The sequence below is a fragment of the Amycolatopsis sp. WAC 01375 genome (assembly GCF_003947325.1).
Classification (GTDB): domain Bacteria; phylum Actinomycetota; class Actinomycetes; order Mycobacteriales; family Pseudonocardiaceae; genus Amycolatopsis.
Map to the genome: position 1 here is coordinate 1 of NZ_QHHW01000015.1, position 55,924 is coordinate 55,924.

The window sequence follows — 55,924 nt, forward strand, 5'->3', positions numbered from 1 at the left end:
CTTCTGGGACAGGTCGCCCCTGGCGACGGCGGTCGCGACCTGGGCGATGGAGCGCACCTGATCGGTCAGGTTGTCCGCCATGACGTTGACCGACTCGGTCAGGCCCTTCCACGTCCCCGACACACCCTTGACGTCCGCCTGACCACCCAGCCGTCCCTCGGTGCCCACCTCGCGGGCGACCCGGGTGACCTCGTCGGCGAACGACGACAACTGGCCGACCATCGTGTTGATGGTGTCCTTGAGTTCCAGGATCTCGCCGCGCGCGTCGACACGGATCTTCTGCGACAGGTCGCCCTTCGCGACCGCGGTGGTGACCTCGGCGATGGAGCGCACCTGATCGGTCAGGTTGTCCGCCATGACGTTGACCGACTCGGTCAGGCCCTTCCACGTCCCCGACACACCCTTGACGTCCGCCTGACCACCCAGCCGTCCTTCCGTGCCCACCTCGCGGGCCACGCGCGTGACTTCATCGGCGAACGACGACAACTGATCCACCATCGTGTTGATCGTGTTCTTCAGCTCCAGGATCTCGCCCCGCGCGTCCACCGTGATCTTCTGCGACAAGTCACCCTTCGCCACCGCTGTGGCCACCTGGGCGATGGAGCGCACCTGCGCGGTGAGGTTGCCCGCCATGAAGTTGACCGACGTCGTCAGATCCCGCCACGTCCCGGCCACGCCGGGCACCTGGGCCTGCCCGCCGAGCGCGCCTTCGGTACCGACCTCGCGGGCCACACGCGTGACCTCATCGGCGAACGACGACAACTGATCCACCATCGTGTTGATCGTGTTCTTCAACTCCAGGATCTCGCCCCGCGCGTCCACCGTGATCTTCTGCGACAAATCACCCTTCGCCACCGCCGTGGTGACCTCGGCGATCGAGCGCACCTGATCGGTCAGGTTGCCCGCCATGAAGTTCACCGACGTCGTCAGATCCCGCCACGTCCCCGCCACACCGGGGACTTCCGCCTGCCCGCCAAGCCGTCCCTCGCTGCCGACCTCGCGCGCGACCCGCGTGACCTCATCGGCGAACGACGACAACTGATCCACCATCGTGTTGATCGTGTTCTTCAGCTCGAGCATCTCGCCCTTGACGTCGACGGTGATCTTCTGGGACAGATCACCTTTCGCCACCGCGGTCGCGACCTCGGCGATGTCGCGGACCTGACCGGTGAGGTTGCCTGCCATCGCGTTCACCGAATCGGTGAGGTCCTTCCAGGTCCCCGAGACCGAGGGCACCGCCGCCTGCCCGCCGAGCTTCCCGTCGGTCCCCACCTCGCGGGCGACCCGGGTGACCTCGGAGGTGAACAGCGCCAGCTGGTCGACCATCCCGTTGAAGACGACCGCCATCTCGTTCATCAGGACGTCGTCCACCTGCGGCAGCCTGGTGCTGAAATCACCGTCGCGAACGGCTTTCAGCCCCTCCAGCAACCGCTGCAGACCCTCGTCGTCGATTGCCCCGCCCACCCGCGCCGCGTCTCTCGGCCCGCGCTTGGCCACCGGTTCCGACATCGAGATGCCTCCTTCGTTCCGACTCCCCGCGGATCCAGGGGCGACCGTCATTCCCGCACGGGCCCGGCAGGGCCCAGCGGAATCCAGAAGACCACCGACGTCCCTTCGCCGGGCCTGCTGGAAATCCGGAACCATCCTTCCGCCGCTTCCGCACGTTCACGCATCGACGCCATTCCGATGTGCTCGCCCGACAAGACCTCATGGGCACTCTCGAAGTCCGGCTTCATCCCCTCGCCGTTGTCGACGACCTTGGCCAGCAGACCGCCGTCCTGTCCCGTCAGCGAAACCACGACGGAGGTGGCGTTCGCGTGTTTCCGCACGTTCACCAACGCCTCCTGAAGGATCCGGAAGACCGTGACGACGAGGTCGGGCGGCGGCTGGACCTGCAGATCGTGCCGCAGCGTGCGGTCGAGCCCCCAGCCGGCGACGACCTCGTCGAGATAGTCGCGGACGGATGCGACCAGGTCGTCGTCGTTGAGCGCGGGCGGGCGCAATTGGGCGACGAGGATCCGCAACCGCCGGATCGCCCCTTGGATCGCTTCGTCGAGTTGCATCAATGCGGAATCCCGCCGTTGCGCGGCGAGCATCTGCAACCGCATGCTCACCGCGATCATCGACTGGATGGAATCGTCGTGAACATCCCACGCGATACGACGGCGTTCGGTTTCTTGCGCCCGAACCAAATGCGCGAACGCCTGTCGCCGCTCGGCTTTCTCCTCCTGCGATTTCCGTTGTTCGGTGAGATCGCGGGTCACTTTGCCGAAACCGACGAGGCGGCCCTCTTCATCCCGCAACGCGGTGATCACGGTGTTGGCCCAGAACCGTTCACCACCGCGGCGGACGCGCCAGCCCTCGTCCTCGTGACTCCCCAGCTCAGTGGCGATCAGCAGCTCCGAGGTGGGTTTACCGGCGACGACGTCGTCCTCGGGGTAGAAAACGGAGAAATGGCGGCCGAGGATCTCGTCCTCCGAATACCCCTTGATCCGCTCCGCCCCCGGATTCCAGCTGATCACGCGACCGTCGACATCCAGCAGGTAAATGGCGTAGTCGATGACGCTGTGCATGAACAACTCGAACAGCACAGCGCCGCGGTGATCAGGTGTCCGTTTCGATGGCAGCATGGCCATAGTGCAGCTTGACACCCGGATACCTCTCCCCGCTACGGCCGTTCGAGGAGGCCATTCTTGCGGGCATGAGCCACCGCTTCGAGTTTCGAATGGGTGCCGGTCTTCACCAGGATCCGCTGCACGTGATTCCGCACGGTATTCCGGGCCAGCCGCAGCTCCTCGGCGATCCGATCGGTTCCCGCGCCTTCCGCGATCAGGCAGAGCACCTGTCGCTCCCGCAGGGTCAGCAACGGCCCGAGCCTGCCGGAACTCCCGGCCAGCATGGCCAAGGCGCCGCCGAGCAGTTCCGGGTCGATGACCATGTCGCCCGCCGCGACGGTCCGGATCGCCGCGACCAATTCGTCGAGGAGACCGGATTTCAGCAACAGCCCGGCCCCGCCGACCTCCAGGATCCTGGCGACGATGGCACTGTTCGCGTCACCGGTCAGCACGAGCACCCTGCTCGACGGCGAGATCGCGCGGAATCGGGCGATCGCTTCGATCCCGTCGCCGTCCGGCAGCCGCCGATCGAGCAGGACGATGTCGGGCAGGTGCTTCTCCGCCGCGATCATCCCGCCCGCCAGTGACTCCACCGACGCCACCAGGTGGATCTCCGGAAATTCCTCGAAGGCCGCGCCCAGCGCTTCGGCCACCATCTTGTGGTCCTCGACGAGCAGCACCCGGATCGGGGTCGCGGCCGGGGACTCGGGCTGCGGGAACGTCGGGTTCGGCATACACCTTCTCCGTCGATCGTGATCTCGCCGATTCCCGGAAATGGAGGCGAGACGCCGGCGGGGCATTCTCCCACCGTCTCCAGCCCACTCGGCGTTTCGAAGCCGACCCGTGACCCGCCGTACCCGCCCGGCGACCGAGAGAGGTCTTTGTGCCTTCGATGGCACGACCTTCGGCGGTGACCGGAACGGCACCCGGTGCCTCATCGTCAAAGGTGACGCCCACCGGATCGGGGGCGATGGAGAGGGGACCGGGACGTGACCACGAGGATCTGCGAAACCCGCCGCCGTCCCGGCACGCACGCCATCGCCCGCCGGGCATCGATCGCCGCCGAGTGCGAGCGGGCGCCGAGAGTCGTGGCGAAAACCGAGACGCACGCCTCTCTGCTCGACGAGGTCCTGACCGCCATCCGGCATTTCGACGGCGCGGCCTTCGTCAAGCGGTCCCGGTGGAACCCACGGGACCGGCGCGTCCAACGGCTGCGCGGCTGGCTCGGCGGCGCGCCCGGCTGACCGGCACCCGTCACACCGGGTGCCACCGGCCGATGTCCGGCTCCATCGGCACGATCCGGGTCAGCGACGAGCGGATCTTCAGTTCCGTCGCCCTGTCCCGGCCGCGGGTCCCACGCGGGGCGTACGGGTAGAAGGTGCCGCGCTCGCGGCGGTAGACCATGGTCAGCCTCGGATGCCGCATGTCCCGCAACTCGGCGAAGTCGACCGTCGTATGCAGCAACCAGGACGCGAACCCGGCCTGGGCCAGGCTCTCGTTGACGTCGGCGAGGTCGTCGAGCAGCCAGCCGAGATCGCCGTTCTCCCGCCAGCAGCGCACGATCGTCCGTCCGTGCGCGTCGTGGATGACCACGTTGCGGCGGACGGTGTCCCCGGCGAGACCGGCGACGATCTCCGCGTCCGTCCCCGGCCCCGGACGGCCTTCCGCGACGAAGCAGACACTGCCCGACCCCGTCGGGGCCAGCCCGTGCCCGGACCGCAACGTCAACGCCGCGGACCTCAAGTCCAGCAACGGAAGCAGACTCGGCCGCACCGACCGGCTCTTCCCGAGAAGGCTGCCCAAACGCGCCATGACCTCACCGCACCCTTTCCTGTGCGTGAAGCCTTTCCGATGACGCCCTCGCACCCTAGGGCCGCACGGTCGCGCATCGCGGCGGACAAGTCCCCAGTTCCGGTGACCAACGGCCCTACCAGCGGTCGCCCGTCACTTCGTTCGCCTTACGTCCCGGCGAGAGGTCTCAGTGACGCCGCAGGGAGAACGGCGGCACCGTGTTCGCCCTCAGCGCGTCTTCGTCCATAGTGGACTCCCCGATCCCCGCCTTGCCGATCCGCTCCGCGACGAGGGCGCCGGGATCGTCGAGCACGTCGGCCCTGCCGCTCAGGAAGGCCCACTCGTGCTCGTCCGAACCGTAGTAGAGAACGGTCCCGAACGACTCGGTGAACCGGCGCCACGACGCGATCAGCGTCTGATTGCGCCACAGCGTCGGGCAGCCCGCCTGGCAGCCGACCACTCCTCCGTCGGAGAGCAGTGCCGTGCACCGGGCCAGGAAGTCGGCACCGTACAGCCGGTTGTGCTGCGCCTCCGGATCGTCGTTCTCGTCCGGCAGATCGATCACGACGACGTCGTAGGTGTCCCCACGCTCCTGAGCTTCGGCGAGGAACTCCCACCCGTCGCGGTAGTGGACGCGGACCGTCCCGTCCCCGCGCTCGGCACGGGCCAGCTCGTCGAGGGTGTAACCGTAGGGAAGGTGCTCGGCGCAAACCCGCACCGCTTCGGCGTCGATGTCGACGTGATCGACCACCTCGGCGCCGGCGGCGACGGCGAGCTGGGAGGCGACCCCTTCACTGGAGCCGATGATCAGCACCCGCTCGACGCGTTCGGCGAGCAGCAGCGACGGGACCATCAGCGCCTCGTGGTAGACGAGCTGGCTCAGTTCGGTGCTCTGCCGTTCGTCGTCGCAGAAGAGGGAGATCCCCTGCGCGGTCCGTCCGATGAGGACGTTCTGGAACGCGGTACGGCCTTCGAACAGGACCTCGTCGACGTCCCAGTTCCGGGTGAGCCCCGCGCCCATCGGCTCGACGATCACTCGTTGTGCCATCAGTTCTCTCCTCGTTCCACAGTGGACATCCGGACGGTGCCGGCGCCGAGCAGCTTCGCCAGCAGCGCGACCGCGCGTTCCGGATCCGCCCGGTCCCCGCAGGTGAACACGTCCACGAACACCGAACCGATCTCCGGGTAGGTGTGCACGGAGGCGTGCGATTCGGCCAGCAGCGCGAGCACGGTGACCCCTTGCGGGGCGAAGGAATGCGACACGACTTCGCAGACCGTCGCCCCTGCCTCGGTCACCGCGTCGGCGAGGGTCTTCTTCAGGAGCGAGGCATCGTCAAGCAGCGACGGCTCGATCCCCTCGAACTCCGCGAGTACGTGGCGGCCGGCGAACCGGCCGACGAGTGGTACTTCACCCGGCATCGGCGAACCTCCCCACACAATAGGTGCGCAACGGCTCGATTCCGTTGAAGGCGACGGACGAGTAGCTGGCGGTGTACGCCCCGGTGCCCGGGATGTCCAACCGGTCACCCGCCTTCAACGACCTCGGCAGCGCGCACGGCGTCCGCTGGTACAGCACATCGTCACCATCGCAGGTCGGCCCCGCGAGGACCACCGGCCCTTCCGGACCCTTAACGCCGACGGGCTCCAGCCGATACGCGACAGCTTCGTTCTCACACTCTGCCATTCCGTTGTACCTGCCGACGTCGAGGTAGACCCAGCGGCGTTCGTCGGCGGCGGCCCGGGTGGTCACCAGCACGACTTCGGTCCTGATGAGCCCGGCGTCGGCGACGATCACGCGGCCCGGCTCCAGCAGCAGCTCCGGCTCCGGCAGATGCGCTTCGAGGGCGGCGTGGATCACGCCCGCGTAGTCCGTCAGCGACGGCACGGGTTCCCGGTGCTCGGTGGCGAACCCGCCGCCGATATTGAGCCGCTCCAAGCCGACGCCGGCGTCGGCGGCGACCTTGGCCGCGGTCGCGATCCCGATCTCCCATGCAGCCGGATCCGGCTGCTGCGAACCCACGTGGAACGCGATTCCCGGCCGCAGCCCGGCTTCCACGGCCTGGCGGAGCAGGGTGGCGGCCACCTCCGGTTCACAGCCGAACTTGTGGCCGAACGGCGTCACCGAATCCGGGCCGCCGGTCAGCAAACGGACCGAGACCAGCGAACCGGGCGCGTGCTCGACCAGATTCGCCAGATCGCCGGCGGAGTCCGTGGTGAACTCACGGACTCCGCGTTCGTACGCGAAGGCGACGTCCGCCGGCTTCTTGATCGTGTTGCCGTAGGCCAGGTCCGCCGCTCGCGCACCACGGGACAGGCACAGCTCGATCTCCGCCGTTCCGGCCACGTCGAATCCCGCACCGGCCGACAGCACCGCGTCCAGGACCCCTGGCGTGGGATTCGCCTTGACCGCGTACCGGATCAGCGCGTCCGGGAAGGCCGCCGAGACCGCGGCCGCCCGCTCCGCGACCAGGTCGGTGTCCACCACCAGGCACGGTGTCGGCGGCTCGCGATCCGCCAGGAAGGCACGGATCCGGTTCAGGCTTTCGGTCACACGCCCCAGGGTGTCAAAGGCCGATCACCGGTACGGAACCCGGGGTCACGCCCGGATGTCACCCGAGGTCTGCTCAGGCAGTTCCACCCCGTGCTCGGCGGCCAGTCGCTCCAGGTTGGCCAGGTCGGCACCGACGGCCGAAGCCCTGTCCTCGTCCGAGGCCTGCTTGGCGATCTGGACGTCTTCCCTCGCCTGCCGTACCCGGTCCCGCAGATTCACCGCGAACTCGCTCATCGTGCACCCCCGATCTCCCGCACCTTGTCTGCTTTCACCCTAGGACCCTCCGAATCGGTCACCCACGTGATCTGCGTCATCACGGGTTCGTTCGTGTCGGAGTGAAGCAGTATGACGGCAGGCCCCGGGTTTCGCAGATCAGCTGAGTTCGGCTTTTTCAACGGGTTCCGGCGCGGTCGCCCGGCGGCCGATCACCGCGAGCGGGGCGAGCGCGCACAGGCCGCCCGCGACGGCGACCAGAACGTATCCGCCCAGGCCGAACAGCTGCCCGGCGAGCAGACTCGCCGCCGCGGACGTCCCCCAGACGAAGGCGTCGACCGTGCCCTGCGCCCTCGTCCGCTGCGCGGGCGGGAGATCGCGGCTGAGCATGCTGCTGCCGCCGACGAACACCAGGTTCCAGCCGTAGCCCAGCAGGAACATCGCGAACGGGATTCCCACGTGATGCGAATCGGGGGCGCCGATCGCGGTGACCGCCGCGACGGTGAGCGTGCCGATCCCGCCGAAGATGGCCGTGCGGCCGCCCCACCGGTCGGCGATCCAGCCGGACAACGGTGCCAGCGCGAACATCCCGACCAGATGGGCGCTCAGCACCCAGCCGACGACGTCGAGCCCCTGACCGTGCTGGTGCAGCTGGACCGGGGTCATCGTCATCACCGCCACCATGGCCAGCTGCGCGCCGACCATCGCCACGAGCGGCCCGAGGATCACCGGATTCCGCACGGACATACGCTCCCGCCTCGGCACGCCCTCCTCCGGGGCGGCGAGGCCGCGCGGCAGGGTGGCGACGGCCAGCACCGCGATGGCCACGACCAGCGCCCCGGCCGCGATCGGACCGGACAGCGCGGGCAGTTCGGCGGCTTCGGCCTTCGCCGCGGCCGGCGCGATCAAGGCGGGCCCCGCCACCGCGCCGACGGTCCCCGCCCAGACCATTGTGGACAGTGCGAACCCCTTGCGATGCTCGGGCGACAGATCCGCGGCCGTGTACCGCGAGAGCTGGGCCCCGCTGTTGCCGAAGCCGATCAAGGGCATCCCGGCCACCAGCGCGAGCACGGATCCGCCGAGCACGCCGGCGAACGAGATCAGCGCTCCCGCCACCGCGGACCCGTACATCAGCACCAGGACGAAGCGCCTGCCGTAGCGAGCGGCCAGGGATCCCGAAGACAGCGAACCCGCGGCGGAACCGAGCACCAGCACCGCGTTCGGCAACCCGCTCCAGGCGGCACCGGCGTGCTCGACCACGATCAACGCCGCCGTGGTGGACAGGCCGACGACCGCGGTGCTGAGACAGGCGACGCCCATGAAGAGCGCGAACATCGGTTTCATGATTCGAATCTAGGGATTCCGGGCGCCTCGGCGAATAGGCTGTCGAAGGCCTCGCGGGGGTGCGAGGCGCATCATGAAAGGAATCCGGGCGCGATGACCTTACGATCGGAAAGAGCACTGGACGACCTCGACTGGCGGCTCGTCGAAACGCTCCAGAGCGACGGGCGGCTCTCGTTCAAGGAACTGGGCCGCCGCGTGAACCTCTCCGCCCCGGCGGTCGCCGAACGGGTCCGGCGGCTGGAGGAGGCGGGTGTCATCACCGGGTACCGCGCCCAGGTCGACGCGCGCCGTGCCGGGTACGACCTCCAGGCGTTCGTCGAAATGCGCTGCTCGCTCGGCAGCTGCCTGCTGCGCACCAGCAAATCCGACGACTACCCCGAGGTGGTCGAACTGCACCGGCTCAGCGGCGACCGCTGCACCATGCTGAAGGTGCGGGCCGTGTCGCTCGAACATCTCGAAGGTCTCTTCGAACGGCTGGGCAAACACGGCGAGATCCGGTCGTCGGTGGTGCTCTCGACGCAGTACGAGGGCAGGCCGGTCGGCCCGCCGGTCGAGGACTACCTGAAGGCGACCAAGAGCGAGGGCTGGAGCGTCTGAACAGGCGGTGGAGACCGATCAGGAATCGAGAAGCGGCGGCGGGCCGCGTTCACCTAGCGTGATCACCAGTGAGGACGAACGGCTCGAAGCTGGTTAGATCGAGCCCGGTGAGGCTGACGGAACGTACACGCGGCCCACACGAGGATGGAGAGACGATGCGCAAGACCACCAAGCCGCAGCCGCCCGAGGAACACCCCGCCGACAGCCACGACCTGATCCGTGTACTCGGCGCGAACGAGAACAACCTCAAGAACGTCGCCGTCGAGCTGCCGAAGCGACGACTGACGGTGTTCACCGGTGTCTCCGGGTCCGGCAAGAGCTCACTGGTCTTCGACACGATCGCGGCCGAGTCGCAGCGGCTGATCAACGAGACGTACAGCACCTTCGTGCAGGGCTTCATGCCGACGCTGGCCAGGCCCGAGGTCGACGTGCTCGACGGCCTGACCACCGCGATCATCGTCGACCAGCAGCGGATGGGCTCCGACCCCCGCTCCACGGTCGGCACCGCCACCGACGCCTACGCGATGCTGCGCATCCTCTTCAGCCGGATCGGCAAACCGCATATCGGCTCGCCGCAGGCGTTCTCCTTCAACGTCGCCTCGATCTCCGGCGCGGGCGCCGTGACCGTCGAGAAGGCCGGACGGACCACGAAGGAACGCCGCGAGTTCAGCATCACCGGCGGGATGTGCGCCCGCTGCGAGGGCCGGGGCAAGGTCAACGACATCGACCTCACCGCCCTGTACGACGACACCAAATCCCTCAACGAGAACGCGCTGACGATCCCCGGGTTCTCCATGGACGGCTGGTACGGCCGTATCCTCCGCGGCTGCGGCTTCTTCGACCCGGACAAGCCGATCAAGAAGTACACCAAGAGGCAGCTGGACGATCTGCTCTACAAGGAGCCGGTCAAGCTCAAGATCGAGGGCATCAACCTGACCTACTCGGGGCTGATCCCCACGATCCAGAAGTCGTTCCTGGCCAAGGACCGCGAGGCGATGCAGCCGCATATCCGCACGTTCGTGGACCGGGCGGTCACGTTCGCCGTCTGCCCAGAATGCGACGGGAGCCGTCTCAGCGAGCTCGCGCGGTCTTCGAAGATCAAGCGGATCAACATCGCCGACGCCTGCAAGATGCAGATCAGCGACCTCGCCGACTGGGTCCGCGGGCTCAAGGAACCGTCGGTCGCGCCGCTGCTGGAGAAGCTTCAGCACACCCTCGACTCCTTCGTCGACATCGGTCTCGGCTACCTCTCCCTCGACCGGCCGTCCGGCACGCTTTCGGGTGGTGAGGCGCAGCGCACGAAGATGATCCGGCACCTCGGATCGTCGCTCACCGACGTCACCTACGTCTTCGACGAACCCACCATCGGGCTGCACCCGCACGACATCCAGCGGATGAACAACCTGCTCCAGCAGCTGCGCGACAAGGGAAACACGGTGCTGGTCGTCGAGCACAAGCCGGAGACGATCGCCATCGCCGACCACGTCGTCGACCTCGGCCCCGGCGCGGGCACCGCGGGCGGGACGATCTGCTTCGAGGGCACCGTCGATGGCCTGCGCGCCAGCGACACCATCACCGGAAGGCACCTCGACGACCGGGCTGCGCTCAAGGACAGCGTTCGCAAACCCACCGGCAAACTGGAGATCCGCGGCGCCGACCGGCACAACCTCCGGAACGTGGACGTCGACGTGCCGCTCGGCGTCCTCTGTGTCGTCACCGGTGTCGCGGGCTCCGGCAAGAGTTCGCTGATCCACGGCTCGATCCCCGCCGCCGAAGGCGTGGTCTCGGTCGACCAGACGCCGATCCGCGGCTCGCGGCGGAGCAACCCGGCCACCTACACCGGCCTGCTGGAACCGATCCGCAAGGCCTTCGCCAAGGCCAACGGCGTGAAGCCGGCGCTGTTCAGCGCCAACTCCGAGGGCGCCTGCCCGACCTGCAACGGCGCGGGCGTCATCTACACCGACCTCGGCATCATGGCCGGTACCGCGACCACTTGCGAGGAGTGCGAGGGCAAGCGGTTCCAGGCGTCGGTGCTGGAGTACACCTTCGGCGGCAAGAACATCAGCGAGGCACTCGAAATGCCGGTGTCCGAGGCCGTGAAGTTCTTCGGCGAGGGCGAAGGGCGGATCCCTGCCGCACACGCGATCCTCAGCAGGCTCGACGACGTCGGGCTCGGCTACCTCAGCCTCGGCCAGCCGCTCACCACGCTCTCCGGCGGTGAACGGCAACGGCTGAAGCTCGCGACGCACATGGGCGACAAGGGCGGCGTCTACGTCCTCGACGAGCCGACCACCGGCCTGCACCTCGCGGACGTCGAGAACCTGCTCGGCCTGCTCGACCGGCTCGTCGACGCGGGCAAATCGGTGATCGTGATCGAGCACCACCAGGCGGTGATGGCGCACGCCGACTGGATCATCGACCTCGGCCCGGGTGCCGGCCACGACGGCGGCAAGATCGTCTTCGAGGGCACGCCGTCCGATCTCGTCGCGGCCGCTTCGACGCTCACCGGCGAGCACCTGGCGGAGTACGTCGGCAAGTGACGCGCCTGATCACGCGAGTTACGCCTCTGATCACGCGAGTGCGGAGTAACGGCTCAGGGCGCTAATCCTCGGCTTCGAGCCCGTCGCGGTCGGCCCACTCGAGCAGGGTGTCGAGCGAGTATGCAGTGTCGTCGATGCCCGCGTGCAGGTCTCCGAGTTCGGCGAAGCGCGCGGGCACGGTGGCGATGGTGAACTCGCGCGGCTCGACGTCGTCGATCTCGTCCCACCTGATCGGGGTCGAGACGACGGCTTCGGGCACGCCGCGGACCGAGTAGGCGCTCGCGATGGTGTGGTCCCTGGCGTTCTGGTTGTAGTCCACGAACAGCTTCGCCGGGTCCCGGTCCTTTCGCCACCAGGTGGTGGTGACCTCGCCGGGCATCCGGCGCTCGACCTCGCGCGCGAAGGCGAGCGCCGCCCGCCGGACCTCCCGGAAACCCCACCGCGGTTCGATCCGGACGTAGACGTGCAGGCCGTGTCCGCCGGAGGTCTTCGGCCAGCCGGTGATGCCGAGTTCGTCCAGGATCTCGCGGACGGTGTGGGCGACCTTCCGCACGGTCGAGAACGGGCAGTCGGGCATCGGATCGAGGTCGATCCGCCACTCGTCCGGGCGTTCGGTGTCGGCGCGGCGGGAATTCCACGGATGGAACTCGACGGTCGACATCTGCACCGCCCAGATGACGTCGGCGGGATGCGTGACGCACAGTTCGTAGGCGTGCCTGCCGGAGGGGAAGTCGACGCGGACGGTCTGGAGCCAGTCCGGGGCACCGTTCGGGACCCGTTTCTGGTGGACCTTCTCCCCCGAAACCCCGGACGGGAACCGATGCAGCATGCACGGCCGTTCCCGCAGCGCCCGTACGATCCCGTCACCGACCGCGAGGTAGTACCGGACGAGGTCGAGCTTCGTCTCGCCCCGCGCCGGGAAATAGACGCGATCCGGGTTGGAGACGCGCACCGTCCGGTCGCCGACCTCGATCTCCACCGCCGAGCTTTTCGCCATACAGGCAAACTAACCCGAAAGCCGCCTGCCCGCGCCTCATCACCTCGACTGGTAGTAAGGGTCGTGAGCAGGGCAAGTATCAGGTGACTGAGCCTCCGACGACGCTTCTTCGCCGGCATTTCGGCCCGGGGTTCGTGAGCCCGGCGCCGAGCTCTTATGTCCCCACGACAGCGACCACTCACGTGAGCGCCTGACTGGAGTTCACGTACCTGGGGAAGGTGTGAAGGTCAAATTTCCTCGGGACCCTGGGTCCCTCAAGGAGTCCTTCACGGACCCGCGATACCGGCTCCCCCACCCTACGGCTCACACCAGCGCGCTCGGTTCCTTGGCGGGCCACACTCACCGCATCCGCGTCCGCTCGATCCGGAACGGCGCTCTGCCAGGATGACGGCATGGCACGGACACGCACGGAGGCACTGTCCCGCGAGCGCATCGTCGAGGCCGCCGTCGAACTGCTCGACGCGGCGGGCGAGCGCGGGCTGACCTTCCGGACGCTGACCGAACGCCTCTCCACCGGCCCGGGAGCGATCTACTGGCATGTGCCGAACAAGGGCGCGCTGCTCGACGCCGCGACCGCGTCCGTCGTCGGCGCCGCTCTGACCATCGAGGCCACAGGATCACCCCTGCGGGAGATCCGCGCGATCGCGCTCGGCCTGTTCGACGCGATCGACCGGCATCCTTGGCTGCCCGCGCAACTCACCGCCCAGCTCTCGCGCAGCCCTTGGGGCTCGGTGACGCCGCGGATCTTCGAAGGCATCGGGCGGCGGGTCAGCGCGCTGGGCTCCCCCGAAGCCACCTGGTTCACGGCGACCTCGGCGCTGGTGCACTACATCTTCGGCGCCGCGGGTCAGAACATCGCGAACTCCAAGGTGCTCGGGCCCGGCGTGGACCGCGCGGAATTCCTCCGCGCCGCGGCGAACGCGTGGGGAGAGCTCGATCCCGCCGAATTCCCGTTCTTGCGGTCGATCGCCGACGAGGTGCGTGAGCACGACGATCGGGAGCAGTTCCTCACCGGGATCGATCTCATCCTCACCGGTATCACCGGCGCCGAGCCCGGTGGATCGTCGCGACCATGACGGCGAACACCGCGCCGAGGAAGGTCACGTCCACCGCCGGGACCCAGCGCACGTCACCGCCTTTGAGCACATACGCCCCGACCGGTCGCGCGGCGAGTACGAAACCGCCGCCCTCGCCTTCCTTGCCCTGTTCGGCCCCGTGCCCGCCGCCTCCGCCGCCGACGACGTTCGCGGCCGGGATGATCACGACGCCGTCGTTCTCCACAGGCTCGCCGTAGACGCGCCGGACGGTGAGGTTGTCACGCATGACGCCGACGACCTTCTCGAGTCCCATCAGACCCCCACCCTGTCCAGTTCCGGCGCGACCGCGTCCCGCAGGAGACCCCGCGCCCTGTCCAGCTCCATCGAACCAGAAGGCCGGCGCTCGCCGAGTTCGCGGGCGTCCGCGGCGAGACAAGGTGGCGGGATCCACTGCGCGACGCATGATCAGCCGGGTCAGCCTTCCTGAGGCAGCACCGACATCACTTCGGACACCGGCCGCAAATGCTCCTCCAGCAACCGTGACGCCTCTTTAATGTCGTGGTCGTCCAGAGCGGCGACCAGCGCCCGGTGTTCCTCGTTGATCACCGCCAGCCGTTCCGGGCGTGCCTCCAGCGCGCGGACCGTGACCCGCTGCTGCCGCGAACGCAGGGTGTCGTAGAGCTCGGTCAGGACGGTGTTGCCCGCCGCGTTCACGATGGCTCGGTGAAATCGGCGGTCGAATCCCGAAACGGCGAACCAGTCGCGTTCGGCACCGGCGCTCGCCATCGCTTCGATGAGTTCGGGCAGTTCGGCGGGAGCGCCCGCCCGGTTCGCGCAGAGTGCCGCGATGGCGTGCCCTTCGATCAGCCGCCTGCTCTGGTAGACCTCTTCCAGTTCCCTGGCGGTGACCGTGCGCACCTGAGCGCCCTTGCGCGGCAGGAGACTGATGAACCGCTCGGCCGCCAGCCGGTGGAACGCCTCGCGCACCGGCGTCCTTGACACGCCGACGACACCGGAAACCCACATTTCGTCGAGGAAACGGCCGCCTTCCAACTCGCCCGAGATGATTCCGTCGCGCAGCCACGTGTAGACCCGCTCGCGCGCCGGGCCGCCCCCTTCGGCGGTCACAGTCATCTCGTTTCCCCTCTATGCCGTTACTTTCCGCGACTGAGCCTACACCTGGACCAGTCAAGTATCCATCATGTATACAAGAGTTCCACTTATTGGAAGGGGTCCCATGGTGCACGTCGCGGTGGCGCAGTTCGCGCCCGGCAACGACAAAGAAGCCAACCTCGCGCGCGTCTCCTCCCTCGTCGGCGAAGCGGCCGACCGCGGCGCGCGGGTGATCGTGCTGCCCGAGTACTCGCTGTTCACCGTACCGACGATGAGCCGCGAATTCGTGACCTCGGCCGAAGAACTCGACGGACCGTTCGTCACCGAGCTGCGCGGTCTCGCGAAAGACCGGCAGATCACCGTCGTCGCGGGCATCAACGAAGCGCTCCCCGATGGCGAGCGGATCTCGAACACGCTGGTCGCGGCCGGTCCCGACGGCGCGATCGCCGCGCTCTACCGCAAGATCCATCTGTACGACGCCTTCGGCTTCCGCGAATCGGAACTCGTCCGGCCCGGTGACATCGAAGCACCGGAGACGTTCGAGGTCGACGGGATCACGTTCGGCCTCCAGACGTGCTACGACCTGAGGTTCCCGGAAGTCACCCGCCGTCTGGTCGACGCCGGCGCGGACGCGGTGCTGCTGCCCGCGGAGTGGATGCCCGGCCCGCTCAAGGAGGACCACTGGACCACGCTGGTCCGGGCGCGGGCGATCGAAAACACGATCTACCTCGTCGCGGCGGGACAGGCCGCACCCACCGGCTCGGGGCACAGCATGATCGTCGACCCGATGGGCGTCGTCCTCGCCTCGCTCGGCGAGCGCACGGGAACCGCGACCGGGGAACTCTCCGCCGACCGGATCTCCGAGGTACGCGCCAAGAACCCGGCACTGGAGCTGCGCCGGTTCGCCGTCGCCCCGAAGTCCTGAGTATCTTCTGACCCGGAGGTCCGTTCGTGAAGACACGCCCTCGGGCGTGGTGACGCGGCTTCCGTTCGCCTGGGTGCCGGGTGGCCGCCCGGCACCCAGGCTCTCGGCCAGTTCCGAGGCGAGGCTGCGAAAGCCATGATCGCGGCCGCCCACGCCGGGAGACCGCGCGTGAAGGACCTCCCCCTGCACATGAAGGACCCCTTCCTTGCGCCTAGGTGCAGGGAGGGGGCCATCATGTACTTCCGCCGGAACCGCGGCGATCACGTCCGCTTTTAGCTCACGGCACCAGCAGTCCCCAGTGGACCGCCCACGGGACGAACAGCACCGCTCCGGCCACCAGCAGGCCGACCCGGACTCCCCCGCGTTCCTTCTTCCGCCACCACGAAACCGCCGTCACCACACCGGCGATGACGACACCGATCGCGGCCAGCTGCAAGACGAGCCAGGGCAACGTCCGTCCGAAAAGGACCGGACCGGGCGCCATCGCGGCGCCCGTCGTCAGCGCGATGTAGTAGGCGAGGAAACCCGCCGTGGCCAGCAAGCCGGTCGACGCCAGCCAGCGTGCGGGCCTCGCGAGCGGAACTTCCTTGCGACGACCGACCAACGCCGTCACCGGGTACGCGGCGAACGCCAGCAACGCCAGTGCCCACACCGCGATCTGCAACCACGGCGCCTCGTACCAGGCGAGCGGTGCCAGCGCGACACTCTGGCTCGCCTGCGGTGGCGGCGGATCGGCGGACGGCTCGTTCCTCACTCCGTTCACCCAGGCCCCGACGAGGTCGAGGTAGCCGGGGGCGAAACCGTCGAGCTTGTCGAAACCGTCCGTGGTCCGCCGGAGCCCGTGCTGGGCGTGCGGGAACACCTTCAGCGTGTACTGCCGGTTCCCCGCCCGTTCCAGTGTCTCCCGGAAGATCCGGACGGCCTCGCCGGGCGGGGTGAGCCGATCCAGTTCGCCCCACAGGCCGAGGACCGGCTGCCGCACCTTCTCGAGCACCGGCACCGGGTCGTATCCGGCCTCGGGGAACACCCCGGCGCCCGCGAGGGTCCGCATGTTCGTCGACGCCACCATGTCCACCATCGAGCCGGTGACCCCGCCGCGCCGCAGATAGGTCTCGAAGGCCCATGACTGCTGACGATCGGGCGAAACCCCGTTGGCACCGACAGTGACCGCGAAAGCGACGTCCTTCGACTTCGACGCCGCCAACGGCGCGACCCAGCCACCCTCGCTCAAACCCCACACCCCGACACGGGCGGGATCCACGCCCGGGCGCGAGCGCAGCGCCTGCACCGCGGCGAGCGCGTCGTCGGCGAGGACCGAGTAGTCCCTCTCGAACAGCGAGTAACCTTCGGTCCGCTTGTCGTAGATCAGGGTCGCGATCCCCGCCTTGGCGAAGGCTTCCGCCTCGGTGCGGTAGTCGTCCCGGTCGTGTTCGCCGGAGCCGTGCACCATGACGATGCCCGGCGCCGGGCCGTCGCCCTCCGGAGCGACCACCGTCCCGTGCAAGGTGACGCCGTGACTGGTGAACGTGACGTCGTCGTCCGGAGCGGCGGCGGGCACCGGTGAGGAGACCACCACGACGGCGGCCGCGAGCAGCGCGCCGATCATCGCCTGCTCACCCGGACCACGTCGAGCGACGGCGACGCGAGAATGTCCTTCTCGCAGTACCGTTCGGTGACCCACTGCTTGCGCGAGTACAGCTCCGTCTGGTCGCTGTGGTGCGCGGACTTCGGGTTCGCGGACTGCGAGTAGGTCAGCAGCGTCGTCGTGTCCGGGCAACCGGTGCCGTTGAACGCCACGACGTGCAGGTACGTCCCGCCGTGCGTGAACTCGGTGTACCCGCGGGCCGGATCCCATGGCCCGCCAAGGGAGTCGTACACGCCACGTCCGGCGGTTCCGCCGCCCAGCGGGATCTTCCGGCCTTCGCGGACGACGTAGTGGTTGTCGCCATACCGCGCGTCAAGCGGGATCTTCGCCGCGTTCAGTTCCGCGACGGCGTCGGTGAGTGCTTTGCGGATCGCGGCGTTCGCCGTGTCGAGGGTGTTCGGCGTGTGGACCGGATCCTTGACGTCGAACGGGACCTTCCAGATCGACGGCCCCAGACGATCCACAGTGGACCAGAACCGGTCGAACAGCAGCGCGCCCCGGCTGTCGGCGTCGGAACGACCGTCCCAGCCCGCCAGCGCGGCGCACGCGGCGTCCGTTCCCGGCATCGCGGCGCACATCGCGACGACGTCGGCCCGCACGAGTTCGGCGGCGTGATCCCGGTGCGAGAACATCAGGTCCCGCATCGCCTGCCCCGTGAAGCCGCCTTTCTTCAGCTGATCGGCGATCTCGACGAAGCCGCCCCGCGTCCGCATGTTCTGTTCGTTGCGAACCGGTCCCACGATCCTGGGGAAGCCGGTCTTCGGCTCGGCGGGGTTGAACAGCCAGTAACTGTCGTTCGAGTTCGCCAGGTAGTCGGCGCGGCTCAGGTGCGGCAGGCTGGACGGGCCGAAGACGCCCGGCCTCAGCGCGTCACGGTCGCGGCCCCACGCGCAGGCCGTCCTGGAGCCGTCGAGCACCGCGACACCGTCGGCGTCGAACAGTTCCTTGCCCAGCGGGGTGTTGCAGCGCGCCGCCTTCTCATCGGTGACGTGCGGGACACCGTGGATCTGGCTGTACTCCACCCGGCCGCGATCGTCGGTGGCGAGGATGTTCATCCACGGCAGCCCTTGCGTCTCGCGGACCGCGCCGATCATCTCCCCCGCCGTCCGGCCGCGGGCGATCGCGAACATCGAGTTCGTCATGCCGAGGTTCCCCGCGTTGGCGTCCGCGATCGCGAAAGCGCTCGACGCCGTCCACGGCAGTTCCCGCTGCCCGAGCCGGGTCGTCACCGGACCGTACCTCGTCGTCCACTGTGGACGTGCGACGCGCTCCAAGGTCCCGTCCGTCTTACGGGACAGGACACTCACGTCGGCGCGCCGCATCTTCTCGGGCTTCCCGTCGACCAGGTAGGTCGTCGGCGATCCGGGTACGAGCTTCAGTTCGAACAGCGTGTACGTGCGGGTCGTGTCGGTGGCCGTGCCGCTCCAGGCGGCGGTTTCGTTGTGTCCCAGCCACATCATCGGGATACCGGGGATTCCGGCGCCGCTGACGTTGAGTTTGCCCGGCAGGCTCAGCTGCGACTGCCACAGCCTGGTCCCGCTCAGCTGCCATGGCAGATGCGGGTTGGCCAGCGAGACACCGCGGCCGTTCGCCGACGCGGCCGAGCCGATCGCGATCGCATTGCTGCCGATCCCGGTCTCCCCGAGCATCTGCTCGGTACCGGCGCCCGCCGGCGGTGCACCGGGCAGCGACGCGGTGATCGAATCCGCGACCCCGCCCTGTCCGAAGATCATGCCGACCGCGTGGCTGTGCCGGTACACGTCCAGTTCGGTGACCGGTTTCAGCCAGCCGGCACCCCGGCAGGCCGGGTCGGTGATCTCGCCGGTGCGCAGGTACTTGTTGACCCCCTCGGCGTAACCGCGGATCAGCTCGCGGACCTCGCGGTACGGCCCTCGGGGCGCGGGCTCCGACAGCAGCCGCTCGAGCACGCCGCTTTCGTTCAGACCTTGGAAGTACAGGTCGCTCGCGAGGTTCGAACTCGCCTGGCTCACCCCGCTCGTCGGCGGCGCGTCCGGGCCGAGCCAGCGGGAACGCTCCGCCCGTGTGGTGATCGCGACGTCCGCGATCGCGCAGAGGTTGTCCTTGGCCGCGGCGTACCCCTGTCCGAAGCCCAGGTTCGCCCAGTCGTTCGCGACGATATGCGGAATGCCGTACTCGGTGTAGCGGATGGTGGCGTCCGCCCGGGATACCCCGTCCGGCGGTTGCGCGGCCGTCGCGGTCCCCGCCGCGAGCAGACTCGCCGCGGCGCCGACGGCCGCGATTCTTTTCCAGAGCAGCATGCTGCTCCCCCTTCGCATGTGGAGTCGTTCGTGAAGACACGCCGTCCGGCGTGGTGACGCGTTACCGGTGGTCGAGTGGCCGCTCTCCCACCGGTTTTCACTTCCCTTCCTGCACCTCCCCGTCGGGATCCGGGAACGCCGTCCAGCGCACGAACACCTTCCGCGCGCCAGGGCCCGGTTCCGGCCGCCAATAGCGGCGCAGCAGGTCCAGGTACTCCTCCCAGAACTGCTTGAGCTCTTCGAGGTTCACGTGGACCGCGCCGCGCGAGAACACCAGCGCGTCACCCCATTCGCCCAGCTCACCGCGACGATCGAGGAAACGCGCCATCTGCTCGAGGTCCTCGGTGAACGCGGCGCGCTGCGCCTCGTCGAACACCGCGCGCATCTCGTCGTTCTGCTCGCTGTGCCGGGGCCAGCGGATGTCACGTTGCCGGGCACGCCACCAGCGCTCCTTGCCGTGCGCGAGTTCCGGCGCCTCCTCGACGAAGTCGTACTTCGCCAGTTCCCGCAGGTGATAGCTGGTCGCGCCCGAACTCTCCCCCAGTTCCTTGGCCAGCTTCGTCGCCGTCGCGGGCCCGCGGCCCAAGGCCTCCATGATGCGGCGGCGCAACGGATGCATCACCGCCTTCAGCACGGCGGCGTCGGCGATCTCTTCGGGGGGCGGCGGACCGGTCATGACACCAAGGTAGCCGTGCAAAGGAGATTGTGCAAAGGCTTCTTTGCACGCGGTTCAGACCACGCCCTCGAAGCGACCGATGATTCTGCTGACGTTTCGGTGAACTCAGCGTGAAATTGACAACTTCACTACGAAGGTCTTGTGCCGGGCGGACGAAAACTCGACAGGTTCGCGGGTTTTTCGTTGCGTCGTCCCCGAAATTCGGTTGTATCGGATAGTTTTGCCCGGAGTCGACCTAGCGGGAGAGAACATGCCGAAGCACCGCCCTCGACAGACGGACAGGTTGTCCGCCCGGCACCGGACGGCCTTCGCGCTCGCCGGTGGCGCACTCGCCGTCCTGCCCGCGGTCACCGCGTCGGCCGGTCCCGACACCCCGATCGCCGCGCCGAAACCGTCGGCACCGCAGAACCAGGCCGCGGCCTGGCAGCCGCCGGTGGGCACGGTCCCGGAGATCGCCGTCGACGGCAGCCTCCCCGAGCCGCCCAACCCGGATCCGCTGATCGTCCCCGGCGGCACCGGCAACGTCGGCGGCTCGTTCGCGCCGTCGGGAGCGCTCGGCATCCCCGCCAGCATGATGAAGGCGTACAAGAACGCGGCCGACATCCTCGCGAAGGAACTGCCCGGCTGCCACATCGACTGGGCGCTGATCGCCAGCATCGGCCGCATCGAATCGAACCACGCGCGCGGCGGCTACGTCGACGCCAAGGGCGACACCCTCGAACCCATTCGAGGCCCGCAGCTCAACGGCGCCGGACCCTTCGCCGCGATCCCCGACACCGACGGTGGCAAGTACGACGGTGACGCGGTATGGGACCGCGCCGTCGGGCCGACGCAGTTCATCCCGTCGACGTGGAAGGGCTACGCCTCCGACGGCAACGGTGACGGCGAGTCGAACCCGAACAACATCTACGACGCGACGCTGGGCTCGGGCCGCTACCTCTGCTCCGGCGGCGTCGACCTGACGTCCGAGCAGACCCAGCGCGTGGCCGTGTACCGCTACAACCATTCACTGTCCTATGTGGACACCGTGATCCGCTGGGCGGTGGCCTACCGCGGTGGCGTCGCGACGATGCCGGACAGCCAGGTCCCCGTCGGCGCCCCCGATTCCCAGGACGTCGCCGCAGGCACGCCGGGCGGCCAGGTCCCGGTGCCGACCCTGCCCGGCACTCCCCCGCCCGGTACGACCACGCCGCCGGCCCCGCTGCCCGGCACGTCGCAGCCGCCGAGCAGCACCACGCCGCCGAGCAGCAGTTCGCCCTCGAAGCCGAGCAGCACGCCGCCTTCGTCGACGCCTCCCTCGTCGACACCGCCTTCGAGCACCCCTCCGTCTTCGACGCCCCCGTCCTCGACGCCTCCGCCGTCCAGCACCACGACCACTCCGCCGCCCTCCTCGACCCCGGCCGGCGACACCGGCGAGACGAGCCCGACCAGCACCACCACTTCCCCGGCCCCGTGACCCATCCGCAATTCGTCACCTACTTGCCAGGACGCAAGTAGGTGACGAATTGCGGGGGCGGGGTGCCCGGAATGTCCTGACGCCCGCACGCGTTGTCGCTTCTCGTAGATCATCAACCGAGAGAAGCGAGACACGGATGTCGTCTTTCGTCATGACCGCCGAGGAACGGGAAGCCTTCCTGAGCGAGGTCCACATCGGGGTCTTGGCCGTGGAGCGGGAAGGACGGGCGCCGCTGGCCGTACCGGTCTGGTACGACTACGAGCCCGGCGGGGAACTCCTCATCTGGATGGACGGCGGTTCGGTCAAGGACAAGACGATCAAGAAGGCGGGCAGGCTCAGCCTGGTCGCCCAGTCGGAGACGCTGCCGTACAAGTACGTGACGGCCGAGGGTCCGGTCATCGCGAACGACACGCCGCCGACCAGGGAGCAGGCGCTGAAGATCGCGCAGCGCTACCTGCCCGGCGAAGAGGGCACGAAGTACGTCGACGGCGCGCTCAGCGACAACTCCGTGCTGGTCCGCGTCCGGCCGGAGAAGTGGCTGAGCAATGATCAGGGCAAGGCCTGATCGCGAGACGGTGTCCCGGCAGCTTCAGGCGTGCCGGGACACCGTCGTTCAGCCCGCGATCGGCTCGAACTCGACGACGCTGTCGAGCGCCTTGCCCATCGCGGCGTTCCCTTCGCGTTCGATCATGATCTCCACCAGCACCGGCCGCGACGTCCGCTCGGCCTCCTTGCGCGCCCACTCCAGCGACGTCCGGATCTCGCCCGGCTCGGTGACGCGGGTGCCGGAGCAGCCGTAGGCCTCCATGACCTTCACGTTGTCCGTGCCGATCTTGTCGTAGTGGATGTCGACCTCGAAGTTCATCTCGTAGCCGGTCTCGGCCTGCCGGATGAGCCCGAGATACTCGTTGTTCAGCATGATCAGCACGAACCCGACGTCGTACTGCGCGGCCACCGCCAGCTCCTCCACGAGGAACTGGAACGAGTAGTCCCCGACGACGCCGACGACCTCCGCCTCCGGTTTCGCCTTCTTGACCCCGATCGCCGCCGGGATCTCCCAGCCGAGCGGACCGGCCTGGCCGCACACCTGGTAGTGCCGCGGCTTGTGCGCGCGCTGGAACTGACCGGACCAGATCTGGTACAGCCCGATCGCGGTGACGAAGTAGGCGTCCTCGCCGTAGAACTCGTTGATCTCCTTGAACACCCGGGGCGCCTTGATCGGCGTGTCCTCGAAGTCCTCACGGCGCGGCAGGCTCTCCTTGAGTTCGCCGATCCGTCGCGGCCACGCCCGATCCCGCGCCGGAGCACGTTTCGGCGCCGCCTCGATCAGCGCGTCCAGGAAAGCACCCGTATCCGACACGATGCCGAGGTCCGGCCCGAACACCTTGCCCAGCTGCGTCGGCTCGATGTCGACGTGGATGAACTTCCGGTCGCCCCGGTACACGTCGAGGTCACCGGTGTGCCGGTCGCCGAACCGCGCTCCCAGCGCCAGCACCAGGTCCGCTTCGAGGAAGGCCGCGTTCGCCCACCGCTGCGAGGTCTGGATGCCCGCCATGCCGGCGAACAGTTCGTGGTCCTCGGGGAAGGTCCCCTTGCCCATCAACGTCACGCCGACCGGGACGCCGAGCAGTTCGGCCGCGGTCCGCAGCCGGTCGCTCGCGTCGCCGAGCACCACGCCGCCGCCCGCGAGGATCAGCGGCCGTTCGGCGGCCAGCAGGAGGTCCAGCGCTCGCTCGACCCTGGCCGGTGACGGTGTCGCCTTTGTGACCGGCAGCGGCGAATCGATGCTCGAGTCCCATTCGATCTCCTGCCGCTGGACGTCGATCGGCAGGTCGATCAGCACCGGCCCGGGACGGCCGGACCGCGCGATCCGGAACGCCTCGCGGAACACCCACGGCAGCTGAGCCGCTTCCTTGACCTGAACGGCCCACTTCGTCACCGGTTTGGCGATCTCGACGATATCGACGGCCTGGAACGCCTCGGTGTGCAGCTTCCGCGAGTCGGCCTGCCCGGTGATGCACAGGATCGGGATCGAGTCGGCCTGCGCGGTGTAGAGCCCGGTGATCATGTTCGTCCCGGCCGGGCCCGAAGTGCCGATCGCGACGCCGACGTTGCCGGTGGTCCGCGCCCAGCCGTCGGCCATATGGGTCGCGCCCTCTTCGTGGCGCACGATCAGATGCTCGATGCCGCTGTCCTGCATCGCGTGGTACAGCGGGAGGATCGCGGCGCCGGGGCAACCGAACGCGGTATCGACGCCTTCACTGACCAGGACGTCGACGACGGCCTGCATGGCGGGGATTCTTGGCATGCGTCACTCCTTGTTTTCCGCGCCGGACAGCGTTTCGACGACCTTGAGCAGGGCGGAGTGATCGAGCGAGCCGTGACCCATCGCCCGTCCGGCGGCGACGAGCTGGGCGACCAGCCCGGTGAGCGGCAACGCGACCTCGGCCTGCCTGGCGGCGGCGAGCGCGATGCCCATGTCCTTGTGGTGCAGGTCGATCCGGAAGCCCGGCGCGAATTCCCGCGCCACCATCGACTTCCGCTTGAGTTCGAGGATCCGGCTGCCCGCCAGGCCGCCCGCGAGGACGTCCAGCCCGACGCCGGCGTCCACACCCGAGGCCTCGAGCAGCACGATGGCTTCGGCGATCAGTCCGTACGTCCCGCCGACCACAAGCTGGTTCGCCGCCTTGACGACCTGGCCTGCGCCGTGCGGTCCGACATGGACGATCGTCTTGCCGACCGACTCCAGGATCGGGAGCGCGGCGGCGAAGTCCGCTTCGTCGCCACCGACCATAATGGACAGTGCCGCCTGTTCGGCACCGGCCTGGCCGCCGGAAACGGGTGCGTCCAGCACGCGGATCTCCCGTTCGCCCGCCTGCTCGGCCACCTCGATGGAGGTCTCCGGCCGGATCGTGCTCATGTCGATCAGCAAGGTGCCCGGCTTCGCCGATTCCAGCACCCCTCCCGCCGCCAGCGCGACAGCCTCGACCTGCGGATGGTTCGGCAGCATGGTGATGACGACTTCCGCGCCGGACACGGCGTCCGTCACCCCGTTCGCGGCCCGGCCGCCCGCGGCTTCCAGCCTCGCGAGCGCGTCGGCGTTCGTGTCGAATCCACTCACCTCGTGGCCGGCGGCGACGAGATGTCCCGCCATCGGCCCGCCCATGATCCCCAGGCCGATGAATCCCAGCTTGGTCATGCCCGTCCCCTTCGTTCGAAAGGCAGCCACGACAGCGAATCCGCGCTCGGCCCGTCGGGTTTGTACTCCACGCCGACCTGCCCGCGGTAGCCCGCCGTCTGCAGCTTTTCCAGGTATCCCTCGATGTCCAGCGTTCCGGTCCCCGGCTGGTGCCGCCCTGGGGCATCGGCGATCTGCACATGGCCGATCCGTCCGGTGTGGACGGTCGTGACCGTGTCGAGGTCGTCACCGTTGACCGCCAGGTGGTACAGGTCGGCCAGCAGCTTCACGTTGTCCCGCCCGAGTTCGTCGAGCACCTTCAGCACGTCGTCCGCGGTCTTCAGTGGATACTTTTCCGCGCCCGACAACGGCTCCAGGACGATTTCCGCGTCGATCCGCGCGGCCGCGTCCGACGCGAGCGCCAGATTCGACAGGCCGAGCTTGTCCTGCCCTGCCAGGTCCGCGCCGTCGATCCGGTTGCCGTAGAGCGCGTTGAACCGGCGGCAGCCGAGCCGCTCACCGAGATCGATCGCGGACGCGACACTGTGCGCGAACTCGTCTTCGCGCCCGGTCCAGGTGACCAGGCCGCGATCACCGCCCGCCATGTCGCCCGGGAAGAAGTTCAGCCCGGTCACCACGACGCCCGCTCGCTCGACCGACGCCACGAACGCGTCGACCTCGGCGGCGTCCGGCACCGCCGTCTCGAAGGGCCACCAGTACTCGACCGCGGTGAAGCCCGCCGCGCGCGCCGCCTCCGCACGGTCGAGCAGCGGCAACTCGGCGAAGACCAGCGACAGGTTCAGCACGTACGGCAGCGCATGACGCGAACCGGCAAGATCAGCCATCGAAACCTCTGCAATTTCGCTATGCGGAAACTTTCTTTCGTATATCGAGAATAGCCCGCTGACCTGTCCTCGGTCAACGGGCGGCAGGGAGCACAGGGGGGGGGGACTCCAGTGGCCATCCGGCGCGGGCGGTCGTGAGTGGCGTTTCGGGTTCTATCGAGGGGTAAGGCAAAGGTGGCGTGTCGCGAAAGCCACTTCGCGACGCCTGGCGTCACAGCCGTCCCACTGTCACCAGGGACCACACCGGCGGGCACTGAAGGGCCCCTTCACTACCCTCAGAGTAGGCAAGGAGGCCTTCACGGACCGGAGAGCGCCGCGACCCATACGCCACGCTTGCCCTACCCCTCAAGAACCCGAAACGACACTCACGACCACGCCGACCAACGCTTTCTGGCGCCTTGGTCGGTTGAAGTACGTGAAGGGGTCCTTCCTTGCGCCTAGCGCAGTGAAGGGGGCCTTCATGTACTTGGGGAAGGCCACAATCCAGTAGGTACCCTTCAGCGGTTCTGGACGTGTTGCCAGCCGAAGCGGCCCTTGATGCAGAGGTTGCCGTGTGTCACCGAACTCTCGTGCGGAGAGGTGACCTTGACGATCTCGTTGTCCTGGACATGCAGGGTGAGGTTGCAGCCGACGCCGCAGAAGGTGCAGACGGTGGTCGTCGCGGTCTGCCGGGACTCGTCCCAGGTGCCGTCCTCGCGTTTGTCGTGCTCGCGTTTGAAGCTCAGCGCACCGGTCGGGCAGACCTCGATACAGTTTCCACAGTAGACACACGCACTGTCCGGCAGCGGGTTCGCGAACTCCGTCGAGATCCGCGCATCGAAGCCTCTCCCCGCCATGGTGATCGCAAAGGTGTTCTGCCACTGCTCCCCGCACGCGTCGACGCACTTGTAGCACTGAATGCATTTCCCGTAGTCGCGGACGTAGAGCTCGTTGTCCACTTTGATCGGTTGGCGCACCGTCGCCGCCGTCATCCCGTCCGGGATCTCGTGTTCTCCCGGGCGCCGCTCGTCTCGGTCGTCCGCAGGCGGTGCGGGCGGCCCGAAACGCTCGGGCTCCGCACCGCTTTCGGCCATCCAGCCCGCGACGTCGGGTGTGGTGGACAGATCCGTCGCCGAAGCGAGGAGTTCGAGCACCACCTTGCGGCTGAGCCGCGTCCGATCGGTCTCGGTCCGCACCACCATGCCCGGTTCCGCCTTGCGGGAGCACGACGGCACGAGTGTGCGCGAACCCTCGACCTCCACCATGCAGACCCGGCAGGCGTTCGCCGGTTCGAGGGTGTCGCCGTAACAGAGCGTCGGGACGTTCTTGCCCGCCGCGGCACAGGCGTCAAGAATCGTCGATCCTTCGGGAACACAGACGGCCTCACCGTCCACAGTGAACTCGACGAGCCGTCGCGGAAGTCCTATTTCGACGATGGTCATGACTGCCCCTCCAGCGCGCCCAGCCGGTCGATCGCCGACTCGATGGCGTTCCAGGCGGTCTGGCCCAGTCCGCAGATGGACGAATCCCGCATCACCTGGCCGACTTCGCGCAGGAGCACGAGATCATCCCCGCCGGTACTCAGGCCGCGACCGCCGACGATCCGGTGCAGCGTCTCTTCCTGCCGCACGGTCCCGATCCGGCACGGCACACACTGCCCGCACGACTCGTCCCGGAAGAACGCCGCGATCCGCAGCAGGAACCCGCCGAGGTCGGCCTGATCGTCCAGCATCAGCACGACACCCGAACCGAGGGTGGTGCCTGCCGCGCGGGCGTCTTCCATGGTCAACGGCAAGCCCGTCTCGTCCGGGCGCACGAAACCACCCGCCGCGCCGCCCAGCAGGATCGCCCGGAGTTCCCGGCCCTCCGGCACTCCCCCGGCCAGGTCGAGCAGTTCGGCCAGCGTCGTTCCGAACGGCACCTCGTACACGCCGGGACGCCGGACGTTGCCGGACAGGCAGAACAGCTTCGGCCCGGACGAGCGCCCGGTCCCGATGCGGCGGTAGGCCTCGCCGCCCTCGGTGAGGATCAGCGGGACGTTGACCAGGGTCTCGACGTTGTTCACCACCGTCGGCTTGCCGAACAGACCCTTCTCCACCGGGAACGGCGGTTTGGTCCTCGGCTCGCCGCGGAAGCCTTCGATCGAGTTGAAGATCGCCGTTTCCTCACCGCAGATGTACGCGCCCGCTCCCCGCCTGATCTCGATGTCGAACGAGAAACCTCGACGCCCCATGATGTCCTCGCCAAGGAACCCTCGTTCGCGGGCGACATCGATGGCGTTGCGCAGCACCTTCAGCGCGCGCGGGTACTCACCGCGAAGGTAGACGTATCCCTTCTGCGCGCCGATGGCGAAAGCCGCGATCGTCATCGCCTCGACGAGCGCGAACGGGTCCCCCTCGATCAGCACGCGATCCTTGAACGTGCCCGGTTCGCTCTCGTCAGCGTTGCAGACGAGGTACCGGGTTCGCACCGGTTGCCTCGCCGTGGCGTCCCACTTCCGGCCGGTCGGGAACGCCGCCCCGCCACGGCCCATCAGCCCCGAATCGGTCACTTCGCGGATGACGCCGGCCGGTCCGAGCAGAAGCGCGTTCCTCAACGCCGCGTAGCCACCGGACGCTCGATAGGCGTCCAAGCTCTCCGGATCGACGACGCCTACCCGGCGCAACAGCCGTAGCTCCGGCTCTCCTTGCTGCGGAACGGAAACCGGCGCTTCGTCCACTTCGGACTCACCGGCCGCGGCGCGAACGACCTCACCCGCGGTCGCCGGGGCGAGCAGCCGTTCTTCGGCGGAATCGCCCGCCTCGAAGGCCAGCGCCGCGGGGGCGCGTTCGCAGACACCGAGGCACGGACTGCGGTGCCAGGTGAACCCCGCGGCGCCTGCGGTCCCGGTCAGCGCGTCGGCCAGCGCTTCCGCGCCGTTGACCCGGCACGCCAGGTCCGTGCACACGTGGACGACACGCGGCGGCCGTTCCTTGAGCGAGAACAGCGCGTAGAAGCTGGCGACACCGTATGCCTCGGCCGGAGGGACGTTCAGCCGACGGCAAATGTGGTTCAGCGCTCCCTGGCTGATCCAGCCGATCCGGTCGTTCACGGCGTGCAACGCGGGAAGCAGCTGATCGCGGCCTCCGGCTCCGAGCGCGTCGACCGCCACCCGCTCGGCGTCCGTCGGTTCGGCGTTCAGGAAGCGCAGGTCCATTCCGGACTCCTCACACGGTGGCGGGCAGCTTCTCGACCCGGATCGCGGCGGCCTTGTACTCGGCCGTGCCCGCGACCGGACAGGTCGCCTCGATGGTGATGACGTTGACGTCGATCTCGTCCGGGAAGTGGAAGGTCATGAACGCCAGCCCCGGACGCAGTCCCTCGTCGATCCGGACCGGCGCCTCGATCTCGCCACGGCGGGAGGAGATCCGCACGACCTCGTCCTCGACGACGCCGAGTTCGACGGCGTCGGCCAAGCACAGGTCGAGTGTCTCCCCACGACGCAGCGGCGAGGGGAACCCGCCGGACTGGACGCCGGTGTTGTAGGAATCCAGCCGCCTGCCGGTGGTCAGCCGGATCGGGAAGTCCTCGGTGAGCAGATCCACCGGCGGGCTGTGCGCGATCACGGTGAACGGCGCCGGACGGCCGCGTTTCGCCGGGTCCTCCTCCCAGAGGCGCCCGTGCAGGAAGGTCGGTTCGAGTTCGTCCTCGCGATAGCAGGGCCACTGGATTCCGCCGAGCTCCTCCAGCCGCGCGTAACTCATGCCGGCGTGCATCGGCGACAGCGTCCGGAGCTCGTTCCAGACGTCCTCGCCACCCTGGTAGTTCCAGTCGTGGCCCAGACGCCGGGCCAGTTCGCACAGCAACTGGATGTCGTCGCGAGCGCCCTCCGGCGGTTCGAGTGCCTTGCGGACGCGCTGCACCCGGCGTTCACTGTTGGTGAAGGTGCCGTCGGATTCGCACCAGGCCGCCGAAGCCGGCAGCACGACGTCGGCCAGCTGAGCGGTCTTGGTGAGGAAGATGTCCTGCACCACTAGTAACTCCACAGTGGACAGACGCTTGATCGTGTGCTCGCAGTCCGCCTCCGACTGCACCGGGTTCTCCCCGATGATGTAGACGCAGGTCAGCTCGCCGCGCTCCATCGCGTCGAGCATCTGCGTGAGGTTGAGCCCCTTGCGCGGTGGGATGTCCGAGCCCCACGCCGCGTCGAACTTCGCCCGTACGTCCGCGTCGAGGAGGTTCTGGAAGCCGGGCAGCCGGTCCGGGATCGCGCCCATGTCCCCGCCACCCTGGACGTTGTTCTGCCCGCGCAAGGGGTTCAACCCGGCCCCGTACCGGCCGACGTGACCGGCCAGCAGCGCGAGATTGATCAGGGACAGCACGTTGTCCGTGCCGTTGTGGTGCTCGGTGATCCCGAGCGTCCACGACAGCTGACCTCGATCCGCGCGGGCGTAGGTGTGCGCGAGTTCGCGGATCAGCTCGGCCGGGACACCGGTGACCTCCTCCGCGACCTCGAGTGTCCAAGGCTCGACCGAGGCCGCGAACTCGGCGAACCCCTCGGTGGCACGTTCGATGAAGCCGGTGTTGGCCAGTCCGGAGTGGATGATCTCGCGGGCGACCGCGTGCGCCAGCGGGATGTCCGTGCCGACGTGCAGCTGAAGCTGCCGGTGCGCCCAGCTCGCGGTGCTGGTCCGGCGTGGGTCGATGACGAACAGTTCGGCGCCGCGATGGACGGCCTTGAGCACGTGCTGGAAGAAGATCGGGTGCGCCTCCCGCGGATTGCCACCCCAGACGACGATGACGTCGGCGTCCTCGATCTCCTGGTACGACGACGTCCCGCCGCCGCTGTCGAACACCCGCGCCAGCCCGGCGACGCTCGGCGCGTGACAGGTGCGGTTGCACGAGTCGACGTTGTTCGTGCCGATCACCGAGCGCGTGAACTTCTGCGCCACGTAGTTCATCTCGTTGGTCGCCCTGGCACAGGAGAACATGCCGAAGGCCTCGGGTCCCTTGGTTTCGAGCGTGCGCCGGAACCCGGCGGCCGCGCGCTCCAGCGCCTCCTCCCAGCTCGCCGGGCGCAGCTCACCCGAGTCACGGACCAGTGGCTGAGTGAGGCGGATGTATGGTTCGGTGTTCTTGCGCTTCATCGGGTCCCTCCGATTCAGTGCGCTCCGACGGGAACGGCGTTCGCGGTCTGGTCGAGCAGCCCGATCGCGGCGTGGACGTGCCGCAGCGCCGGGGCGGGCACGCCCGTCAGCTCCGAGAGCTCGACGACGGCGCCGATGATCGCGTCGATCTCCAGCGGCTTGCCCGCTTCGAGGTCCTGCAGCATCGACGTCTTGTGGTGGCCGACGCGCCAGGCACCGTCGATGCGTTTCTCGACCGACACCTTCGGGTCGCTGCCGGCGGCACGGGCGATCGCGAGGGTCTCGTTCATCATCGCGGCGACGAGCTCGCGGGCATCCGGATGCTCGCAGATCTGGACCATGGTCGCCCTGGTCAGCGCGCTGAGCGGGTTGAAGGCGACGTTGCCCATGAGCTTGACCCAGATCTCGTCGCGCAGGTCGAGTTCGACCGGCGCCTTCAGCCCGCCCGCGATCATCGCGTCGGCGAGCGCCGCGCACCGGGACGAAACGCCGCCTTTCGGCTCGCCCAAAGCGAAGCGGGTCCCTTCGAGATGCCGGATCACGCCGGGCTCTTCGATCACCGTCGAGCAGTAGACGACGCAGCCGATCGCGCGGCGCAGTTCGAGGACCTCGCTCACCGCGCCACCGGGATCGACCGTCTCGATACGACGGTCCTCCAGCCGATGTCCGGTGAGACCGTGGAAGTACCACCACGGGATCCCGTTCTGCGCGGCCACGATCGCGGTGTCCTCGCCGAGCAACGGCGCGATCAGCGGTCCGCAGGAAGCGTACGAATTCGCCTTCAGGCCGAGGAAGACGAAGTCGACGGGACCGACTTGCGCCGGATCGTCGGTGACGTGGGGCCGGGCGGTGAAGTTCCCGCGCGGGCTGAGCACCCGCACGCCGTGCGCGCGCATCGCGTCGCCGTGCGCCCGTCTCGCGATGAGGTGGACCTCCGCCCCGCCTCGGTGCAGCGCGGCCCCGGCGTACGCGCCGATGGCCCCCGCGCCCAGAACAGCGACCTTCATGACGTGCCTCCTGCTCACCCGAAGACCAGATTGCATACAGTATCCTGTAGATGGTCTCCGCGCCAAGGCCTCCTGCATTTCGTCCTTCAAATGCGCCCGGCTACGCGTGCACCCAGCCGCAACTCGCGTGGACACGCCAATCGCGCCTTGCGACGACCGCACTTAGAGGACGAAATGCGTGATCAAGGGGAGATTGTCGGGATTTTGCATACCAAAACCTGTATCCTGGACCAGACGAGTCATCCGGAGGCCCTGTGAGTCAGCCCGTTTCACCCCTTCCCGACCGCGGCCCCACCGGCCGCCGGACGAAGGGCACGCTCAACCCGGCGACGGCCAAACGCGTCGAGCGGCCGGCTCCCCTGCGTCAGGTCGTCTACGACGCGCTCGCGGAGCTGATCATCAACCGGACCCTCGAACCCGGCCAGCACCTGGTCGAGGCGGACCTCGCCGAGTACCTGGGCGTCAGCAGGCAGCCGGTCCGTGAGGCATTGCAGCGTCTGCAGAGCGAAGGCTGGGTAGACCTCCGTCCCGCACAGGGCGCCTTCGTGCACATGCCCACCGACGAGGAAGCCGATCAACTGCTCAGCGTGCGCACCGTGCTGGAGGCACACTCCGCCCGTCTCGCCGCCGACAGGGCAGGCGACGAGGACGTCGAGCGCTTGTGGGAACTGCAGAAGACCGGGCTGGAGGCGTTGGCCGCAGACGACACCGAAGGCCTCGTCGCGGCCAACGCCGCGCTCCACGCGTTCATCACCGAACTGTCCGGCAACACCGTCCTTGCCGAGATGATCGGCATGGTCGATCGCCGGGTCCGCTGGTACTACACGCCGATCGCCCGTCCTCGCAGCCACGACGCCTGGCAGGAACACGAGGAACTGATCAAGGCCATCGCCGCCGGTGACGCCGTCGCCGCCGAAAAGATCATGAACCAGCACACCGAGCGCACCCGGCAGGCCTTCCACGAACGACCGAAGGAGGACTAGGCCGGAACCGTTCGATGAACGTGTCGTCCAGCCGGGTACGACTCACCGGACGACCGGGTTCAGCTCCTGCTCACGCCGCGGAGTACGCGTGCGCGAACGCCCGGGCTGACGCAGCAGAAGACTGAGCGCGGCCGCGAACAGACTCGTCGCGCCCGCGAGGAAGAACGCGCCGCCGTAACCCCAAGCGACCACGACCATCGCCCCGACGCCGGAGCCGACCAGGCCCGAGATCAGCTTCGAGCTGTACACCAGGCCGTAGTTGCTGGCGTTGTTGTTCTCGCCGTAGAAGTCAGCCGTCATCGCCGCGAACAGCGGGAAGATCGCGCCGCCGCCGAAACCGGAGATCATCGAGGCGAGCAGGAACAGCGGCATGCTGCCGATCGAGCCGGACAGGTACACCGCGAACTGCGCGAGGCCGAGCACCACGCAGACCATGAACAACGTCTGCCGTCGCCCGTAGCGGTCGGAGATCCAGCCGATCACGCCGCGGCCGGTGCCGTTGATGATCGCCTTCAGGCTCATCGCCAGCGCGACGATCCCGCCCGCGAACCCCATCTCGTTGCCGAACGGCACCTGCATCGCGATACCGAAGATGTTCACCCCGGCCGTGCACAGCAGGCAGAACCACATCAGCGGCAGCATCCCGGTCCTGAGCGCCTCCTTCGGCGTGTACTGCCGGACCGCCGGAGGGTTCTTCCGCAGGGAACGGCGGATCCGCGGATCGTCGGACACCTTCAACGGGTCCACCTGCGACGGCCACCAGTTCTTCGGCGGGTCCTGGAAGAAGAAACCGCTGACCGCGACGACCGCCGCCAGGAAGAGGCCGACCACGAGCAGGACGCCCGAAAAGTTGGAAAGGTCCATATAGGACGTGAAGATGAAGATGAAGGGCACCGAACCGTAGGCGAAGCCGCCGTTGACGAACCCGGTCTTCCCGCCCCTGCGCTCCGGATACCACTTCCCCACCATGTTCACGCAGGTCGCGTAGACCAGACCGGCCCCGCCACCGCCGAAGAACCCGAAGCCCAGGTACGCCCAGATCTCGCTGGGCGCGTAGGCGAGGGCCAGATAGGACAAGAGGGTGCCCGTCGCGCCCAGCAGCATCGCCGCTTTGGCGGACAGCGTCCCGTTCTCCCGCATCTTCCCGGCGGGGAAGGCGACGATCGCCTGGAAGAACACCCAGACCCCGAGCAACCAGAAGATGGTCGCCCCGTGCCAGCCGTGCGCGCCCGCCAGCGTTTCCTCCGCTGAGGTGAACGCGTATTCCGAGGAACTGATGGCCATCATGGCGACCCAGGGCAGGATCACCATCGTCCATCGTGGACGGCCCATGATGTCTCGATCGGTTTCGCCGATGCGATAGATCCGGCCGTTCGAATCGACTACTTCCTTGTACGCTCCGGGGGGTTGAGCCGCGGTCGATGACGTCATTGTCATTCTCCTTGGGTCGGTTTTGGGCCGGAAATCAGCCGAGCAGTCCCGCTGAGCGGGCCCAGCGATACTTAGCGCCGAGCACAGCCACCGGTTTCTCCGTCGTGTACGGATAGGCCACGACACCGTGCTCGTACAGAAAACTGCTGGCCTCTTCGACCTCGACATCGCCTGCCAGCGAGGCGACGACGGGCTTGTGGATCCCTTTCGCGCGATATTCGGATACGACTTCCGAAACGAGTTCCGCGAAGATCATCGGCGGGGTGACGATAGTATGCCAATAGCCGAGAATCAAGGCATGGATTCGCTCGTCCGCCAAACCGAGCGCGATCGTGTTCCGGTAGGTGGCAGGTGGTTCGCCGCCGGTTATGTCCACCGGATTGCCCGCCGCGCCGAACGGCGGGATGAATTCCCGGAACGACGCGTCGAGATCGGGCGGGATCTCCATCAGGTTCAGCCCGTTGTCCACGCAGGCGTCGGAAAGCAGGACACCGGAACCACCCGCGCCGGTGATGATGACGACGTTCTCGCCCTTGGGCGTCGGGAGCAACGGGATGCCGCGCGCGTACTCGAGCAGATCGTTCAGCCCGGGCGCCCGGATGACCCCGCTCTGGCGGAGGATGTCGTCGTAGACCTTGTCGTCGCCGGCGAGTGCGCCGGTGTGCGAGCTCGCCGCTTTCGCGCCTTGGGAGGTGCGGCCCGCTTTGAGCACGACGACCGGTTTCCGCGCCGAAACCCGTTTCGCCGTTTCCGCGAACGATCGTCCGTCTTTGAGATCCTCGAGATGCATCGCGATGAGCTCGGTGTTTTCATCTTGTTCGAAGAAAGTGAGCAGATCGTCCTCGTCGATATCGGCCTTGTTGCCGACCCCGACGATCGAGGAGACACCCATTTTCGCCGACCGGCTGAACCCGAGGATGGCCATCCCGATGCCGCCGCTCTGCGACGAAAGCGCGACCCCGCCCTTGACGTCGTACGGCGTACAGAACGTCGCCGACAGATTCTCCGGCGTGTAGTAGTAGCCGTAGATGTTGGGGCCGAGGATCCGGACGCCGTGTTTCCGCGCGATCGCGACGACCTGGTCCTGCAGTTCGATGTTCCCCGTCTCGCCGAAGCCGGACGGGATCAGGATCGCCCCGGCCACGCCTTTCCGGCCCACTTCCTCCAGCGCGGCGGGCACGAACTTGGCGGGAATGGCGAACACCGCGACGTCGACGTCGCCCGGCACGTCGGAGATGCTCGCATAGGCCTTGCGGTCGAGAATCTCGGCGGCCTTGGGGTTGATGGGATGGATCTCCCCCGCGAATCCGCCGTTGACGAGGTTCTTCATCACCGAGTTGCCGATCTTGCCCGCCTCGGCCGACGCGCCGATGACGGCGATCGAAGCCGGTTTCATGATCCGGGTCATCGACGCCAGGATCTCCTCCTGGCTGAACCGCACTGGCTCGCGCGCCGCTTCGGGATCCACCAGGATCCGGACGTCGACGGCGATGGCGTCACCAGGAGTGGCCAGCACCGGGTTGAGGTCGACCTCGGCCAGTTGCGGAAAATCGGTGACCAGCGTGCCGACGCGGGTGAGCACGTCGGCCAGCGCGTCCCTGCTCACCGGCTCCGCACCGCGGACCCCGCGCAGGATCTCGGCGGCCGCGATGCCGTCGATCATCGAGAACGCCTGGTCACGGTCGAGCGGGGCGAGCCGGAACGTGACGTCCTTGAGCACCTCGACCAGCACGCCGCCGAGTCCGAACGCGACGATCTTGCCGAACGTGGCGTCCGTGGTGGCGCCGATGATCACCTCTTGGCCGCGGCTGAGCATCTGCTGCACCTGGACACCGGTGATCTCGGCGTCGGCGTCGTACGCCTTGGCGTTGGCGACGATGGACCGGAAGCCGTCCGCCACCGCGTCCGCGGTCGTCAGGCCGACCAGTACGCCGCCGGCCTCGGTCTTGTGCAGGATGTCCGGCGAAACGATCTTCAGCACCACCGGGAGGCCGATCTCCTGCGCCTGCGCGACGGCTTCCTCGGCGGTGGCCGCCAGCCGTTCCTCCGGGGTGGGGATCCCGTACGCCTCGCACACCTGGCGCCCTTCCGGCGCGGTGAGCGAAGCCCGTCCCTCGGCGGCGACCTTCTCGAGGATCTTCTCGACGATCTCTTTGTCTGCCATGAAGTTCTCCCTCAGATCACGCCGGCCGCGCGCAGCCGGTCCAGGTCGTCCTCGCCGTAGCCGAGTTCGCCGAAGACCTCGGCGTTGTGCTCACCGAGCAGGGGCGAGCGTTCGACCTCGACCGGCGAATCCGACAGCTTCAGCGGACAGCCCACGGTTTTGAAGGCACCTCGTTCGGGATGCTCGACTTCGACGACGGAGCCCAGCTCGGCCAGTGTGGCGTCCTCCGCGAGCTCCCTGGTGGACAGGATCGGACCGCAGGGGATGTTGTGGGCGTTGAGCGCCTCCATCACCTCCCATTTGGTGTGCTTCTCGGTCCACTCCTCGATCATCCCGAAGGCCTTGTCCAATTTGGACAGCCTGGCTTCCGGAGTGGACCAGTCCGGGTCCTCGGCGAGTTCGGGCTTCCCGATCAGCCGGGTGATCGGCGCCCAGCCGACCGGCTGGATGATCACGTAGATGTAGTCGTTCGCCCCGCCGGGCGCGCATTTCACCGCCCAGCCCGGTTGTCCGCCCCCGGACGCGTTGCCCGAACGCGGGACCTCGTCGCCGAAGATGTCGTTCGGGTACTCGTCGAGCGAGCCGTGCGCCAGGCGTTGCTGGTCGCGGAGCTTGACGCGGCACAGGTTCAGCACGGCGTCCTGCATCGCGACCTGGACCCGCTGCCCCCGACCGGTGTTCGTCCGCTGGTACAGCGCGGCCAGGATCGCGGCGACCAGGTGGATCCCGGTGCCCGAGTCCCCGATCTGCGCGCCGGTCGCGGTGGGCGGGCCGTCCTCGAAACCGGTGGTGCTCATCGCACCGCCCATCGCCTGTGCGATGACCTCGTATGCCTTGAAATCCGCGTACCGCCCAGGGCCGAAACCCTTGATGGAGGCGTAGATCAGCTTCGGGTTCAGCTCCGCCAGCCGTTCCCAGGGATAACCGAAACGGTCGACCACTCCGGGTCCGAAGTTCTCGACCAGGACGTCCACACTGGACACGAGCTGCTCGAAGACCTGTTTGCCCTGCTCGCTCTTCATGTTCAGGGTGATGCTGCGTTTGTTGGCGTTGAGCATGGTGAAGTAGAGACTGTCCACCCCGGGGAGGTCCCGGAGCTGGCCGCGGGTGATGTCGCCGCGGCCGGGTGTCTCCAGTTTGATCACGTCCGCGCCCAGCCAGGCCAGGATCTGCGTGGACGAAGGTCCTGATTGGACATGCGTCATGTCGAGGACGCGGACGCCGTCGAGTGCCTTTCCCATCGGTGATCCCTCCCGGCTACTTGTACATGGTCTGGTTCATGGTTCCGGGCGCGTAGACGTCCGGGTCGATCCAAACGTTGATCAGCGAAGGCTTTCCGGACTCGCGGGCGCGCAGCAGCGCCGGGCCGATGTCCGCGGGGTCGCGCACCGCCTCACCGTGCCCGCCGAGCATCCGGGCGAATTCGTCGTAGGGGACGTCGCCGAGCGTGTTGCCGACGCGTTCCCGGCCGAGGCCGTACTTCGCCGCTTGGCCGTAGCGGATCTGGTTCATCGAGGAGTTGTTGCCGACGATCCCGACGAACGGCAGGTTGAAGCGCACCAGGGTCTCGAAGTCCCAGCCGGTCAGGCTGAACGCGCCGTCGCCGAAGAGCGCGACGACCTCTTTCTCCGGCCGCGCGTGCTTCGCGGCGAGGACGAACGGGATCCCGACACCGAGCGTGCCGAGCGGGCCGGGGTCCATCCAGTGCCCCGGCGCCTTCGGCTGGACGACCTGACCGGAGAAGGTCACGATGTCGCCGCCGTCGCCGATGTAGAGCGAATCCTCGGTGAGGAACTCGTTGATCTCGTGCACCAGCCGGTACGGGTGGATGGGGCTCGCGTCGGAATGCTGGAACGGCAAGCGTTTCCGCTTCGCCTTGGTCTCGACGTCCTGCAGTTCCTCGAGCCACACCTTGCGCGCGACGGCACCGTTGTCGACCCGGCCGGTGGCCGCGTCCGCGACCGCGGCGAGCACCTGGCCCGCGTCGCCGACGATGCCTAGGTCGACGTCCCGGTTCTTCCCGACGGTGCGGTAGTCGAGGTCGATCTGCACGACGGTCGCATCCGGCGAGAGCCGTTTGCCGTAGCCCATGCGGAAGTCGAACGGGGTGCCGACGATGACGATCACGTCGGCGTTGTCGAACGCGTACCGGCGCGAGAGCTGGAAGTGGTGCGGGTCGCCGGGCGGCAGCGTGCCGCGCCCGGCACCGTTCATGTACGCCGGGATGTTCAGCCCGCGCACCAGTTCGGCCGCCGGCCCGGTGGCGCGGGTCGTCCACACCTGGCTGCCCAGCAGGATGGCGGGCTTCTTCGAGTGGACGAGGAGGTCCGCGAGTTTCTCGATGTCGGCCGGGTCGCCGGCGTTGCGGGTGGACGCCCGGTACCGGCCCGCCGAGGGAACCCGCGCCTTGTCCACCGGAACCTTCGCGTCGAGGACGTCGCGGGGGATCTCCAAAAAGGACGGTCCGGGCGCGCCGTGGTAGCACTCGCGGAAGGCCATCGAGACCAGGTCCGCCACCCGCGCGGTATCCGGGACGGTGGCGGAGAACTTGGTGATCGGCGCCATCATGTCGACGTGCGGCAGATCCTGCAGTGAGCCCATCTTGTGCTGGGTCAACGCTCCTTGCCCGCCGATCAGCAGCATCGGGCTCTCCGCACGCAGGGCGTTCGCGACCCCGGTGACGGCATCCGTCGTGCCCGGCCCCGCAGTGACGACCGCGCAGCCGGGACGGCCGGTGATCCGCGCGTAGCCGTCGGCCGCGTGCGCCGCGACCTGCTCGTGCCGGACGTCGATGACCGCGATGCCCTCGTCGACGCAGCCGTCGTAGATGTCGATGATATGCCCGCCGCACAACGTGAAGATCGTGTCGACGCCCTCCGCCTTGAGCGCCTTGGCCACCAGGTGGCCGCCGGAGATCAGGTCCGGGGCGGGTTCGGAACCGTTGGTGGTGGCCTTCGTCGCGGTGTCCGCTGGGTCCACCCGGCCGGTCGTTGGCGCCATCGTTCAACTCCTCTTTCTCGCACGCCGGACCTCTCTGATCCGTGCGCTCGTTTCCGGATCTGCTCCGTCCGCCCGTCCTCTGCTCGAAGCCCTGGTCGCGGCAGACTGTAGATTGCATACCGTATGAGGTAGGCATATAGTTACTCTTCGAACGCTCCGGTGTCCAGAGCCGCAAGCAGGTTTCCTCTGCCCCTCGAGAAAGGACTTCGCGTGGACCTTTCGAACCCGGAACAGGCCTCGTGATGGCCTCGGCCGAAGGCGGGGTCCTCGTCCGGTGAGCGAGATCGACGCACTGCTGGCGAACGCGCGCGGCTACAAGGAGGTCATGGGCACGGCGCCGCGACGACCGCGACGGCGGATCGCGGTCGTGGCGTGCATGGACGCGCGGATCAGCGTGTACCGGCTGCTCGGGCTCCGCGAGGGCGAGGCGCACGTCATCCGGAACGCCGGCGGCGCGGTGACCGAGGACGCGATCCGGTCACTGACGGTGAGCCAGCGGCTGCTCGGCACCCGCGAGATCGTGCTCATCCACCATCACGACTGCGGGATGCGAATGTTCACCGACACCGACTTCGCCCGCCAGATCGAGGCGAGCACGGGAATCCGGCCGCCGTGGGCCGCGGAGACGTTCACCGACTCGGCGCAGGACGTCAGGCAGTGCATCGCGCGGCTGCGGACGTCACCGTTCCTGCTGTACACCGCCTCGGTGCGGGGTTTCGTGTACGACGAGCGGACCGGGAAGCTCGCCGAAGTCTCGTAACCCGGGTCAGGACAGGCCGAGGCGATCCGGGCGGGTGTAGACGTTCATGGAAGTGCCCCGCAGGAACCCCACCACGGTCAGGCCCATCTCCGCGGCCAGGTCCACCGCCAGCGACGACGGCGCGGAAACCGCGGCCAGCAGCGGGATCCCGGCCATCACCGCCTTCTGCACCAGTTCGAACGACGCCCGTCCGCTGACCATCAGCACCGTTCCGGACAGCGGCACTCTCCCGTCACGCGCCGCCCAGCCGACCACCTTGTCGACGGCGTTGTGCCTGCCGACGTCCTCCCGCAGGCACAACAGGTCGCCGTCGGCGCTGAACAGCCCGGCCGCGTGGAGCCCGCCGGTGCGGTCGAAGACCAGCTGCGCCGTCCGGAGCCGATCCGGCAGTTCTGCCACTGTGGACGGTGTGATCGTCAGATCGTCGCCGTCCACCGGCCAGGTCGCGGTGGTCCGCACGGCGTCGAGACTCGCCTTCCCGCACAACCCGCACGACGACGTGGTGTAGAAGTTCCGTTCCAGGGAGGCATCGGGCGGGGCGACGCCTTCCGCGAGGACGACGTCCAGCACGTTGTAGGTGTTGGAGCCGCCGGTGGTCGCGCCCGCGCAGTAACGGATCGAGTGGATGTCCTTCGCGGACCGTGAAACCCCTTCGCCGACGAGGAATCCGGCGGCGAGGTCGAAGTCGTGCCCGGGGGTGCGCATCGTGATCGTCAACGGCTTCCCGCCGACGCGGATCTCCAACGGCTCTTCGACGGTCAGCGTGTCCGGGCGGGCACCCGGCACGCCTTCGACGACGCGGATCACCCGCCGTCTGCTCGTCACCCGGCCCATCAGCGGACCGCCGGCAACAATGACTTCGGCCGTCCCGGCTGGGAAAGTCGTCCGCCGAGCAGCGCCCCGAGAACGCTGAGCGCGCCCGCCACCGCGAACGCTCCGAGATATCCGTGCGTGGACACGACGAACGCGGCCAAACCGACTCCGAGCAACGCCCCGACCGCCTTGGCGCTGTACAGCACCCCGAAGTTCGGCAGTGCCGATTCCTCGCCGAAGTAGTCGCGGACCAGTGACACCAGCAGCGAGTAGCAACTCCCATTCCCGAGCCCGGCGAGCGCGGCACCCACGACGAGCCCCACCGCGTGATTGCCCGAGTAGAGCAGCACGAACTGGGCGATCCCGCCCGTGGCCAGCGCCAGTCGCAGGATCCGGCGCCTGCCGAGCCGGTCGGACAGTCCGCCGAGCAGGACTCGCCCGGCACCGGTCACCCCGGCGAGCACCGCGAGCGCGACGGCGGCGAGTTCCGGACCGCCTCCTTGCGCGGCCACGAAAGTCGCGAGATAGGCGACATCGAAGAGCAGGACCGCGGCGGCCAGTACGACGATGAGGTACATCGCCACCGCGGTCGGACAGCGGAGCACCTCCCCCGGCCGATACTCGCGCAGGGCGGGCCGGTTCACCGCGACCCCGCGGTTGCGCACCTTGTCGGCCGCCCACGTACGCGGATCCGGCCGTTCCGGCCACCAGCGGGGCGGCGGATCGCGCAGGAGGACCGCAGTGCCGGCGATCATCATGAGCACGGCCACCGCGACCGCGTCCAAGAGCGGGCGGCGATTGCCCTCCGAGAGCCAGAACCCGGCCCCCAGCACGAAAAGCACGCTGCCGTACGCGAAAGCGCCGCTGACCGCGCCCACCCGCGCCGGGACGCGATCGGGGAACCAGTTCATCACCGTGCCGACGCAGGTCGCGTAGACGACGCCCGTCCCGATCCCGCCGAGTACCGAGTAGCCGACGAACATCGCGGTCAGGTTGTTCGCGTGCCCCAAGGTGAACATCCCGGTGGCACAGAGCACCCCGCCGGCGATCACGGCGACCGCGGGCGGGAACATCCCGCGCTCGCGCAGCCGGGCCACCGGGTACACCACGCACGCCTGGCACACCGTCCAGAGCGCGAAGGAGGCGATCACTTCGGGGAACGTCCAGCCGTAGGTGTCCATCAGAACCGGTGCGACGACGCCGAAGCCGTATTGCTGGATCCCGGCGGCGAACATCGCGGTCCAACTCAGCCACAGCATCCACGACCGGGGCCTGCCGATCAGGTCCACGTCGCTCTCGCCGACACGATACCGGCGGCCGTAGTGGTCTCGCAGGATTCGAGGATCGGGCATGGGTCCCACCCCGCTCACGGCAGATTGTATACAGTATGTAGTTTGGTTATAGCACTCGGGCTGCCGGAAGTCCACGAATTGTCGGACCCCCTCGTTAGCGTCAGCCGACATGGACAGCACGCCGTTCCAAGCGCGGATCCCGGAGGCCGATCTCGAATACCTCCGGGATCGGCTCCGCCGTGCCCGCTGGCCCGACGACGAGACCGTCGACGACTGGTCACAAGGCGTTCCTGCCGACTACCTGCGCGAACTGTGCTCGTACTGGGCCGAGCACTACGACTGGCGTGCCGCCGAGTCCCGGCTCAACGCGGTCCCCCAGTTCCGGACCGAGATCGACGGACTCGGCATCCACTACCTGCACGCCCGCTCCCCCCATCCCGGGGCGCTGCCGCTGATCCTCACCCATGGCTGGCCCGGTTCGGTCTTCGAGTTCCTCGGCGTACTCGGTCCCCTCACCGATCCGGTCGCCCACGGCGGTGACGCGGCGGACGCCTTCCACGTCGTCGTCCCTTCCTTGCCCGGGTACGGCTTCAGCGACAAACCCGCGCGGGCAGGCTGGTCGATCCAGCGCATCGCCGACGCGTGGATCCGCCTCATGGACGGCCTCGGCTACGAGCGTTACGGCGCCCAAGGCGGCGATTGGGGCACCAGTATCACCACGCTCATGGGGCGGACCGCTCCCGCGCGGCTGGCCGGGATCCACCTCAACCCACCGCTGGCGGCGCCGGACCCGGCGACGTTCGACGACCTGACCGAGTCCGAGCGGAAATCGCTCGCCGATCTCGAAAGGGCCAAGGCGGACGGTTCGGGTTACGCGATCCAGCAGGCGACGAGGCCGCAGACGATCGGCTACGCGCTGGCGGACTCGCCGGTCGCGCTGTGCGCGTGGATCGTCGAGAAGTTCCAGGCGTGGACGGACTGCGGCGGCCATCCGGAGAACGCGCTGACCCGGGACGCGATGCTCGACGACATCACGCTCTACTGGCTCACCGGCACCGGCGCTTCGTCCGCCCGGCTGTACTGGGAGAGTTTCGCCGAGGTGTCGAGCTGGTTCGCGGAGTCCACTGTGGACACGATCACCGTGCCGACGGGCTGTTCGATCTTCCCGCGCGAGACCCCGCGCCCGTCCCGCCGCTGGGCGGAACGCCGATTCACCGACATCCGGTACTGGAACGAACTCGATCGCGGAGGCCACTTCGCGGCCTTCGAACAACCCGGCGTGTTCACCGACGAGGTGCGCTCGTTCTTCCGGCTCGTGCGGTGACCGATTGACTCTGACACCGTGTCAGGCTCTCTGGTGGGAGGCGTCATGTTCAGTATCGGAGACTTCGCCAAGCACGGCCGGGTGACTGTCCGGATGCTGCGTCACTACGACGCCATCGGGCTGCTGCGCCCCGCCCACGTCGACCCGTTCAGCGGCTACCGGTCCTACACCGGCGACCAGCTGACCCGGCTCAACCGGGTGATCGCGCTCAAGGATCTCGGCTTCACCCTCACCAAGGTGCAGGAAATCCTCGACGCGGAGATCGGCGCGGACGAATTGCGGGGGATGCTGCGGCTGCGCCGCGCCGAACTCGAAGCGGCCATCGAGGCGGACGAGGCACGGCTCAAGGCCATCGAAGCGCGGCTCCGGTCGATCGAAAGCGAGGGAACCATGTCTTCCGAAGACGTCGTCGTCAAAGGCCTTCCCGCGGTGCGCGTCGCCGAGCTGACCGGGACGGCGAGCGGATACGTGAACGAAGAGATCGGCCCCGCCGTCGAACGGTTGTACAAGGAGCTGTTCGGAGCGCTCGGCCCGAACACGCAGTCGGGACCGCTCATCGCCTACTACGAGGACGACGCAGACGGCGAACGCGTGCTGATCCACGCCGCCGTCCCCATCTCGGCCGAAACCGACGGCACCGAAGGGTTCTCGACGGTAAGCCTCGCCGAAGTGGAAAGCGCGGCGACGATCCTGCACCGTGGCTCGATGGAGACTGTGCTCTCCAGCTACCAGGCATTGGCGAAGTGGGTCGACGCGCACGGCTACCGCACGAGCGGCCCGGTACGGGAGTTCTATCTCGAGTGCCCGGCCGACGGGGACAAGTGGGTCACCGAGTTGCAGCAGCCGATCACCAAGGCCTGACGCTCACGTAGTCGTGAGTGGCGGTTCGGGTTAGACCAGGGGTATGGCAAAAGTGGCTTTCGCGACACAGCCGCCCCACGGCCGCGAGCGAATCCCCGCCACCCGCGACACCTTTGCCTTACCCCTCAACAGAACCCGAATCGCCACTCACGACCCGCCACGGTCGCCAAGGAAGCCGAGCACGGCAGAACGGAACTCGTCCGGCGCCTCCAGCCACGGCACGTGCCCGACCCCCTCGAACCGCACCCGTGTCACCGACGGCAGGGCCTCTTCCAGCGAGTCGACGGCCCAGCGGGGCCGGTTGTCCGCCATCCCGTCCACGATCAGTGCCGGCACCCGCAGCGACCGGCAGGCCGAGACGAGCTCCGCTTCCGGCACCGTCCGCATCTCCTCGCTCAGCGTCGCGTTCGCCTCGTAGTTGACCGGGAACCAGGGAGTCGCCATCGCTTCGGCATGGCGCTCGCCGTCGGTCACGAAATCGGCCGTCCATTGCCGCACCGCGCGTTCCCTGCCCTCCCCGGGCGGCGCTTTTCCCGCCACCCGCTGGAACTCCGCGTGCCATTCGTGGCCGAGGCCGACGCCCGACACGTAAACGAGCGCGCTCACCCGCTCCGGATGCGCGAGCGCGTAGAGGAGACCGAGATGCGCGCCCCATGAATGACCGAGCACCGGGACCCGGTCGAGGCCGTGCCACTCGCGGACGGCGTCGACGTCGGCGACCATCCGTTCGAGTGTGTACGGGCCACGCGGCTCCGAGCGCCCGGCGCCGCGCTGATCCCAGCGGATCAGCCGGAATCGCGGACCGAGATCGAGTGTGCCGAACATGTCCCACAGGCCGGGGCCGCCGTGGCAGCACAGGATCGGTTCGCCCCGGCCGGTCGCCGAGGTCCACAGCTCAATGCCGTCATCGGTGATCACCACGGGATTATCCGATAGGCGGAGCCGCCGTCGTTAGTTATCTTCCGCGACATGACGACGGACACGCCGCCCCAGCGGACGGCCACCCTCGCCGACGCGCCCGCCATCGCGGCGCTGATGCGGGCCTCGGTGCTGGAGTTGTTCCCCCGGTTCTACAACGAGCGGGAGACGGCGAGCGCGGCCGAGCACGTCGCACGCCTCGATCCGCGGTTGCTCGAGGACGGCACGTACTTCGTGCACGAGACGGACGGAGAGATCGTCGCTTGCGGAGGCTGGAGCAGGCGCAACAAGACGCACGCCGGCGCCGGCGATGCGGCTGACGACGACCGTCCGCTCGACCCCGCCACCGAACCCGCGCGGGTACGCGCGATGTTCGTCCGCGGTGACTGGACCCGGCGTGGACTCGGACGCGCGATCCTCGAGTCCTGTCGTCTCGCGGCGAAGGCCGAGGGATTCACCTCGCTGACGTTGACGGCGACCCTGCCCGGTGTCCCGCTGTACCTGTCGTTCGGTTTCACCGAGGTCGAACGGGTGACGGTGACGACGCCCGACGGCGTCGACCTCGCGGGCGCAGTGATGGCCAGGGACATCGACGATCCGGATAGCATCGGAAGATGATCCCCGGGGCAACCGCACTCTCGTTCGTCTTGATCTGCCTGCTCGGCGCGATGGCACCGGGCCCGGATTTCCTGGTGGTGACCCGCAGCGCGATCCTCGGCGGGCGCAAGGCCGGGATCGCCGCCGGACTCGGCATCGCGCTCGGCGTCTTCGTCTGGGTGGTCGCGATCGCGCTCGGGGTCGCGGCAATCCTCACCGCGTCGGCGATCGCCTTCACCGTGGTGAAACTGATCGGCGCCGGGTACCTGATCTTCCTCGGCGTCAAGGCGTGGCTGGCGGTGCGCCGCGGCGACTACAGCGAGCTCAAGGACAGGGTGGCGCCCGTCGTCGTGCCCAAGGAGGCGTTCCGGCAGGGACTGCTCACCAACCTGTTCAACCCGAAGGTCGCGATGTTCTTCCTCGCGCTCATCCCCCAGTTCCTCCCGCATTCGGCCTCGACCGCACAGACCCTGCAGCTGGCCGTGCTGGCCACCACCGTGGCCGTCGTGTGGACCTTCGTCCTGGCGACGCTGGTCGGTTCGCTGCGGAGGTTCTTCAGCTCCGGCTGGGTGCGGCGGACGATGGACGCGGTGATGGGCACCTTCCTGGTCGGACTCGGGATCCGGGTCGCGGTCCAGAACTGACGAAGGCACCCATCACACGACGTCAGAGGGCTTCGGCGGCGAGACGCGTACCTTCGACGCGGGCGGCGATCTTGGCGAACGCGGTCTCCCGCGACGTCGAGATGTCGTCGGCGAACGGCGAGAACCCGCAGTCGTCACAGGTGCCCAGGCGGTCCGGTGAGATGTACCGTGCGGCCTGGAGAACCCTGTCCCGGACCTCCTCCGCGGTTTCGACGCGCGGGTCGATCGGATCGGTCACGCCGACGAAGATCCGCTGCTCCGGCCGGGAGTGCTCGGCGATCACCTTCAGCGCCCGCTCGGGTTCCGCCTCGCTCGCCAGCTGGACGTAGACGTTGCCCACCTTCAGCTGGAACAGCGTCGGGAGCAGGTCGGCGTAGTCGACGTCGAGGCTGTGCGCCGAGTCCTGGTCTCCCCCGGGACAGGTGTGCACACCGATCTTCTTCCGCTCCTCCTCGGAGAAGCGGTCCAGCACCGCGTTGTTCAGGTCCACAAAGGACTGCAACAGTCCACCGGAAGGGTCGAGCTTCAGCGACAACCGACCTTCGGTGAAGTCGATTTGAACGCTGTCGGCACCCGCGTCGAGACTGCGGCGGATATCGGTTTCGGCTTCGTTCACCAGGTCGGCGATGAACTGGTCTCTGCCGTATCCGGCCAATTCCTCACCGGGATAGACGAGACTGACCGCGGAAGCCGCGATCACCGCCTGTTTCACCGGCCTGGTCGCGTGTTTCTTGACCTCGCGCAGATAGGAGTCGGCGTAGGTCTGATATCGGAACGGTCCGGCGGTGAGCCGCGGAAGCTGCCGGGTGTGCCCGTCGGCGAAGGGGATGACGACGCCATCCGGAGCCAGCGAAGTGAGGCCCGCCAAGGGATACGTGGCGAAGCTCGGCTTACCCTGCTCTCCGTCGGTGATGACCGGGGAACCGGTCTCCTCCAGTCGCCTGACGGTGTCCACGAGGGCCTTTTCCTGCAACTCGCCGAGCCCGTCGGCGTCGAGTCGTCCAGCCGCGTGCTCACCGAATGCTTCGATGAGGTAGGCCGGACGGGGAATACTGCCGATCGGTTCGGTAGGAATGGTCATCGCTCGTGTCCTCCCAGATTGAGCAACCGCGGCCGCCCTGGCCACAAGCTCAGAAGCTACCGAGCCCTCCCCTCTTTGACGATCTTTCGCTGTGCCCAAACCCCTAATGGCGCAACAAATCCACTCGCGGAGGCCGGCAAGCGCCAAGCCGTATAGGTCGTTATACGAAATCTGGGGAAATTCGATGCTTATCCGGCACCGCTCCTGGGTATTCCGTGGGTGTCGACGGCCGAGGCGCGCCGAAGGAGAAGCCCGATGCTGAGCCATCACGATCGGCAAGAGCTGGAAAAGATCGAGCGCTGGTTCGAGCTCACCGAGCCGGCGTTGGCCGCTCGGCTCCGCTCCGGCAGGCCCGCCCGGCCCCCGCTGCTCCGGCTGGCCGTCCTCCTGAGTCTCGACCTCACCGCCGGCCTGCTGATGCTGCTGGGCGTCGTGGTGAACAGCCCTGCCCTGTTGCTGACCGGGATGATCACCGTGACCGCCGCGGTGATCGTGCATCTGTCGCGGTTCGGTCGCGACTGATCGTCTTCCCGCTCGCCGGTAGGGTTCCGGGCGATACGTCCGGTTCACTGGGAGGAAGACGCATGCGGTTCATGATCATCATCAAGGCAGACGAGGATTCCGAAGCCGGGAAAATGCCGCCGATGGAGGCCTTGACCGCCATGGCGAAGTTCAATCAGGACATGCTCGACGCCGGGGTGCTGGTGGGCGGCGAAGGCCTGCAGGAGAGCGCGAAGGGCGCGCGGGTCACGATCAACGCGGCCGGAACCACCGTCACCGACGGCCCGTTCACCGAGGCCAAGGAACTCGTCGGCGGTTACTGGATCGTCGATGTCCCTTCGCGCGCCGAGGCGATCGAGTGGGCGCAGCGCTGTCCCACTCCCCCGCACGGTGACATCGTGCTCGAGGTCCGCAAGATCCTGGAAGCCGAGGATTTCGGCGAAAACTTCACGCCTGAGCTACAGGAGAACGAGCAGCGGATGCGCGATGAGATCGCCGAACGTTCCTAGGGCGGACACGCAGAACGCGGCCTAAGCTCGCTTCATGGCCGTCCGGGAGTGGGTGCGCTGGGTACTTCACGTCGACCTCGACCAGTTCATCGCTGCGGTCGAGGTCGCCCGGCGGCCAGAGCTGCGCGGCAAACCCGTGGTCGTCGGCGGCACGGGAGATCCGGCCGAACGGGCCGTCGTGGCGACGGCGTCGTACGAAGCGCGGGAATTCGGCATCCGGTCCGGGATGCCGTTGCGAACCGCCGCGAAACGCTGCCCCGAGGCGATCTTCCTGGCGACGGACGCGCCCGCCTACCAAGAAGTGTCCGATCGGGTGATGGCGACGCTGCGGGAATTCCCGGTGATCGTCGAGGTTTTCGGCTGGGACGAAGCCTTCCTCGGCGCCACGACGGACGATCCCGAAGCACTCGCCGCCGACATCCGGCGAGAGGTGGCCGAGAAGACCGGGCTGTCCTGCTCGGTCGGTATCGGCGATAACAAGCTGCGCGCCAAACTCGCCACCGGCTTCGCCAAACCGGCCGGGATCTTCCGTCTCGTCCAGGACAACTGGTGGGACGTCATGGCCGACCGGCCGACGGACGCGCTGTGGGGCATCGGCGCCAAGACAACGAAGAAGCTCGCCGAGGCGGGCTATCGCACCGTGCTGGAGCTCGCGGGTGCCGATCCGGCGGACCTCGCCGCACGGTTCGGTCCGAAGCTCGGCCCGTGGTACCGGCTCCTCGCCGGCGGCATCGGCGATGCCGAGGTCACCGCGACGCCGTACGTGGCGCGATCCCGCAGCCGCGAGACGACCTTCCAGCAGAACCTCACCGATCCCGGGGTCATGGCCGCGGAGGTCGTCGCGCTGGCGAAACGCGTCTCACAGGACGTCGCGGACGAACGCAGGCCCGCCGCGCGGATCGCGGTCAAGGTCCGGTTCGCACCGTTCCACACCCATGCACACAGCGTGACCCTGCCCGCCCCGACCTCGGATCCCGCCGAGATCGAGAAGGCGGCACTGGCCGTTCTCGGCATGTTCGAGCTCGGCAGACCGGTCCGCCTGCTGGGCGTCCGCGCCGAATTCGCCACGCCCGCGTCGCCTTGACAGCGCTCGCGGCGTTTTGCCATTCTGGGTTCCGGGCCGAGAGGCGCTGCGACGGAATTCTTCCGCCACGCTCGGCCCGCCGCGACAGACGTAAGGGCGCCTCCCACTGCGGAGGTGCCTTTCTTTGCGTCGAAACCCTTTTCCGGCCTTCGTCGTCGAGGCCGTGCGCTGAACCCCCGCACTGACACCGTCCTTCCCGCCACCGGCGAGAAGGACCGCTCCGCCCTGCCTTCCTTGATGATTGGAGAACCTGTGAGCCCCACCCTGTCCAAGGTCAACGGGATCGAATTCGCCGTCGCCGATCTCTCGCTCGCCGAGGCCGGCCGCAAGCAACTGCGCCTCGCCGAGGTCGAAATGCCCGGCTTGATGGCGCTGCGCCGCGAATACGCCGACTCGCAGCCGCTGAAGGGCGCGCGGGTCGCGGGTTCGCTGCACATGACCGTCCAGACCGCCGTGCTGATCGAGACGCTCGTCGCGCTCGGCGCCGAGGTTCGCTGGGTGTCGTGCAACATCTTCTCCACGCAGGACGAGGCCGCCGCGGCCGTCGTCGTCGGCCGGGAGGGCACCGTCGACAAGCCGTCGGGTTCGTCGGTGTTCGCCTGGAAGGGTGAGACGCTCGCCGAATACTGGTGGTGCACCGACCAGCTCTTCGACTTCGGCGACGGCCGCCTCCCGAACATGATCCTGGACGACGGCGGCGACGCGACCATGCTGATCCACAAGGGCGTCGAGTTCGAGGCCGCCGGCGCCGTGCCGCAGCCGACCGAGGAAGACCCCGAGGAGTACCACCTCGTGCTGGAGACCCTGCGCGAGAGCCTCGGCCGCGACACCGGCCGGTTCACCCGAATCGCCAAGGAGGTCCGCGGGGTCACCGAGGAGACCACCAACGGCGTCAAGCGGCTGTACAAGCTCGCCAAGGAGGGCGAGCTGCTCTTCCCGGCGATGAACGTGAACGACTCGGTGACGAAGTCGAAGTTCGACAACAAGTACGGCATCCGCCACTCGCTCATCGACGGTCTCAACCGCGGCACCGACGTGATGATCGCGGGCAAGGTCGCCGTCGTCTGCGGCTACGGCGACGTCGGCAAGGGCGCGGTGGAATCGCTGCGCGGCCAGGGCGCCCGCGTGGTCGTCACCGAGATCGACCCGATCTGCGCGCTGCAGGCGGCGATGGAGGGCCTCGACGTCGTGGAACTCGACGACGTCGTCGCGCGCGGCGACATCTTCATCACCACCACCGGCAACTTCGACATCATCATGGCCGACCAGATGGCCAAGATGAAGCACAACGCGATCGTCGCGAACGTCGGCCACTTCGACAACGAGATCGACATGGCCGGGCTCGCGAAGATCCCCGGGATCGAGAAGATCGAGATCAAGCCGCAGGTGCACGAGTGGGTCTTCCCCGCGACCGACGGCCGTGAAAAGCACTCGATCATCGTGCTGTCCGAGGGCAGGCTGATGAACCTCGGGAACGCCACCGGCCACCCGAGCTTCGTGATGTCGAACTCCTTCACCAACCAGACGATCGCGCAGATCGAGCTGTTCACGAAGCAGGGCGAGTACGCCACCGACGTCCACGTGCTGCCGAAGCACCTCGACGAGAAGGTGGCCCGTCTGCACCTCGACGCGCTGGGTGTCCGGTTGACGAAGCTGACCAAGCGCCAGGCCGAGTACATCGGCGTGGACGTCGAGGGTCCGTACAAGCTGGACCACTACCGGTACTGAGGCACGCCGCCTCGTGAGTGGCACGGACGGTTAGCGCCAAGGGTGGCTTAGGTACCTACGTGGGGTTCCGGCTGTGGTTGATGCCAGGCCGGTCCGTGAAGGACTCCAGTCAGGCGCTCACGTAAAGCGGTCGCGGTCCGTGGGGATGTCGTGAAGGGCCCCTTCGAGACGCTGAAGGTCTCAAGGGGGTCCTTCACGTACCTAGGGAAGGTGTGAAGGTCGAGTTTCCTCGGCTGAGCCGAGGGAAGGAGTCCTTCACGCGCAGCCACTGTGACCGCTGGTGCACCTGAGAGGAAGCTCGCCAGCACCGTCCTCGCCGCTCACGAGGCTGGGCGGCCGCTAGGCCGAATGCGTGAAAACTTCGGCCGGATGGACCTGTTTCTCCTGGATTGAAGCGGGAATCCCTTGAGTAGCCCCACCCCGGCAGCACCCAGGCCGGGCGACTACGAAGGAGAAGGTGTTCCCGTGATCATTCTCGGCGTCATCCTGATTGTCGTCGGTGTCATCGCCAGCATCCCGGTTCTGTACTCGATCGGGATCGCGGTCGCGGTCATCGGCATCATCCTGGCCGTTCTCGGGAACACCGGGAAGGCCGTCGGCGGTCGCGCCCACTGGTACTGAGCACCGGACCGAACCGGTACCGAGCCCCCGGTACCGGCGCTGAAACAGACCGGGCACCCGGCGTTCCCCCTCACGCCGGGTGCCCGGTCTGTTTCCGTTCACCGCTCGCCGGGTATCCGCCTCGGACGACGAGAAGGAGGCAGAGCCGATGGCAGGAACGGACCCTCGCCCGTACTTGACGGAGGCGACCTACCCGTGTGGACGCGACGAACTCCTGAGGGCCGCCGCGGCGGCCGGAGCGGGCGATGACGTCCTCGGTCCGCTGGGTGCCCTTCCCGCGCGGGACTACGCGGATGAAGAACGAGTCTGGGAGGCGGTGCGCGCCTGTGACGGCGCTCCGATCCACGACACCGCGAAGGAAGCACCGTGACATGAAGGGGTCCCCCGGCTCCGAGGGGGAGGGAGAGCCGGAGGACCCCGTCATAGTTAACACATTCCCGGCCACGATGTACACGAACGCCCACACCTTCGAGTGGCAATCGGTCGTGATCGCCCGAATCGGGCCGGAGTGCTGTATTGGCCGCCGGTCAAGAAGCCCGTAGCAGCAGCCGGGCCTCCACCTCGGCGCAGGTGCAGCCGTCATCGACGTCGAAGCAGTCGATCGTCAGCGTGTGCCGGGCGAAGTCGTGATCGACGCAGCCGTCCTCGCCGCATTCGGTGAAACCACCGTCGAGGTGGACCACCAGGGTTCCGTGGCAGTGGTCGAGTCCGCCGGAGCAGAACGCGCACTCCATGTTCATGCCGCCTCCCGCGATCAGGTCGAAGATCGCTTCGGAAAAGTTCTCCTCGATTGCCTTACTACCACCGAGGGGCGACAGATCCTGACATACGGCGCGGCGTGTCGCGGTGACACCGGGCACAACCGTCCACAAAGGAGGGTCAAGCGCTCTTCGGGGTTCGCTTGCCGGACGCGGGTTTCTTCGCCGCGGTGGTCTTCTTGGCCGTCGAAGGCTTCCTGCTCTTCTTCGCCTCGCTCACGCTGGCCTGCAAGGCCTCCATGAGGTCGACGACGTCGGCCTTCGCGCCCACGGCCTTCGGCTTCGTGGTCTCGTTCCCCGCGGCCTTGGCCTCGATCATGGCCTCCAGGGCCTCGCGGTAGGAATCGGCGTACTTCTCCTGTTCGAACACCGGCTCCGAAAGCGAGTCGATCAGCGAACCCGCCATCGTCAGCTCCTGCGGCCGCACCTGCGGCGGATCCTCGTCCAGGAACCCGAAATCGGGGACGCGGACCTCGTCGGGCCACAACATCGTCGTCATCGTCAGGACGTCGCTGTGGACCCGCAGGATCGCGAGCGTCTCCCGCTGCCGGATGGCGACCTTCGCGACCGCCACATGGCTTGCCTTCTGCAGCGCGTCACGCAGGACAACGTACGGTTTGACGGCGTTCTTCTGTGGTTCGAGGTAGTACGTCTTGTCGAACTGGATCGGGTCGATGGACTCCAGCGGCACGAATTCGAGGACGTCGATCGCCCGCGACGACGCCAGCGGCAGTTCCGCCATGTCCTCGTCGGTGAGCACGACCATCTCACCGTCGGGCAGTTCGTAGCCCTTGGCGATCTCGGCGTAGGGCACTTCCTCACCGTCGATCGTGCAGAACCGCTTGTACTGGATGCGGCCGCCGTCGGACTCGTGCACCTGGCGCAACGAGACGTTCTTGTTCTCGGTGGCCGCGTAGAGCTGGATCGGGATGCTCACCAGTCCGAAGGACACTGAGCCCTTCCACATCGAACGCATCGCGCCGCACCTCCACCGCCGTCACCGACCGTACTCACGCACGGTGACCACGGTAGCCCGAAACGGCGCGACGCGACAGTCCCGCGAACCCGATCGCGGGACCATCGCGGCTCCGGAATCAGGCCTCGGCCAGGTACTTCTCCGCTTTCGCGGGATCGAGGAACCAGTGCTGGAAATCGGTCGGATCGGAGAACCCGTTCGCGAACCGCTTCGCCACGGCGGGCTTCTCCCCCGCCGCGCCGATGATCTGGAGCACGTGCGGGGGCGGCGGCTGCAGCATCGCGTTCGTCCAGGTCGTCACGTGCTGGGCGTACTCCCAGTACCTCTCGAACGACGCGGCCATCCACTCCTCGTCGAACGGCTTGTCCCCGCGATCGAGGATCGAGTCCAGATAGGACGCCGCGCAGTGGCTCGCGTTGTTGGAACCCTGGCCGGTGATCGGGTCGTTGGCCACCACGACGTCGGCCATGCCGAGCACCGCGGTCCCCGAGTCCAGCTTGCCGACCGCGTTCCGCACGACCGGCGTGTATCCGCCCGCCAGCGTCGCCTTCGCGTCGGTCAGCACGGCGTTCCTCGAGCGCTCGTACTCCCACGGGAGGAACTGCTTCATCAGCGACAGGATCCGGTCGAGATGCTGCTGCGGCGAGGGCCGGTCGTCCCAGCAGTCGAGCGGGCCGCCGGGGACACCCTCGAAGAACAGGATGTCGCAGTTCCCGCTCAGCGTGTACGCGGGGATCATGAACAGCTCACCCACGCCGGGGATGATGTTGAACCGCACCGCGGCCTTGTCCGGATGCTCGGGGCGTCGCTCGAGGCCGTGCACGTACGCCAGCGAGAGCGCGCGCTGCGGTTCGGTGTACGGCGACCGCTCCGGGATCCGGTCGAACAGCTGGACCAGCTCACCCTTGCCCGCCGCGATGACGACCAGGTCGTACAGCTTCGCCAGCGGCGCCAGATCCGAGGTGGTGACGCCGTGGATGACGACCTTGCCGCCGCGGTCCTCCACCAGCTCCAGCCAGGCCGCCATCTTCACCCGCTGGTCCACCGACTGCGCGTAGTGCTCCAACGGCCCGAACCAGTCCAGCACGCGGCTGGAGTCCGGTCCGGCGATCGACACGCCGAGCCCCTCGACCTTGACGGTCTCGTCCTCCCACAGGTTCAGCTTGTGGTCCCGCTCGTGCTGCAGGGCGGAGTGGAACATGCACTGGGTCGACATCACCTTGCCGGACCGGATCTCGTCCGGCGTCCGCGCCGACATCACCGTGACGTCGTAATCGTGGGACAGCAGGCTCAAAGCCAGCTGCAACCCCGATTGCCCGGCACCGACGATCAGAACCTTGCGCATCCTCGACGTTCCTCCCAGAAACCGTTCAGCTGAGTGAGGCGAACTCGCGACCTGGCCCGGAGACCACCGCGAGGGACAGCGTGTGCGACACCAGTTCCTGCAACGTCGCGACCGCGGACTTCGGATCGCGGGCGTCGCACGTGACCAGCGGGATGTCCGGGGACAGCGCCAGCGCGTCGCGGACCTCGTCGAGGTCGTGCACCGGCATGCCCTCGAACTGGTTGACCGCGACGATGAACGGCAGCTCGGAGTCGTTCTCGAAGTAGTTGATCGCGGCGAATGACTGGTCGATCCGGCTGGTGTCGACCAGCACGACGGCGCCGAGCGCGCCGCGCGAGAGGTCGTCCCAGAGGAACCAGAACCTGGCTTGGCCCGGCGTGCCGAACAGGTACAGGAGCAGGTCTTCACGCAGGGTGATCCGGCCGAAGTCCATCGCGACCGTGGTGGTGGATTTGGTCCCGGGCGGCACCAGCTCGTCGACCCCGGCGCCGGCCTCGGTCATCCATGCCTCGTTGCTCAGTGGCGGGACCTCGGAGACGGAGCCGACGAACGTCGTCTTGCCCACGCCGAATCCACCGGCGACCACGATCTTGGCGGAGATCGCCAAGAGATCGGCGTCA

General features: G+C 68.0%; 54 protein-coding genes (2 of these 54 running past the window's edge). 19 read left to right on the top strand and 35 right to left on the bottom strand.

Features of this window, described 5'->3' with window-relative positions:
* The 3 genes from DL991_RS06085 to DL991_RS06095 all read right to left on the bottom strand — a co-directional run.
* A partial coding sequence (locus DL991_RS06085; protein WP_125781836.1) for a HAMP domain-containing protein occupies window positions 1–1,509 on the bottom strand: 1,509 nt, incomplete at its 3' end.
* 47 nt (window positions 1,510–1,556) lie between these two features.
* A complete protein-coding gene (locus DL991_RS06090; protein WP_370305729.1) occupies window positions 1,557–2,636 on the bottom strand; it encodes a PAS domain S-box protein in 1,080 nt (359 codons plus the stop codon).
* Between the two features lie 32 nt (window positions 2,637–2,668).
* Window positions 2,669–3,349, bottom strand: a complete 681-nt coding sequence (locus DL991_RS06095; RefSeq protein ID WP_125781838.1) for a response regulator transcription factor — start codon at window positions 3,347–3,349, stop codon at window positions 2,669–2,671.
* Window positions 3,350–3,604: 255 nt separating this feature from the next.
* Here DL991_RS06095 and DL991_RS06100 point away from each other — a divergent pair, with 255 nt between their 5' ends.
* Entirely contained in the window at window positions 3,605–3,859 is a 255-nt protein-coding gene (locus DL991_RS06100; protein ID WP_125781840.1) for a hypothetical protein, read from the top strand.
* A gap of 10 nt (window positions 3,860–3,869) precedes the next feature.
* Here the strand turns inward: DL991_RS06100 and DL991_RS06105 are convergent, their stop codons facing one another.
* The 6 genes from DL991_RS06105 to DL991_RS06130 form a co-directional block, all read right to left on the bottom strand.
* The gene (locus DL991_RS06105; protein WP_233598688.1) at window positions 3,870–4,427 is read right to left on the bottom strand and encodes a hypothetical protein; all 558 of its coding nucleotides are present in this window, start codon (window positions 4,425–4,427) and stop codon (window positions 3,870–3,872) included.
* Window positions 4,428–4,593: 166 nt separating this feature from the next.
* Window positions 4,594–5,454 (bottom strand): spermidine synthase, encoded by an 861-nt coding sequence (locus tag DL991_RS06110; protein WP_125781842.1) that lies wholly within the window; start codon window positions 5,452–5,454, stop codon window positions 4,594–4,596.
* The gene (gene speD, locus DL991_RS06115) at window positions 5,454–5,825 is read right to left on the bottom strand and encodes an adenosylmethionine decarboxylase (RefSeq protein ID WP_125781844.1); all 372 of its coding nucleotides are present in this window, start codon (window positions 5,823–5,825) and stop codon (window positions 5,454–5,456) included. Before speD ends, DL991_RS06110 begins: the two co-directional genes overlap by 1 nt.
* Window positions 5,815–6,957 carry a type III PLP-dependent enzyme gene (locus DL991_RS06120; RefSeq protein WP_125781846.1) on the bottom strand — a complete coding sequence of 381 codons (1,143 nt, stop codon included), beginning with the start codon at window positions 6,955–6,957 and terminating at the stop codon, window positions 5,815–5,817. The genes speD and DL991_RS06120 overlap by 11 nt, the downstream gene beginning before the upstream one ends.
* Before the next feature lie 45 nt (window positions 6,958–7,002).
* Window positions 7,003–7,191, bottom strand: a complete 189-nt coding sequence (locus tag DL991_RS06125) for a hypothetical protein (protein WP_125781848.1) — start codon at window positions 7,189–7,191, stop codon at window positions 7,003–7,005.
* Window positions 7,192–7,329: 138 nt separating this feature from the next.
* Window positions 7,330–8,514, bottom strand: coding sequence for an MFS transporter (locus DL991_RS06130; RefSeq protein ID WP_125781850.1), 1,185 nt, complete (start codon window positions 8,512–8,514; stop codon window positions 7,330–7,332).
* 93 nt (window positions 8,515–8,607) lie between these two features.
* On the opposite strand from DL991_RS06130, the gene DL991_RS06135 reads away from it, so the two are divergent.
* Together DL991_RS06135 and DL991_RS06140 are read left to right on the top strand one after the other, a co-directional pair.
* On the top strand, window positions 8,608–9,111 hold the full coding sequence (locus tag DL991_RS06135; protein ID WP_125781852.1) for an Lrp/AsnC family transcriptional regulator: 504 nt from the start codon (window positions 8,608–8,610) through the stop codon (window positions 9,109–9,111).
* Between the two features lie 155 nt (window positions 9,112–9,266).
* Window positions 9,267–11,651: an excinuclease ABC subunit UvrA gene (locus DL991_RS06140; protein WP_125781854.1), complete on the top strand. Its 2,385-nt coding sequence runs from the start codon at window positions 9,267–9,269 to the stop codon at window positions 11,649–11,651.
* A gap of 61 nt (window positions 11,652–11,712) precedes the next feature.
* Here the strand turns inward: DL991_RS06140 and ligD are convergent, their stop codons facing one another.
* On the bottom strand, window positions 11,713–12,648 hold the full coding sequence (gene ligD / locus DL991_RS06145) for a non-homologous end-joining DNA ligase (protein ID WP_125781856.1): 936 nt from the start codon (window positions 12,646–12,648) through the stop codon (window positions 11,713–11,715).
* A gap of 392 nt (window positions 12,649–13,040) precedes the next feature.
* Between ligD and DL991_RS06150 the strand changes: the two genes are divergently transcribed.
* On the top strand, window positions 13,041–13,724 hold the full coding sequence (locus tag DL991_RS06150) for a TetR/AcrR family transcriptional regulator (RefSeq protein ID WP_125781858.1): 684 nt from the start codon (window positions 13,041–13,043) through the stop codon (window positions 13,722–13,724).
* On the opposite strand, the gene DL991_RS06155 is transcribed toward DL991_RS06150, so the two are convergent.
* Together DL991_RS06155 and DL991_RS06165 are read right to left on the bottom strand one after the other, a co-directional pair.
* On the bottom strand, window positions 13,687–13,998 hold the full coding sequence (locus DL991_RS06155; RefSeq protein ID WP_125781860.1) for a sporulation protein: 312 nt from the start codon (window positions 13,996–13,998) through the stop codon (window positions 13,687–13,689). The two genes, DL991_RS06150 and DL991_RS06155, sit on opposite strands and share 38 nt — an antisense overlap.
* 161 nt (window positions 13,999–14,159) lie before the next feature.
* A complete protein-coding gene (locus DL991_RS06165; RefSeq protein WP_199746750.1) occupies window positions 14,160–14,819 on the bottom strand; it encodes a GntR family transcriptional regulator in 660 nt (219 codons plus the stop codon).
* Between the two features lie 103 nt (window positions 14,820–14,922).
* Between DL991_RS06165 and DL991_RS06170 the strand changes: the two genes are divergently transcribed.
* Complete coding sequence (locus DL991_RS06170) at window positions 14,923–15,723, top strand: carbon-nitrogen hydrolase family protein (RefSeq protein ID WP_125781862.1); 801 nt, start codon at window positions 14,923–14,925, stop codon at window positions 15,721–15,723.
* A gap of 277 nt (window positions 15,724–16,000) precedes the next feature.
* On the opposite strand, the gene DL991_RS06175 is transcribed toward DL991_RS06170, so the two are convergent.
* The 3 genes from DL991_RS06175 to DL991_RS06185 all read right to left on the bottom strand — a co-directional run bounded on the left by DL991_RS06175 (window position 16,001) and on the right by DL991_RS06185 (window position 20,323).
* Window positions 16,001–17,329 carry a S9 family peptidase gene (locus DL991_RS06175; protein ID WP_125781864.1) on the bottom strand — a complete coding sequence of 443 codons (1,329 nt, stop codon included), beginning with the start codon at window positions 17,327–17,329 and terminating at the stop codon, window positions 16,001–16,003.
* Complete coding sequence (locus DL991_RS06180) at window positions 17,326–19,647, bottom strand: penicillin acylase family protein (protein WP_125781866.1); 2,322 nt, start codon at window positions 19,645–19,647, stop codon at window positions 17,326–17,328. The genes DL991_RS06175 and DL991_RS06180 overlap by 4 nt, the downstream gene beginning before the upstream one ends.
* A 97-nt stretch (window positions 19,648–19,744) precedes the next feature.
* Entirely contained in the window at window positions 19,745–20,323 is a 579-nt protein-coding gene (locus tag DL991_RS06185; protein WP_125781868.1) for a helix-turn-helix transcriptional regulator, read from the bottom strand.
* A gap of 250 nt (window positions 20,324–20,573) precedes the next feature.
* On the opposite strand from DL991_RS06185, the gene DL991_RS06190 reads away from it, so the two are divergent.
* Window positions 20,574–21,779 carry a lytic transglycosylase domain-containing protein gene (locus DL991_RS06190; protein WP_125781870.1) on the top strand — a complete coding sequence of 402 codons (1,206 nt, stop codon included), beginning with the start codon at window positions 20,574–20,576 and terminating at the stop codon, window positions 21,777–21,779.
* Between the two features lie 136 nt (window positions 21,780–21,915).
* Window positions 21,916–22,344, top strand: a complete 429-nt coding sequence (locus DL991_RS06195; RefSeq protein WP_125781872.1) for a pyridoxamine 5'-phosphate oxidase family protein — start codon at window positions 21,916–21,918, stop codon at window positions 22,342–22,344.
* Window positions 22,345–22,392: 48 nt separating this feature from the next.
* On the opposite strand, the gene gcl is transcribed toward DL991_RS06195, so the two are convergent.
* The 7 genes from gcl to DL991_RS06230 all read right to left on the bottom strand — a co-directional run bounded on the left by gcl (window position 22,393) and on the right by DL991_RS06230 (window position 31,914).
* Entirely contained in the window at window positions 22,393–24,087 is a 1,695-nt protein-coding gene (gene gcl / locus DL991_RS06200; protein WP_125781874.1) for a glyoxylate carboligase, read from the bottom strand.
* A gap of 3 nt (window positions 24,088–24,090) precedes the next feature.
* On the bottom strand, window positions 24,091–24,978 hold the full coding sequence (locus DL991_RS06205; protein ID WP_125781876.1) for a 2-hydroxy-3-oxopropionate reductase: 888 nt from the start codon (window positions 24,976–24,978) through the stop codon (window positions 24,091–24,093).
* Window positions 24,975–25,802, bottom strand: a complete 828-nt coding sequence (locus DL991_RS06210; protein WP_125781878.1) for a hydroxypyruvate isomerase family protein — start codon at window positions 25,800–25,802, stop codon at window positions 24,975–24,977. Before DL991_RS06210 ends, DL991_RS06205 begins: the two co-directional genes overlap by 4 nt.
* Before the next feature lie 497 nt (window positions 25,803–26,299).
* A complete protein-coding gene (locus DL991_RS06215; RefSeq protein WP_125781880.1) occupies window positions 26,300–27,223 on the bottom strand; it encodes a 2Fe-2S iron-sulfur cluster-binding protein in 924 nt (307 codons plus the stop codon).
* The gene (locus DL991_RS06220; protein ID WP_125781882.1) at window positions 27,220–28,977 is read right to left on the bottom strand and encodes an NAD(P)H-dependent oxidoreductase subunit E; all 1,758 of its coding nucleotides are present in this window, start codon (window positions 28,975–28,977) and stop codon (window positions 27,220–27,222) included. Before DL991_RS06220 ends, DL991_RS06215 begins: the two co-directional genes overlap by 4 nt.
* 10 nt (window positions 28,978–28,987) lie before the next feature.
* A complete protein-coding gene (locus DL991_RS06225; RefSeq protein ID WP_125781884.1) occupies window positions 28,988–30,907 on the bottom strand; it encodes a molybdopterin oxidoreductase family protein in 1,920 nt (639 codons plus the stop codon).
* Between the two features lie 14 nt (window positions 30,908–30,921).
* Window positions 30,922–31,914: a 2-dehydropantoate 2-reductase gene (locus DL991_RS06230; RefSeq protein ID WP_125781886.1), complete on the bottom strand. Its 993-nt coding sequence runs from the start codon at window positions 31,912–31,914 to the stop codon at window positions 30,922–30,924.
* Between the two features lie 254 nt (window positions 31,915–32,168).
* Between DL991_RS06230 and DL991_RS06235 the strand changes: the two genes are divergently transcribed.
* A complete protein-coding gene (locus tag DL991_RS06235; protein WP_125781888.1) occupies window positions 32,169–32,897 on the top strand; it encodes a GntR family transcriptional regulator in 729 nt (242 codons plus the stop codon).
* Window positions 32,898–32,939: 42 nt separating this feature from the next.
* Here the strand turns inward: DL991_RS06235 and DL991_RS06240 are convergent, their stop codons facing one another.
* From DL991_RS06240 to DL991_RS06255, 4 genes are read right to left on the bottom strand one after another with little or no spacing between them, the layout of a single operon-like run.
* Window positions 32,940–34,328, bottom strand: a complete 1,389-nt coding sequence (locus tag DL991_RS06240; RefSeq protein WP_125781890.1) for an OFA family MFS transporter — start codon at window positions 34,326–34,328, stop codon at window positions 32,940–32,942.
* Window positions 34,329–34,362: 34 nt separating this feature from the next.
* Window positions 34,363–36,492, bottom strand: a complete 2,130-nt coding sequence (locus DL991_RS06245; protein ID WP_125781892.1) for an acetate--CoA ligase family protein — start codon at window positions 36,490–36,492, stop codon at window positions 34,363–34,365.
* 11 nt (window positions 36,493–36,503) lie between these two features.
* Window positions 36,504–37,733, bottom strand: coding sequence for a formyl-CoA transferase (gene frc / locus DL991_RS06250; RefSeq protein WP_125781894.1), 1,230 nt, complete (start codon window positions 37,731–37,733; stop codon window positions 36,504–36,506).
* 16 nt (window positions 37,734–37,749) lie between these two features.
* Window positions 37,750–39,492: a thiamine pyrophosphate-binding protein gene (locus DL991_RS06255; RefSeq protein WP_199753843.1), complete on the bottom strand. Its 1,743-nt coding sequence runs from the start codon at window positions 39,490–39,492 to the stop codon at window positions 37,750–37,752.
* 274 nt (window positions 39,493–39,766) lie between these two features.
* Between DL991_RS06255 and DL991_RS06260 the strand changes: the two genes are divergently transcribed.
* Window positions 39,767–40,252: a beta-class carbonic anhydrase gene (locus tag DL991_RS06260; protein ID WP_370305716.1), complete on the top strand. Its 486-nt coding sequence runs from the start codon at window positions 39,767–39,769 to the stop codon at window positions 40,250–40,252.
* A 6-nt stretch (window positions 40,253–40,258) separates the two neighbouring features.
* On the opposite strand, the gene fdhD is transcribed toward DL991_RS06260, so the two are convergent.
* Window positions 40,259–41,086 (bottom strand): formate dehydrogenase accessory sulfurtransferase FdhD, encoded by an 828-nt coding sequence (gene fdhD, locus DL991_RS06265; protein WP_125781896.1) that lies wholly within the window; start codon window positions 41,084–41,086, stop codon window positions 40,259–40,261.
* Window positions 41,086–42,417, bottom strand: a complete 1,332-nt coding sequence (locus DL991_RS06270; RefSeq protein ID WP_125781898.1) for an OFA family MFS transporter — start codon at window positions 42,415–42,417, stop codon at window positions 41,086–41,088. Before DL991_RS06270 ends, fdhD begins: the two co-directional genes overlap by 1 nt.
* A 109-nt stretch (window positions 42,418–42,526) precedes the next feature.
* Between DL991_RS06270 and DL991_RS06275 the strand changes: the two genes are divergently transcribed.
* Both DL991_RS06275 and DL991_RS06280 read left to right on the top strand, forming a co-directional pair.
* A complete protein-coding gene (locus DL991_RS06275; protein ID WP_125781900.1) occupies window positions 42,527–43,681 on the top strand; it encodes an epoxide hydrolase family protein in 1,155 nt (384 codons plus the stop codon).
* A gap of 45 nt (window positions 43,682–43,726) precedes the next feature.
* Window positions 43,727–44,542: a MerR family transcriptional regulator gene (locus DL991_RS06280; RefSeq protein ID WP_125781901.1), complete on the top strand. Its 816-nt coding sequence runs from the start codon at window positions 43,727–43,729 to the stop codon at window positions 44,540–44,542.
* Between the two features lie 147 nt (window positions 44,543–44,689).
* Here DL991_RS06280 and DL991_RS06285 read toward each other — a convergent pair whose 3' ends face one another.
* Window positions 44,690–45,460: an alpha/beta fold hydrolase gene (locus DL991_RS06285; protein ID WP_125781903.1), complete on the bottom strand. Its 771-nt coding sequence runs from the start codon at window positions 45,458–45,460 to the stop codon at window positions 44,690–44,692.
* Window positions 45,461–45,511: 51 nt separating this feature from the next.
* On the opposite strand from DL991_RS06285, the gene DL991_RS06290 reads away from it, so the two are divergent.
* The gene (locus DL991_RS06290; RefSeq protein WP_125781904.1) at window positions 45,512–46,078 is read left to right on the top strand and encodes a GNAT family N-acetyltransferase; all 567 of its coding nucleotides are present in this window, start codon (window positions 45,512–45,514) and stop codon (window positions 46,076–46,078) included.
* Window positions 46,075–46,701 carry a LysE family translocator gene (locus DL991_RS06295; protein ID WP_125781911.1) on the top strand — a complete coding sequence of 209 codons (627 nt, stop codon included), beginning with the start codon at window positions 46,075–46,077 and terminating at the stop codon, window positions 46,699–46,701. Before DL991_RS06290 ends, DL991_RS06295 begins: the two co-directional genes overlap by 4 nt.
* Before the next feature lie 22 nt (window positions 46,702–46,723).
* Here DL991_RS06295 and DL991_RS06300 read toward each other — a convergent pair whose 3' ends face one another.
* A complete protein-coding gene (locus DL991_RS06300; protein ID WP_125781913.1) occupies window positions 46,724–47,782 on the bottom strand; it encodes a cobalamin-independent methionine synthase II family protein in 1,059 nt (352 codons plus the stop codon).
* A 255-nt stretch (window positions 47,783–48,037) separates the two neighbouring features.
* Between DL991_RS06300 and DL991_RS06305 the strand changes: the two genes are divergently transcribed.
* The 6 genes from DL991_RS06305 to DL991_RS06325 all read left to right on the top strand — a co-directional run bounded on the left by DL991_RS06305 (window position 48,038) and on the right by DL991_RS06325 (window position 52,595).
* Complete coding sequence (locus DL991_RS06305) at window positions 48,038–48,304, top strand: DUF3040 domain-containing protein (protein ID WP_125781915.1); 267 nt, start codon at window positions 48,038–48,040, stop codon at window positions 48,302–48,304.
* A gap of 62 nt (window positions 48,305–48,366) precedes the next feature.
* Window positions 48,367–48,792 carry a YciI family protein gene (locus DL991_RS06310; protein ID WP_125781917.1) on the top strand — a complete coding sequence of 142 codons (426 nt, stop codon included), beginning with the start codon at window positions 48,367–48,369 and terminating at the stop codon, window positions 48,790–48,792.
* Between the two features lie 34 nt (window positions 48,793–48,826).
* Window positions 48,827–49,876 carry a DNA polymerase IV gene (locus DL991_RS06315; RefSeq protein WP_199753845.1) on the top strand — a complete coding sequence of 350 codons (1,050 nt, stop codon included), beginning with the start codon at window positions 48,827–48,829 and terminating at the stop codon, window positions 49,874–49,876.
* Between the two features lie 252 nt (window positions 49,877–50,128).
* Complete coding sequence (gene ahcY / locus DL991_RS06320) at window positions 50,129–51,604, top strand: adenosylhomocysteinase (protein ID WP_199746753.1); 1,476 nt, start codon at window positions 50,129–50,131, stop codon at window positions 51,602–51,604.
* Window positions 51,605–52,069: 465 nt separating this feature from the next.
* Window positions 52,070–52,225, top strand: coding sequence for a DUF6131 family protein (locus DL991_RS42885; RefSeq protein WP_199753847.1), 156 nt, complete (start codon window positions 52,070–52,072; stop codon window positions 52,223–52,225).
* 148 nt (window positions 52,226–52,373) lie between these two features.
* A complete protein-coding gene (locus tag DL991_RS06325; protein ID WP_125781921.1) occupies window positions 52,374–52,595 on the top strand; it encodes a DUF2795 domain-containing protein in 222 nt (73 codons plus the stop codon).
* Between the two features lie 157 nt (window positions 52,596–52,752).
* Here the strand turns inward: DL991_RS06325 and DL991_RS06330 are convergent, their stop codons facing one another.
* Window positions 52,753–52,965, bottom strand: coding sequence for a hypothetical protein (locus tag DL991_RS06330; protein ID WP_125781923.1), 213 nt, complete (start codon window positions 52,963–52,965; stop codon window positions 52,753–52,755).
* Between the two features lie 139 nt (window positions 52,966–53,104).
* The gene (locus DL991_RS06335) at window positions 53,105–53,959 is read right to left on the bottom strand and encodes a Ku protein (protein ID WP_125781925.1); all 855 of its coding nucleotides are present in this window, start codon (window positions 53,957–53,959) and stop codon (window positions 53,105–53,107) included.
* A gap of 118 nt (window positions 53,960–54,077) precedes the next feature.
* Complete coding sequence (locus tag DL991_RS06340; RefSeq protein ID WP_125781927.1) at window positions 54,078–55,304, bottom strand: styrene monooxygenase/indole monooxygenase family protein; 1,227 nt, start codon at window positions 55,302–55,304, stop codon at window positions 54,078–54,080.
* A gap of 25 nt (window positions 55,305–55,329) precedes the next feature.
* Window positions 55,330–55,924 carry the 3' portion of an ATP/GTP-binding protein gene (locus DL991_RS06345; RefSeq protein WP_125781929.1) on the bottom strand. Its footprint extends 23 nt past the window's final position, so the window shows 595 of its 618 coding nt (coding positions 24–618); its start codon lies off the right edge, out of view — the gene reads right to left on this strand; it ends in the stop codon at window positions 55,330–55,332.
* A protein-coding gene (locus tag DL991_RS06350; RefSeq protein ID WP_125781931.1) for a DUF742 domain-containing protein crosses the window boundary here: on the bottom strand, window positions 55,922–55,924 show its end. It continues 381 nt past the right edge of the window; only the last 3 of its 384 coding nucleotides appear in the window; its start codon lies beyond the right edge, outside the window; its stop codon occupies window positions 55,922–55,924. The genes DL991_RS06345 and DL991_RS06350 overlap by 26 nt, the downstream gene beginning before the upstream one ends.

What these genes read in the sequence shown, in the direction of transcription:
- DL991_RS06090 (WP_370305729.1), bottom strand. Translation starts at nt 2,636, where the DNA reads ATGGCCATGCTGCCATCGAAACGGACACCTGATCACCGCGGCGCTGTG.
- DL991_RS06095 (WP_125781838.1), bottom strand. Translation starts at nt 3,349, where the DNA reads ATGCCGAACCCGACGTTCCCGCAGCCCGAGTCCCCGGCCGCGACCCCG.
- DL991_RS06105 (WP_233598688.1), bottom strand. Translation starts at nt 4,427, where the DNA reads ATGGCGCGTTTGGGCAGCCTTCTCGGGAAGAGCCGGTCGGTGCGGCCG.
- DL991_RS06110 (WP_125781842.1), bottom strand. Translation starts at nt 5,454, where the DNA reads ATGGCACAACGAGTGATCGTCGAGCCGATGGGCGCGGGGCTCACCCGG.
- speD (WP_125781844.1), bottom strand. Translation starts at nt 5,825, where the DNA reads ATGCCGGGTGAAGTACCACTCGTCGGCCGGTTCGCCGGCCGCCACGTA.
- DL991_RS06125 (WP_125781848.1), bottom strand. Translation starts at nt 7,191, where the DNA reads ATGAGCGAGTTCGCGGTGAATCTGCGGGACCGGGTACGGCAGGCGAGG.
- DL991_RS06130 (WP_125781850.1), bottom strand. Translation starts at nt 8,514, where the DNA reads ATGAAACCGATGTTCGCGCTCTTCATGGGCGTCGCCTGTCTCAGCACC.
- DL991_RS06135 (WP_125781852.1), top strand. Translation starts at nt 8,608, where the DNA reads ATGACCTTACGATCGGAAAGAGCACTGGACGACCTCGACTGGCGGCTC.
- DL991_RS06140 (WP_125781854.1), top strand. Translation starts at nt 9,267, where the DNA reads ATGCGCAAGACCACCAAGCCGCAGCCGCCCGAGGAACACCCCGCCGAC.
- ligD (WP_125781856.1), bottom strand. Translation starts at nt 12,648, where the DNA reads ATGGCGAAAAGCTCGGCGGTGGAGATCGAGGTCGGCGACCGGACGGTG.
- DL991_RS06150 (WP_125781858.1), top strand. Translation starts at nt 13,041, where the DNA reads ATGGCACGGACACGCACGGAGGCACTGTCCCGCGAGCGCATCGTCGAG.
- DL991_RS06155 (WP_125781860.1), bottom strand. Translation starts at nt 13,998, where the DNA reads ATGGGACTCGAGAAGGTCGTCGGCGTCATGCGTGACAACCTCACCGTC.
- DL991_RS06165 (WP_199746750.1), bottom strand. Translation starts at nt 14,819, where the DNA reads ATGACTGTGACCGCCGAAGGGGGCGGCCCGGCGCGCGAGCGGGTCTAC.
- DL991_RS06170 (WP_125781862.1), top strand. Translation starts at nt 14,923, where the DNA reads ATGGTGCACGTCGCGGTGGCGCAGTTCGCGCCCGGCAACGACAAAGAA.
- DL991_RS06175 (WP_125781864.1), bottom strand. Translation starts at nt 17,329, where the DNA reads ATGATCGGCGCGCTGCTCGCGGCCGCCGTCGTGGTGGTCTCCTCACCG.
- DL991_RS06180 (WP_125781866.1), bottom strand. Translation starts at nt 19,647, where the DNA reads ATGCTGCTCTGGAAAAGAATCGCGGCCGTCGGCGCCGCGGCGAGTCTG.
- DL991_RS06185 (WP_125781868.1), bottom strand. Translation starts at nt 20,323, where the DNA reads ATGACCGGTCCGCCGCCCCCCGAAGAGATCGCCGACGCCGCCGTGCTG.
- DL991_RS06190 (WP_125781870.1), top strand. Translation starts at nt 20,574, where the DNA reads ATGCCGAAGCACCGCCCTCGACAGACGGACAGGTTGTCCGCCCGGCAC.
- DL991_RS06195 (WP_125781872.1), top strand. Translation starts at nt 21,916, where the DNA reads ATGTCGTCTTTCGTCATGACCGCCGAGGAACGGGAAGCCTTCCTGAGC.
- gcl (WP_125781874.1), bottom strand. Translation starts at nt 24,087, where the DNA reads ATGCCAAGAATCCCCGCCATGCAGGCCGTCGTCGACGTCCTGGTCAGT.
- DL991_RS06205 (WP_125781876.1), bottom strand. Translation starts at nt 24,978, where the DNA reads ATGACCAAGCTGGGATTCATCGGCCTGGGGATCATGGGCGGGCCGATG.
- DL991_RS06210 (WP_125781878.1), bottom strand. Translation starts at nt 25,802, where the DNA reads ATGGCTGATCTTGCCGGTTCGCGTCATGCGCTGCCGTACGTGCTGAAC.
- DL991_RS06215 (WP_125781880.1), bottom strand. Translation starts at nt 27,223, where the DNA reads ATGACCATCGTCGAAATAGGACTTCCGCGACGGCTCGTCGAGTTCACT.
- DL991_RS06220 (WP_125781882.1), bottom strand. Translation starts at nt 28,977, where the DNA reads ATGGACCTGCGCTTCCTGAACGCCGAACCGACGGACGCCGAGCGGGTG.
- DL991_RS06225 (WP_125781884.1), bottom strand. Translation starts at nt 30,907, where the DNA reads ATGAAGCGCAAGAACACCGAACCATACATCCGCCTCACTCAGCCACTG.
- DL991_RS06230 (WP_125781886.1), bottom strand. Translation starts at nt 31,914, where the DNA reads ATGAAGGTCGCTGTTCTGGGCGCGGGGGCCATCGGCGCGTACGCCGGG.
- DL991_RS06240 (WP_125781890.1), bottom strand. Translation starts at nt 34,328, where the DNA reads ATGACGTCATCGACCGCGGCTCAACCCCCCGGAGCGTACAAGGAAGTA.
- DL991_RS06245 (WP_125781892.1), bottom strand. Translation starts at nt 36,492, where the DNA reads ATGGCAGACAAAGAGATCGTCGAGAAGATCCTCGAGAAGGTCGCCGCC.
- frc (WP_125781894.1), bottom strand. Translation starts at nt 37,733, where the DNA reads ATGGGAAAGGCACTCGACGGCGTCCGCGTCCTCGACATGACGCATGTC.
- DL991_RS06255 (WP_199753843.1), bottom strand. Translation starts at nt 39,492, where the DNA reads ATGGCGCCAACGACCGGCCGGGTGGACCCAGCGGACACCGCGACGAAG.
- fdhD (WP_125781896.1), bottom strand. Translation starts at nt 41,086, where the DNA reads ATGGGCCGGGTGACGAGCAGACGGCGGGTGATCCGCGTCGTCGAAGGC.
- DL991_RS06270 (WP_125781898.1), bottom strand. Translation starts at nt 42,417, where the DNA reads ATGCCCGATCCTCGAATCCTGCGAGACCACTACGGCCGCCGGTATCGT.
- DL991_RS06275 (WP_125781900.1), top strand. Translation starts at nt 42,527, where the DNA reads ATGGACAGCACGCCGTTCCAAGCGCGGATCCCGGAGGCCGATCTCGAA.
- DL991_RS06280 (WP_125781901.1), top strand. Translation starts at nt 43,727, where the DNA reads ATGTTCAGTATCGGAGACTTCGCCAAGCACGGCCGGGTGACTGTCCGG.
- DL991_RS06290 (WP_125781904.1), top strand. Translation starts at nt 45,512, where the DNA reads ATGACGACGGACACGCCGCCCCAGCGGACGGCCACCCTCGCCGACGCG.
- DL991_RS06295 (WP_125781911.1), top strand. Translation starts at nt 46,075, where the DNA reads ATGATCCCCGGGGCAACCGCACTCTCGTTCGTCTTGATCTGCCTGCTC.
- DL991_RS06300 (WP_125781913.1), bottom strand. Translation starts at nt 47,782, where the DNA reads ATGACCATTCCTACCGAACCGATCGGCAGTATTCCCCGTCCGGCCTAC.
- DL991_RS06305 (WP_125781915.1), top strand. Translation starts at nt 48,038, where the DNA reads ATGCTGAGCCATCACGATCGGCAAGAGCTGGAAAAGATCGAGCGCTGG.
- DL991_RS06310 (WP_125781917.1), top strand. Translation starts at nt 48,367, where the DNA reads ATGCGGTTCATGATCATCATCAAGGCAGACGAGGATTCCGAAGCCGGG.
- DL991_RS06315 (WP_199753845.1), top strand. Translation starts at nt 48,827, where the DNA reads ATGGCCGTCCGGGAGTGGGTGCGCTGGGTACTTCACGTCGACCTCGAC.
- DL991_RS06325 (WP_125781921.1), top strand. Translation starts at nt 52,374, where the DNA reads ATGGCAGGAACGGACCCTCGCCCGTACTTGACGGAGGCGACCTACCCG.
- DL991_RS06330 (WP_125781923.1), bottom strand. Translation starts at nt 52,965, where the DNA reads ATGAACATGGAGTGCGCGTTCTGCTCCGGCGGACTCGACCACTGCCAC.
- DL991_RS06335 (WP_125781925.1), bottom strand. Translation starts at nt 53,959, where the DNA reads ATGCGTTCGATGTGGAAGGGCTCAGTGTCCTTCGGACTGGTGAGCATC.
- DL991_RS06340 (WP_125781927.1), bottom strand. Translation starts at nt 55,304, where the DNA reads ATGCGCAAGGTTCTGATCGTCGGTGCCGGGCAATCGGGGTTGCAGCTG.